General features: G+C 73.4%; 51 protein-coding genes (1 of these 51 running past the window's edge). 30 read left to right on the forward strand and 21 right to left on the reverse strand.

Annotation, left to right across the window (positions count from 1 at the left end; translation table 11 throughout):
- The 4 genes from ABD299_RS15620 to tsaE all read left to right on the forward strand — a co-directional run.
- A partial coding sequence (locus ABD299_RS15620) for an NAD(P)H-hydrate dehydratase (RefSeq protein ID WP_344262743.1) occupies positions 1–1,102 on the forward strand: 1,102 nt, incomplete at its 5' end.
- A gap of 118 nt (positions 1,103–1,220) precedes the next feature.
- Entirely contained in the window at positions 1,221–2,396 is a 1,176-nt protein-coding gene (alr, locus tag ABD299_RS15625; RefSeq protein ID WP_344262745.1) for an alanine racemase, read from the forward strand.
- A gap of 32 nt (positions 2,397–2,428) precedes the next feature.
- Positions 2,429–3,706, forward strand: coding sequence for an alpha/beta fold hydrolase (locus ABD299_RS15630; protein WP_344262880.1), 1,278 nt, complete (start codon positions 2,429–2,431; stop codon positions 3,704–3,706).
- Entirely contained in the window at positions 3,639–4,193 is a 555-nt protein-coding gene (gene tsaE / locus ABD299_RS15635) for a tRNA (adenosine(37)-N6)-threonylcarbamoyltransferase complex ATPase subunit type 1 TsaE (RefSeq protein WP_344262747.1), read from the forward strand. The genes ABD299_RS15630 and tsaE overlap by 68 nt, the downstream gene beginning before the upstream one ends.
- Positions 4,194–4,251: 58 nt before the next feature.
- Here the strand turns inward: tsaE and ABD299_RS15640 are convergent, their stop codons facing one another.
- Positions 4,252–4,962: an SDR family NAD(P)-dependent oxidoreductase gene (locus tag ABD299_RS15640; protein WP_344262749.1), complete on the reverse strand. Its 711-nt coding sequence runs from the start codon at positions 4,960–4,962 to the stop codon at positions 4,252–4,254.
- 284 nt (positions 4,963–5,246) lie between these two features.
- Here ABD299_RS15640 and ABD299_RS15645 point away from each other — a divergent pair, with 284 nt between their 5' ends.
- On the forward strand, positions 5,247–6,161 hold the full coding sequence (locus tag ABD299_RS15645) for an SDR family oxidoreductase (protein ID WP_344262750.1): 915 nt from the start codon (positions 5,247–5,249) through the stop codon (positions 6,159–6,161).
- Between the two features lie 30 nt (positions 6,162–6,191).
- On the opposite strand, the gene ABD299_RS15650 is transcribed toward ABD299_RS15645, so the two are convergent.
- Positions 6,192–6,806 (reverse strand): hypothetical protein, encoded by a 615-nt coding sequence (locus ABD299_RS15650; protein ID WP_344262751.1) that lies wholly within the window; start codon positions 6,804–6,806, stop codon positions 6,192–6,194.
- Positions 6,807–7,004: 198 nt separating this feature from the next.
- On the opposite strand from ABD299_RS15650, the gene tsaB reads away from it, so the two are divergent.
- The 4 genes from tsaB to ABD299_RS15670 are packed head-to-tail and all read left to right on the forward strand — an operon-like array spanning position 7,005 to position 9,703.
- Positions 7,005–7,703, forward strand: coding sequence for a tRNA (adenosine(37)-N6)-threonylcarbamoyltransferase complex dimerization subunit type 1 TsaB (tsaB, locus tag ABD299_RS15655; protein ID WP_344262752.1), 699 nt, complete (start codon positions 7,005–7,007; stop codon positions 7,701–7,703).
- On the forward strand, positions 7,700–8,302 hold the full coding sequence (rimI, locus tag ABD299_RS15660) for a ribosomal protein S18-alanine N-acetyltransferase (RefSeq protein WP_344262754.1): 603 nt from the start codon (positions 7,700–7,702) through the stop codon (positions 8,300–8,302). The genes tsaB and rimI overlap by 4 nt, the downstream gene beginning before the upstream one ends.
- Entirely contained in the window at positions 8,295–9,449 is a 1,155-nt protein-coding gene (gene tsaD / locus ABD299_RS15665; RefSeq protein ID WP_344262756.1) for a tRNA (adenosine(37)-N6)-threonylcarbamoyltransferase complex transferase subunit TsaD, read from the forward strand. Before rimI ends, tsaD begins: the two co-directional genes overlap by 8 nt.
- Complete coding sequence (locus ABD299_RS15670) at positions 9,446–9,703, forward strand: hypothetical protein (protein WP_344262758.1); 258 nt, start codon at positions 9,446–9,448, stop codon at positions 9,701–9,703. The genes tsaD and ABD299_RS15670 overlap by 4 nt, the downstream gene beginning before the upstream one ends.
- A gap of 7 nt (positions 9,704–9,710) precedes the next feature.
- Here the strand turns inward: ABD299_RS15670 and ABD299_RS15675 are convergent, their stop codons facing one another.
- Together ABD299_RS15675 and ABD299_RS15680 are read right to left on the reverse strand one after the other, a co-directional pair.
- Positions 9,711–10,328: a Uma2 family endonuclease gene (locus ABD299_RS15675; protein WP_344262760.1), complete on the reverse strand. Its 618-nt coding sequence runs from the start codon at positions 10,326–10,328 to the stop codon at positions 9,711–9,713.
- Between the two features lie 31 nt (positions 10,329–10,359).
- Positions 10,360–11,586: a THUMP-like domain-containing protein gene (locus tag ABD299_RS15680; protein ID WP_425581347.1), complete on the reverse strand. Its 1,227-nt coding sequence runs from the start codon at positions 11,584–11,586 to the stop codon at positions 10,360–10,362.
- A gap of 110 nt (positions 11,587–11,696) precedes the next feature.
- Between ABD299_RS15680 and ABD299_RS15685 the strand changes: the two genes are divergently transcribed.
- From ABD299_RS15685 to groL, 3 genes are all read left to right on the forward strand, one after another.
- Positions 11,697–12,671, forward strand: coding sequence for a polysaccharide deacetylase family protein (locus tag ABD299_RS15685; protein ID WP_344262762.1), 975 nt, complete (start codon positions 11,697–11,699; stop codon positions 12,669–12,671).
- 256 nt (positions 12,672–12,927) lie between these two features.
- A complete protein-coding gene (groES, locus tag ABD299_RS15690) occupies positions 12,928–13,236 on the forward strand; it encodes a co-chaperone GroES (protein WP_344262884.1) in 309 nt (102 codons plus the stop codon).
- A gap of 129 nt (positions 13,237–13,365) precedes the next feature.
- The gene (groL, locus tag ABD299_RS15695; protein WP_344262764.1) at positions 13,366–14,988 is read left to right on the forward strand and encodes a chaperonin GroEL; all 1,623 of its coding nucleotides are present in this window, start codon (positions 13,366–13,368) and stop codon (positions 14,986–14,988) included.
- A gap of 81 nt (positions 14,989–15,069) precedes the next feature.
- On the opposite strand, the gene ABD299_RS15700 is transcribed toward groL, so the two are convergent.
- The 3 genes from ABD299_RS15700 to ABD299_RS15710 all read right to left on the reverse strand — a co-directional run bounded on the left by ABD299_RS15700 (position 15,070) and on the right by ABD299_RS15710 (position 17,026).
- The gene (locus ABD299_RS15700; protein ID WP_344262766.1) at positions 15,070–15,765 is read right to left on the reverse strand and encodes an ester cyclase; all 696 of its coding nucleotides are present in this window, start codon (positions 15,763–15,765) and stop codon (positions 15,070–15,072) included.
- A gap of 63 nt (positions 15,766–15,828) precedes the next feature.
- Positions 15,829–16,623 carry an SDR family NAD(P)-dependent oxidoreductase gene (locus ABD299_RS15705; protein ID WP_344262768.1) on the reverse strand — a complete coding sequence of 265 codons (795 nt, stop codon included), beginning with the start codon at positions 16,621–16,623 and terminating at the stop codon, positions 15,829–15,831.
- Between the two features lie 85 nt (positions 16,624–16,708).
- Positions 16,709–17,026, reverse strand: a complete 318-nt coding sequence (locus ABD299_RS15710) for a WhiB family transcriptional regulator (RefSeq protein ID WP_344262770.1) — start codon at positions 17,024–17,026, stop codon at positions 16,709–16,711.
- Positions 17,027–17,400: 374 nt separating this feature from the next.
- On the opposite strand from ABD299_RS15710, the gene ABD299_RS15715 reads away from it, so the two are divergent.
- From ABD299_RS15715 to ABD299_RS15730, 4 genes are all read left to right on the forward strand, one after another.
- Entirely contained in the window at positions 17,401–18,012 is a 612-nt protein-coding gene (locus ABD299_RS15715) for a response regulator transcription factor (protein WP_019431595.1), read from the forward strand.
- A 296-nt stretch (positions 18,013–18,308) separates the two neighbouring features.
- Positions 18,309–18,884 (forward strand): RNA polymerase sigma factor ShbA, encoded by a 576-nt coding sequence (gene shbA / locus ABD299_RS15720; RefSeq protein WP_344262779.1) that lies wholly within the window; start codon positions 18,309–18,311, stop codon positions 18,882–18,884.
- Between the two features lie 100 nt (positions 18,885–18,984).
- A complete protein-coding gene (gene guaB / locus ABD299_RS15725; RefSeq protein WP_344262781.1) occupies positions 18,985–20,487 on the forward strand; it encodes an IMP dehydrogenase in 1,503 nt (500 codons plus the stop codon).
- Between the two features lie 98 nt (positions 20,488–20,585).
- The gene (locus tag ABD299_RS15730) at positions 20,586–21,701 is read left to right on the forward strand and encodes a GuaB3 family IMP dehydrogenase-related protein (RefSeq protein ID WP_344262783.1); all 1,116 of its coding nucleotides are present in this window, start codon (positions 20,586–20,588) and stop codon (positions 21,699–21,701) included.
- A gap of 87 nt (positions 21,702–21,788) precedes the next feature.
- Here ABD299_RS15730 and ABD299_RS15735 read toward each other — a convergent pair whose 3' ends face one another.
- On the reverse strand, positions 21,789–23,051 hold the full coding sequence (locus ABD299_RS15735; protein ID WP_344262785.1) for a nucleotide sugar dehydrogenase: 1,263 nt from the start codon (positions 23,049–23,051) through the stop codon (positions 21,789–21,791).
- A gap of 175 nt (positions 23,052–23,226) precedes the next feature.
- Here ABD299_RS15735 and ABD299_RS15740 point away from each other — a divergent pair, with 175 nt between their 5' ends.
- The 5 genes from ABD299_RS15740 to ABD299_RS15760 all read left to right on the forward strand — a co-directional run bounded on the left by ABD299_RS15740 (position 23,227) and on the right by ABD299_RS15760 (position 33,492).
- A complete protein-coding gene (locus ABD299_RS15740; protein ID WP_344262787.1) occupies positions 23,227–24,951 on the forward strand; it encodes a glycerol-3-phosphate dehydrogenase/oxidase in 1,725 nt (574 codons plus the stop codon).
- 73 nt (positions 24,952–25,024) lie between these two features.
- Positions 25,025–27,013: a serine/threonine-protein kinase gene (locus tag ABD299_RS15745; RefSeq protein ID WP_344262790.1), complete on the forward strand. Its 1,989-nt coding sequence runs from the start codon at positions 25,025–25,027 to the stop codon at positions 27,011–27,013.
- 116 nt (positions 27,014–27,129) lie between these two features.
- Positions 27,130–29,802 (forward strand): protein kinase, encoded by a 2,673-nt coding sequence (locus ABD299_RS15750; RefSeq protein WP_344262792.1) that lies wholly within the window; start codon positions 27,130–27,132, stop codon positions 29,800–29,802.
- Positions 29,803–30,001: 199 nt separating this feature from the next.
- Positions 30,002–31,576 (forward strand): succinic semialdehyde dehydrogenase, encoded by a 1,575-nt coding sequence (locus ABD299_RS15755; RefSeq protein WP_344262795.1) that lies wholly within the window; start codon positions 30,002–30,004, stop codon positions 31,574–31,576.
- A 32-nt stretch (positions 31,577–31,608) separates the two neighbouring features.
- Entirely contained in the window at positions 31,609–33,492 is a 1,884-nt protein-coding gene (locus tag ABD299_RS15760) for a GMC family oxidoreductase N-terminal domain-containing protein (RefSeq protein ID WP_344262797.1), read from the forward strand.
- Between the two features lie 79 nt (positions 33,493–33,571).
- Here the strand turns inward: ABD299_RS15760 and ABD299_RS15765 are convergent, their stop codons facing one another.
- Both ABD299_RS15765 and ABD299_RS15770 read right to left on the reverse strand, forming a co-directional pair.
- Complete coding sequence (locus ABD299_RS15765; RefSeq protein ID WP_344262799.1) at positions 33,572–34,594, reverse strand: LAETG motif-containing sortase-dependent surface protein; 1,023 nt, start codon at positions 34,592–34,594, stop codon at positions 33,572–33,574.
- Between the two features lie 708 nt (positions 34,595–35,302).
- On the reverse strand, positions 35,303–35,599 hold the full coding sequence (locus tag ABD299_RS15770; protein WP_344262801.1) for a chorismate mutase: 297 nt from the start codon (positions 35,597–35,599) through the stop codon (positions 35,303–35,305).
- A 279-nt stretch (positions 35,600–35,878) separates the two neighbouring features.
- Here ABD299_RS15770 and guaA point away from each other — a divergent pair, with 279 nt between their 5' ends.
- The gene (gene guaA / locus ABD299_RS15775) at positions 35,879–37,453 is read left to right on the forward strand and encodes a glutamine-hydrolyzing GMP synthase (protein ID WP_344262803.1); all 1,575 of its coding nucleotides are present in this window, start codon (positions 35,879–35,881) and stop codon (positions 37,451–37,453) included.
- A 183-nt stretch (positions 37,454–37,636) separates the two neighbouring features.
- Here the strand turns inward: guaA and ABD299_RS15780 are convergent, their stop codons facing one another.
- Entirely contained in the window at positions 37,637–38,212 is a 576-nt protein-coding gene (locus ABD299_RS15780) for a YcnI family protein (protein WP_344262886.1), read from the reverse strand.
- Positions 38,213–38,503: 291 nt separating this feature from the next.
- Between ABD299_RS15780 and ABD299_RS15785 the strand changes: the two genes are divergently transcribed.
- The 4 genes from ABD299_RS15785 (at position 38,504) to ABD299_RS15800 (ending at position 42,806) form a co-directional block, all read left to right on the forward strand.
- Complete coding sequence (locus ABD299_RS15785) at positions 38,504–39,553, forward strand: multicopper oxidase family protein (RefSeq protein ID WP_344262805.1); 1,050 nt, start codon at positions 38,504–38,506, stop codon at positions 39,551–39,553.
- A gap of 368 nt (positions 39,554–39,921) precedes the next feature.
- Positions 39,922–41,130 carry a multicopper oxidase domain-containing protein gene (locus tag ABD299_RS15790; RefSeq protein ID WP_344262807.1) on the forward strand — a complete coding sequence of 403 codons (1,209 nt, stop codon included), beginning with the start codon at positions 39,922–39,924 and terminating at the stop codon, positions 41,128–41,130.
- A gap of 229 nt (positions 41,131–41,359) precedes the next feature.
- Positions 41,360–42,118: a helix-turn-helix transcriptional regulator gene (locus ABD299_RS15795; protein ID WP_344262809.1), complete on the forward strand. Its 759-nt coding sequence runs from the start codon at positions 41,360–41,362 to the stop codon at positions 42,116–42,118.
- Between the two features lie 100 nt (positions 42,119–42,218).
- The gene (locus ABD299_RS15800) at positions 42,219–42,806 is read left to right on the forward strand and encodes a Uma2 family endonuclease (protein WP_344262811.1); all 588 of its coding nucleotides are present in this window, start codon (positions 42,219–42,221) and stop codon (positions 42,804–42,806) included.
- A 16-nt stretch (positions 42,807–42,822) separates the two neighbouring features.
- Here ABD299_RS15800 and ABD299_RS15805 read toward each other — a convergent pair whose 3' ends face one another.
- Positions 42,823–43,215 carry a potassium channel family protein gene (locus ABD299_RS15805; protein ID WP_344262813.1) on the reverse strand — a complete coding sequence of 131 codons (393 nt, stop codon included), beginning with the start codon at positions 43,213–43,215 and terminating at the stop codon, positions 42,823–42,825.
- Between the two features lie 94 nt (positions 43,216–43,309).
- Between ABD299_RS15805 and ABD299_RS15810 the strand changes: the two genes are divergently transcribed.
- Positions 43,310–44,404, forward strand: a complete 1,095-nt coding sequence (locus ABD299_RS15810) for a hypothetical protein (RefSeq protein ID WP_344262815.1) — start codon at positions 43,310–43,312, stop codon at positions 44,402–44,404.
- A gap of 21 nt (positions 44,405–44,425) precedes the next feature.
- On the opposite strand, the gene ABD299_RS15815 is transcribed toward ABD299_RS15810, so the two are convergent.
- From ABD299_RS15815 to ABD299_RS15825, 3 genes are all read right to left on the reverse strand, one after another.
- On the reverse strand, positions 44,426–45,646 hold the full coding sequence (locus ABD299_RS15815) for a hypothetical protein (protein WP_344262817.1): 1,221 nt from the start codon (positions 45,644–45,646) through the stop codon (positions 44,426–44,428).
- A 65-nt stretch (positions 45,647–45,711) separates the two neighbouring features.
- On the reverse strand, positions 45,712–46,428 hold the full coding sequence (locus ABD299_RS15820; protein WP_344262819.1) for a LuxR C-terminal-related transcriptional regulator: 717 nt from the start codon (positions 46,426–46,428) through the stop codon (positions 45,712–45,714).
- A gap of 6 nt (positions 46,429–46,434) precedes the next feature.
- A complete protein-coding gene (locus ABD299_RS15825; RefSeq protein WP_344262821.1) occupies positions 46,435–47,700 on the reverse strand; it encodes a PspC domain-containing protein in 1,266 nt (421 codons plus the stop codon).
- Positions 47,701–47,822: 122 nt separating this feature from the next.
- Between ABD299_RS15825 and ABD299_RS15830 the strand changes: the two genes are divergently transcribed.
- Positions 47,823–49,286, forward strand: a complete 1,464-nt coding sequence (locus ABD299_RS15830) for a PspC domain-containing protein (RefSeq protein WP_344262823.1) — start codon at positions 47,823–47,825, stop codon at positions 49,284–49,286.
- Positions 49,283–49,525, forward strand: a complete 243-nt coding sequence (locus ABD299_RS15835; protein WP_344262825.1) for a hypothetical protein — start codon at positions 49,283–49,285, stop codon at positions 49,523–49,525. Before ABD299_RS15830 ends, ABD299_RS15835 begins: the two co-directional genes overlap by 4 nt.
- Positions 49,526–49,577: 52 nt before the next feature.
- Here the strand turns inward: ABD299_RS15835 and ABD299_RS15840 are convergent, their stop codons facing one another.
- From ABD299_RS15840 to ABD299_RS15860, 5 genes are all read right to left on the reverse strand, one after another.
- Positions 49,578–50,198 (reverse strand): L-threonylcarbamoyladenylate synthase, encoded by a 621-nt coding sequence (locus ABD299_RS15840; RefSeq protein WP_344262827.1) that lies wholly within the window; start codon positions 50,196–50,198, stop codon positions 49,578–49,580.
- Between the two features lie 50 nt (positions 50,199–50,248).
- Positions 50,249–50,788 (reverse strand): DoxX family protein, encoded by a 540-nt coding sequence (locus ABD299_RS15845; protein ID WP_344262829.1) that lies wholly within the window; start codon positions 50,786–50,788, stop codon positions 50,249–50,251.
- A 100-nt stretch (positions 50,789–50,888) separates the two neighbouring features.
- Entirely contained in the window at positions 50,889–52,175 is a 1,287-nt protein-coding gene (locus ABD299_RS15850; RefSeq protein ID WP_344262831.1) for a hypothetical protein, read from the reverse strand.
- Between the two features lie 145 nt (positions 52,176–52,320).
- Positions 52,321–53,583, reverse strand: coding sequence for an MFS transporter (locus ABD299_RS15855; protein WP_344262888.1), 1,263 nt, complete (start codon positions 53,581–53,583; stop codon positions 52,321–52,323).
- Between the two features lie 171 nt (positions 53,584–53,754).
- Complete coding sequence (locus ABD299_RS15860; protein WP_344262833.1) at positions 53,755–54,522, reverse strand: DsbA family protein; 768 nt, start codon at positions 54,520–54,522, stop codon at positions 53,755–53,757.
- Between the two features lie 146 nt (positions 54,523–54,668).
- On the opposite strand from ABD299_RS15860, the gene ABD299_RS15865 reads away from it, so the two are divergent.
- A complete protein-coding gene (locus ABD299_RS15865; RefSeq protein ID WP_344262835.1) occupies positions 54,669–55,019 on the forward strand; it encodes a hypothetical protein in 351 nt (116 codons plus the stop codon).
- 110 nt (positions 55,020–55,129) lie between these two features.
- On the opposite strand, the gene ABD299_RS15870 is transcribed toward ABD299_RS15865, so the two are convergent.
- Positions 55,130–55,562 carry the end of a C40 family peptidase gene (locus ABD299_RS15870; protein ID WP_344262837.1) on the reverse strand. The gene runs 806 nt beyond the window's last position, so the window shows 433 of its 1,239 coding nt (coding positions 807–1,239); its start codon lies off the right edge, out of view — the gene reads right to left on this strand; it ends in the stop codon at positions 55,130–55,132.

A 55,562-nucleotide genomic window follows, 5' to 3' on the forward strand; every position in this document is an offset into this window, starting at 1 on the left:
CGCCCATCTGGTGATCGACGGCATCGTCGGCATCGGCGGCCGGGGCGGGCTGCGCCCCGCTGCGGCGGCCCTGGTGCGCCGGGCCGGGGCGGGCGGCGCGGCGATGGTCGCGGTGGACGTGCCCAGCGGCGTGGACGCCGACACCGGCGAGGTCACCGGTGAGGCCGTCAAGGCCGGCCTCACCGTGACCTTCGGGGCGTACAAGCCGGGCCTGCTGGTCAATCCCGGCCGCTCCCGTGCCGGGGTGCTGCGGCTGGTGGACATCGGGCTCGGCCCGCTGCTGACCGGCGTGCCGGAACTGACCGCCCCGCAGCACGCGGACATCGCGGCGCTGCTGCCCCGGCCCGGCAACGAGACCACCAAGTACCGGCGGGGCGTGGTGGGCGTGGCGGCCGGCTCGGCCCGTTACCCCGGCGCGGCGGTGCTCGCCGTGGCCGGCGCGCTGCGCGGCGGCGCGGGCGCCGTCCGCTTCTCCGGATCCGCCGCCGACGCGGTGGTGACCCGGTTCCCCGAGACCCTGGTCTCCGCCGGTCCGCCGAGCGCCGCCGGCCGGGTGCAGGCCTGGGTAGTGGGCCCCGGCGCGGGCGACGACCGGGACGCCCGGCGCATCGTGGACGACGTGCTGGACGCCGACGTCCCGGTGCTCGTGGACGCCGACGGCCTGCGGCTGCTGGACGCCCGCCGGGTCCGCGACCGCCGGGCGCCCACCCTGCTGACCCCGCACGCCGGTGAGGCCGCCGCGCTGCTGTCCACCGACCGGGAGACGGTGGAGGCACGGCGGCTGTCCTCGGTGCGCGAACTCGCGCACCGCTTCGGCGCCACCGCACTGCTCAAGGGGTCCACCACCCTCATCGCCCACCCGGAGCAGCCCTCACCCGTGCGGGTGAATCCGACGGGGACCGCCCGGCTGGCCACCGCCGGCAGCGGGGACGTGCTGTCCGGGCTGACCGGCTCGCTGATGGCCGCCGGGCTGGACACGGGGGCCGCCGCGACCGTCGGGGCCTATCTGCACGGCCTGGCCGCCCGGCTCGCCCCCGTCCCGGTCACCGCGGGTGACGTCGCCGAGGCGCTGCCCGCCGCCTGGCGCGAGGTGATCGGCTGACCGCCCGCCGCGGACGGCCGGGAGCCACATAGGACACAGCCGCCCGGCGGGCCCGCTGTCACCGGACGGCCCGTCAGGCGGGAGGCATCCGCACCGCCCGGGTGGGACACTGACGGTGATGAGCACGACAGCACCCCGCCCGCACCCGCGCGTACGCGCCGACATCGACCTCGCGGCGCTGCGCGCCAACGTCCGGGCGCTGCGCGAGCGCACCACGGGCGGTGCCGGACTGATGGCCGTGGTCAAGGCCGACGCCTACGGCCACGGCATGCTGCCGTGCGCCCGGGCCGCCCGCGCGGCCGGGGCGGCCTGGCTGGGCACCGCCACCCCCCACGAGGCCCTCGCCCTGCGTGCCGACGGCGACACAGGCCGGCTGCTGTGCTGGCTGTGGACGCCCGGCGGGCCCTGGCGGGAGGCGATCGAGGCCGGCATCGACGTCTCGGCCAGCGGCATCTGGGCCATCGACGAGATCACCGCCGCCGCGCGCGCCTGCGGCCTGACCGCCCGCGTCCACCTCAAGGCCGACACCGGGCTGGGCCGCAGCGGCTGCATGCCCGCCGACTGGCCGGGACTGCTGGCCGCGGCCCGCGCGGCACAGGCGGAGGGAACCGTCCGCGTCGTCGGGGTGTGGTCGCACTTCGCCTGCGCGGACGAGCCCGGCCACCCGTCGGTGCCTGCCCAGCTCGCCGCCTTCGAGGAGGCGCTGGAGGCCGCCGGGCGGGCCGGGATCACCCCGGAGGTGCGGCACCTGGCCAACACGCCGGCCGCCCTGACCCTCCCGCGGTCGCACTACGACCTGGTGCGGGCCGGCATCGGCGTCTACGGCCTGTCGCCGTCGCCGGAGGTGGGCCACCCCGAGGACTTCGGCCTGCGGCCCGTCATGACGCTGCGCGCCGAGCTGGCGAGCGTCAAGCGGGTGCCGGGCGGCCACGGCGTCAGCTACGGGCACCGCTACACCACCCCCGGGGAGACCGCCCTCGCGCTGGTCCCGGCCGGCTACGCCGACGGCATCCCCCGGCACGCCTCGGGCACCGGGCCGGTGCTGATCGCCGGCAAGTGGCGGACCGTCGCCGGGCGGGTCGCCATGGACCAGTTCGTCGTGGACCTCGGCGACCCGGCGCTGGCGGAGGAGATCGCGCCCGGGGACGAGGCCGTGCTCTTCGGCCCCGGCGACGCGGGCGAGCCGACCGCCGAGGACTGGGCCCGCGCCGCGGGCACCATCGGGTACGAGATCGTCACCCGGATCGGCGCCCGCGTGCCACGGGTGCACCACGGGGCCGAGGAGCGGGTGTGACCCCGGGGGAACTGCCGCCGGGGCTCCAGGACCTGTCCGGCCACCGGGGCCCCGCGGGCGCGGTGCCCGGCGCCGGCCGGGCGGCCGGCTGGGCGCGCGGCGCCGGGATCGCCGGAGTGGCGATCGGCGTGGTGGCGACCGGCATGGCGGTGGAGCGGATGACCGTCCACCGCGGTGTCCGCCGGCGTGCCCAGCTCGCCCTGGACGCCGCGGGGCCCTACGGCTCGCTGCGCGGCACGCCGGGCGTGGCGCACGCCGACGACGGCACCGAGCTGTACTACGAGACCGACGAGCCGGGCGCGTACGACCCGCCCGGCGGCGACGGCGCGGGCGGCCCGGTGGCAGGGCCGGTGGACGGCCGCCTGGCGGCCGGCACGGACCCGGGGGCCGCCGCCGGGCGCCCCACCGTGGTGTTCAGCCACGGCTACTGCCTGCACCAGGACGTGTGGCACTTCCAGCGCGCCGCACTGCGCGGCGCGGTCCGGGCCGTCTACTGGGACCACCGCAGCCACGGCCGCTCCGAGCGGGGCCGCACCCAGCGCGAGAGCGGCCGGCCGGTCTCCATCGACCAGCTCGGCCGCGACCTCAGGGCGGTGCTGGACGCCGCGGTGCCCGAGGGGCCGGTGGTGCTCGTCGGTCACTCGATGGGCGGCATGACGATGATGGCGCTGGCCGAGCGGTACCCGCGGTATGTGGCCCGGCGGGTGGCGGGAGCGGCGTTCCTTGGCACCTCGGCGGGCGGGCTCGCCGAGGTCACCTACGGCTTCCCGGCCCCCGCCGTGCGGGTGGTGCGCAAGGTGGTGCCCGGTGTGCTCCGGGCGCTCGGATCGCAGCCCGGGATTGTGGACCGCGGCAGGCGCCTGGCCGGTGAGCTGTACGCCGGGCTGATACGCCGCTACGCCTTCGGGGAGCCCCGGGACATCGACCCCGGCGTGGCCCGCTTCGCCGAACGGCTCATCGAGTCGGTGCCCCTCGACGTGGTCGCCGAGTTCTACCCGGCCTTCAGCGGCCACGAACGGCTCCGGGCGCTGGCCGCGGCCTTCGACGGGGAGGCGCCGGTGCTGCTGCTGGCCGGAGAGCGCGACGAGGTGACCCCGCCCGAACACACCGGGCGGATGGCGGCGGTGCTGCCGCGGGCCGAGACCGTGGTGCTGCCCGGCGCCGGACACCTGGCCCTGCTGGAACACCCGCGGGAGGTCAGTGACCACCTCGCGGCACTGGTGACCCGTAGCATGCGGAGACATGAGCCAGTTCCCCCTCCCCGGGGCGGCCCCGATGGCCGCCGCCCGGATCACGGTCACCGGTCCTGAGCGGATGAGCGCGCTGGGCCGCAGGCTCGCCGCGCTGCTGCGCCCGGGCGACCTGCTGCTCCTCACCGGCGAACTCGGGGCCGGCAAGACCACCTTCACCCGCGGCCTGGGCGAAGGGCTCGGGGTTCGCGGCGCCGTCACCTCGCCGACGTTCGTCATCGCCCGGGTGCACCCCCCGCTCGGCGACGGGCCCGCGCTGGTCCACGTGGACGCCTACCGGCTCGGCGGCGGCCTGGACGAGATGGCCGACCTGGACCTGGACCTGGCCCTGACGGACTCGGTGGTGGCCGTGGAGTGGGGCGAGGGCAAGGTCGAGGAGCTGTCCGACAGCCGGCTGCACGTCGTCATCGAACGCGCCCTGGGGGGCGCGCCCGCCGACGGGACCGGCGGCACGGGCGGGAGCGGAGACGTGCGCACCGTCTCCGTCACCGGCTTCGGCCCCCGCTGGGAGGGCGAGGACCTGTCCGTCCTGGCCGTGGCGGACTGACCCCGCCGGGCACCGGTCCGGTACGGCGGCACCGTGCCGGAACGCGAGGCCCGGCCGCTCAGTGCGCCCGGGACTCGACGGTGACCCCGCCCCTGCCGTCCGGCACGACCAGCGCCGCACCGGCGGCGACCGCGTCGGCGACGCCGCGCACCGCCTCGTCCAGCCGCGCCGGGCTCGGCATGCCCGGTGGAGTCCCCGCCACCGCGCGGTCCGCGAAGCCGGTGTCCAGGTGCGGCAGCCGCGCGTCGACCACCGCCACCCCGTGCCGCCGCTGCTCGGTGCGGACCGCCGTGAGCCAGGAGCTCAGCGCGGCCTTCGACGCCCCGTAGGCCGCCATGCCCGGCTGCGGCCGGTCCACCAGCACGCCGGTAACCGCGGCGATGGCCCCCGGCCGGGCCAGCAGCGGCAGCGCGCCGCGCAGCACGGCCATCGGCGCCAGCGCGTTCACGGCGAACAGATGCTCGGAGATCTCCTCCGAGACCTGGTCGGCGGGGCCGAAGGCCACCACCCCGATCGCCACGATCACCGCGTCCAGGCCGCCCAGTTGCTCCGCCGCCCACGGGGCCAGCGCCAGGCATCTGTCCAGGTCGTACGCCTCCAGGCCGCGGGCCGGGCAGTCGCCCAGGGCGCGCGAGCGCTCGGCCAGCCGGTCCGGGTCGCGGCCCGCCACCGCGACCGCCGCGCCCCGCTGGGCGCACTCCTGGGCCAGTGCGCCCCCGATCACCCCGGTGGCGCCGGCCACCAGAATCCGGGCACCGTCCATCTCCATCGTCGGACCTCCTCACCGCACCACCAGCCTGCCCCGGGCGGGCGCGGTGCCGGGCGGGGCGCGCCGCCCGGCACCGGGAACCGGCCCGTCCGGCCCCGCCGGACCACCCGGAAGCGGACCCCGGAAGCGGGGCGCGCGAAGAGGCCCGGAAATCCGGACAGGAGATGTCGGGATTCCGCGACACCATCGCCGCGCTGCCGGTGCCCGGGACGGGACCGGTGTTCCGTGACGGACACGGAAGCGACGGAATCGACGGAATCGACGGAAGGGCAGGGACAACAGGCATGAACCCAGCACTCGACGGCAAGGTCGCGCTGGTCGCGGGAGCGACGCGCGGCGCCGGGCGCGGCATCGCGGTGGAACTCGGCGCGGCGGGCGCCACCGTCTACGTGACCGGGCGCACCACCCGCGAGCGGCGATCGGAGTACAACCGCCCCGAGACCATCGAGGACACCGCCGATCTGGTGACCCGGGCGGGCGGACGGGGCATCGCCGTCCCGGCCGATCACCTCGACCCCGCACAGGTCCGGGAGGTGGTCGGCCGGATCGACGCCGAACAGGGGCGGCTGGACATCCTGGTCAACGACATCTGGGGGGCGGAACACCTCTTCGACTGGGAGGCCCCGGTGTGGGAGCACGACCTCGACAAGGGGCTGCGGCTGCTCCGGCTCGCCGTGGAGACCCACGCGATCACCAGTCACTGCGCCCTCCCGCTGCTGCTGCGCCGGCCCGGCGGTCTGGTGGTCGAGATGACCGACGGCACCGCCGAGTACAACCGGGACCGCTACCGGGTCTCGTTCTTCTACGACCTCGCCAAGGCCGCGGTGCTCCGGATGGCCTTCGCTCTCGGCCACGAACTCGGGCCGCGTGGTGCCACCGCCGTGGCGCTGACGCCCGGGTGGATGCGCTCGGAGATCATGCTGGAGACGTTCGGGGTGACCGAGGAGACCTGGCGGGACGCGGTGGAGCGTGAGCCGCACTTCGCCATCTCCGAGACCCCCTTCTACACCGGGCGGGCCGTCGTGGCGCTGGCCCGCGACCCCGAGGTGGCGCGCTGGAACGGCCACTCGCTCTCCAGCGGCGGGCTGGCCCGGGAGTACGGCTTCACCGATCTCGACGGCAGCCGCCCGGACGCCTTCCGCTACCTCGTCGAGGTCCAGGAGGCGGGCCGCCCCGCCGACACCACCGGCTACCGCTGACCGCCCCGCAGCCCGGGCCGGACGGCGCCGTCAGGGGACGACCACGACCGGGAAGCCGGCGCCGGCCAGCTCCCACATGGCCGCGCCGTCCTCCCGGGACTGCCGGATCCCGCCGGTGCGTTCCGTGGAGTCGGGGTCGGGCAGGGAGCCGTCCAGCGAGGCGCTGAAGCCGATCACCACACCGTCGACCGAGGCGAACACCACGACATGTTCCACCGGCACCCCGTCCGACCCGGTGATCTGCTCGGCGGTGGAGGTGACGGCGTACTCGCCGGGCTCGGGCAGCACCGTGCTCGGGTGCACGGGATAGGTGCGCAGGATCTCCTCGCCCAGCCCGTCCTCCGCGGCGTCCACCAGCCACACCCGCTGCTGGGTCAGGGAGTAGACGATCCGGGCGCCTTCCCCGGAGTCGGCCGGGAGCACCGGTTCCGCCCCGGGGTCCTCGCCGCCGGGCTCGTCCTTCTCGCCGAGGTCCGTCTCGTCGGCCTCCCCGGTGCCGGACGGGGACTCGGCCGGCGCGGCCGCCCGCGGGCGGTCCGGGGACGCCGCGGCCTGGTAGGCGAACCAGCCGACGACAGCCAGGGCCACGGCGGTGAGAGCGGCCACGAATGTTCCGGGGCGGGACCCCGACGTGCTGCGCGCCACGGTATCTGCTGCCGCCTTTCGAGGATGGCCCGATGACCGGACATGCCGGTGGCCGAGATGATCGTCATCCGACGCTACCAGCGTAGTGGGGACGCGGGTCCCTCTCTCCCGGCCAGGAGCACCCGGATTCCGCCCCGGAGACGGCCGGGCGGGGGATCGCCGTCCCGGAAAGGGGCCGGGGCGCCGTAGGCTTGCGGCGTGCTGTTGCTCGCTCTCGATACCGCCACACCCGCCGTCACCGTCGCGCTGTACGACGGGACGCGGGTCCGTGCCGCCGTGCACCAGGTCGACGCCCGCCGCCACGGGGAGCTGCTGCTTCCCTCCGTCGACCGGGTGCTGCGCGAGGGCGGCGCCGGGCTGGGCGACGTGACCGGGATCGTCGTGGGCACCGGCCCGGGCCCGTACACCGGTCTGCGCGTGGGCCTGGCCACCGCCGAGGCCCTGGGCGCCGCCCGTGCCATCCCGGTGCACGGGGTGTGCACCCTGGACGGCATCGCGCTGGCCGCGGGCCTGGACGAGCCGTTCGCCGTCGCCACCGACGCCCGGCGCAAGGAGGTCTACTGGGTGCGCTACGCCGATGCCCGGACCCGCACCGGGGAGCCCGCCGTGAACCGCCCCGCGGAGATCGCCGGGCAGGTCGCGGGCCTGCCCGCGGCCGGCTCCGGCGCGCGTCTGTACCCGGAGGTCTTCACCGGGGTCCGGGACGACCTCCCCGAGCACGCCTCCGCGTCCGCACTGGCGGTGCTGGCCGCCGAGCGGCTCGCGGCGGGCGAGCGGCTCCCGGCACCGCGCCCGCAGTACCTGCGCCGCCCCGACGCGCGGGTGCCGGCCGGTTACAAGGTCGTCACCCCGGCCTCGCCGCCCGACGCCCGCCAGGGAGCCGGCCCGCGGACATGACCTGCGACCCGGCCCCCGGCACGGCCCGGGACCCGCGCGCGCGGCCCCCCGGGGGCGTCAGCCTGCGCGAGATGCGGTGGTGGGACATCGAGCCGGTGCTCGCCCTGGAACGCCGGCTGTTCCCCGAGGACGCCTGGTCGGCCGGCATGTTCTGGTCGGAGCTGGCCGGTGCCCGCGGGCCGCGCCGCACCCGGCACTACACCGTCGCCGAGGGCCCGGACGGAGACCTGGCGGGCTACGCCGGGCTGGCCGCCTCCCCGGCCGGGCCCGCCGGCGCGGACGGCAGCGCGGACGTGCAGACCATCGCCGTCGCCCCCGGCCACGAGGGCACCGGGCTGGGCACCCGGCTGCTGGCCGGCCTGCTGGCCGCGGCCACCGGCTTCGGGGCGGCCGAGGTCTTCCTGGAGGTCCGCACCGACAACGAGCGGGCCCAGCGCCTCTACCGGCGCCACGGCTTCCAGCCGCTCGGCATCCGCCGCGGCTACTACCAGCCCGGCAACCACGACGCCCTGGTGATGCGCCGCGACCACACCGCGTCGCTCAGGGCCTCGGCAGCACCCGAACAGACCACCGCACCGGAGTCGCACCAGCATGGCTGAAGAACCTCTCGTCCTCGGCATCGAGACCTCCTGCGACGAGACCGGCGTCGGCGTCGTCCGCGGACACACGCTGCTCGCCGACGCCGTCGCCTCCAGCGTGGACGCGCACGCCCGCTACGGCGGCGTCGTGCCGGAGATCGCCAGCCGGGCCCACCTGGAGGCGATGATCCCCACCGTCGAGCGGGCGCTGAAGGAGGCGGGCGTCGCGGCGTCCGACCTGGACGGCGTCGCCGTCACCGCCGGTCCCGGCCTGGCGGGCGCCCTGCTGGTCGGGGTGTCGGCGGCCAAGGCCTACGCCTACGCGCTGGGGAAGCCCCTGTACGGCGTCAACCACCTCGCCTCGCACATCTGCGTCGACCAGCTGGAGCACGGGCCGCTGCCGGAACCGACCATGGCGCTGCTGGTCTCCGGCGGGCACTCCTCGCTGCTGCTCGCCCCGGACATCACCTCCGACGTGCGGCCGCTGGGCGCGACGATCGACGACGCGGCGGGCGAGGCGTTCGACAAGATCGCCCGGGTGCTGCACCTGGGCTTCCCCGGCGGACCGGTCATCGACCGGTACGCGCGCGAGGGCGACCGGGACGCCATCGCCTTCCCGCGCGGCCTGACCGGCCCGCGCGACGCGCCCTACGACTTCTCGTTCTCCGGACTCAAGACGGCGGTGGCCCGCTGGATCGAGGCCCGCCGCAACGCCGGCGAGGAGGTGCCCGTCGCCGATGTCGCCGCGTCCTTCCAGGAGGCGGTCGCCGATGTCCTCACCCGCAAGGCCGTCCGCGCCTGCCGGGACGAGGGCGTGGACCATCTGATGATCGGCGGCGGGGTCGCCGCCAACTCCCGGCTGCGCGCCCTGGCCGAGGAGCGCTGCGCCGCCGCCGGCATCACCCTCCGGGTGCCGCGCCCGAAGCTGTGCACCGACAACGGCGCGATGGTGGCGGCGCTGGGCGCCGAGATGATCGCCCGCGGGCGGCCCGCCTCGGGGTGGGACCTGCCGGCCGACTCCTCGCTCCCGGTGACCGAGCCGCACGTCCCGGCGCCCGAGCCGGTGACGGCCGCCCCGCACGGGTACGCGCACGACAGCCCGCACACCCACCCGCACGGGCACACGCACGAGCCGCGCGGGACGAACCTGTACGGAGGGAACGCATGACCGTCGCCCTGATGTGGGAGGCGCGCGCCGCCGCGGGGCGCGCCGCGGATCTGCTGGCCTGGGTCCGGGAACGGGAGATCGTCCCCGAGCCGCCGCGCCGGGAGACGTTCACCGCCCCCGGCGACCGGGTGCTCGTCATCACCTGGTGGGAGGCGGCCCCGGACGACGCCGGCCTGCCGGAGCTCCCCGAACCGCCCCCGGACCTGATCCGGCGGCCCGTCCACCGCTGGCGCTTCGCGCAGGTGGAGTCCTGACGGCGCCTCAGCCGTCGGCGCCGGTGCAGACCGAGGTGTCCAGGGCGGGGTAGGGCGCGGGCAGCGGGAGCGGACGCCCGAGCTCCACCTCGGTCCTGGTGGCGTAGTGGGCTCCGGACGGGCCGCCCTCCGGCACCGGGTCGCTGAACGCGCAGGCCACGCCCTCGGCGCGGTGAATCAGCACGTACACGGGTACTCCCGCGCCGGCGTAGCTGCGGTACTTCGGACCGGAGTCGATCTCGTGGTTCGTCGAGGTGATCTCCCCGGCGAGGGCGAGGAGTTCGATGGGGTACCAGCCCTTGTGCACCCGGCGGTACGCCTCGTCCACCTCGGTCGGTGTGCGGAGCTGGACATAGAAGTCCGGGACGACCAGCGTGCGGGTGCGCTCGTCCTTGAGGCCGATGCGATACCCGTTGCCGAACCCGGCGTGCCGGAATCCCGCGCTGCGCAACTGGAAGTACAGCTCACTGGCGCCATGGTTGTGGAGGTTGCCCGGCTGTGGGGCCACGACCACCATCCCCTCGATGAACTCCGGGCGGATCGGTGTGTCCGCTGCCTCCTCGAAGGCGATCAGCAGATCGACGGGGTCCTGGGCCATGGGCTCGGTGACGGGATCGGCGGTCATGGTCGCTGTCCTCCCTGTGGCTGGTGCCAGGCTACGCCCGGGCCGGGTGCCCCAGAAGCATCATGGGGGTGTGCGCCGCGCGGGTGAGCAGGACGGTGCAGGAGTTCACTCCATCGAGTCGGAGTTTGCGGCGCAGCTCCTCCGGTGTCATGGCGAAGCCCCGCTTCTTGATGGTCACGGTGCCCACCTGGCGCTCGCGCAGCAGGGCGCGCAGCCGCTTGAGGTTGAAGGGCAGGGCGTCGGTGATCTCGTAGGCGGTGGCGAACGGGGTGGGGAGCAGGTCGTCGGAGGCGATGTACGCGATGGACGGGTCCAGCAGCCGGCCGTTCACCCGCGCGGCGACCTCGGCGACCAGGTGCGCGCGGATCACCGCGCCGTCCGGTTCGTAGAGGTAGCGCCCGGGCGGTCCTGTCACCCCGACGGGGGCGCCGCTGCCGGTGAGGGTGTGGCCGCCGGGCAGCAGGGTCGCGCGGCGCACGCCGGGGGAGCCGGTGCCGAACCAGAGGACGGCCTCCTTCACCTCACCGCCGTCGGAGACCCATTCCGCCTCGGCGTTGCCGGGGACGGCCTCGTGCGGGATGCCGGGGCCGGTCTTCAGCGCGGCGTGCGACATCCGGCCGGCCACCTCCACGGCCCAGGACAGCGGGGGTGAGTACGCCTCCGGGTCGAAGACGCGGCCCCGGCCGCCGCGCCGGGCGGGGTCGATGAAGACCGCGTCGTGGCCGGAGATGTCGGTGTCACCGACGTCCGCGCGGCGGATGTCGATCAGGTCCGACAGGCCGGCCCGCTCGGCGTTGGCCTCGGCGACCGCGCAGGTCAGCGGGTCGCGGTCGACCGCCAGGACGGAGATGCCGGCGCGGGCCAGGGCCAGTGCGTCGCCGCCGATACCGCAGCACAGGTCCGCGATCCGGCGCACGCCCAGCGCGGCGAACCGCTGCGCGCGCCGGTCGGCCACCGGGGCGCGGGTGGCCTGCTCGACGCCGTGCGGGGTGAAGTACATCCACGCGGCGTCCGGGCCGAACTTGGCCGCGGCCCGCTGCCGGAGCCGGGCCTGGGTGAGGGCCGCGGAGACCAGGGGTGCGGGGTGGTCGCGGCGCAGCCGGGTGGCGACGGCGATCTCGCGGTCCGGGTCGTAGTCGCGCAGCGAGGCCAGGAGGTCCTGTCCGGGGCCGGTCAGCAGGGCCCGGAAGGTCTCGACGGCGGCGCCGGAGGATGCGTCGGGTGCGTCTGGGGTGTCTGGAGGGGCCACACGGGTCATTCTCCCCGCTCCGGACGGGGCGGCGCGCCCGGAGCGGGGCGGGGGGATGGCAGCATCCCGGAGCTATGGGGATTATCAGACAAGTAAGACAAAAGGATGATCGGCCTTCGATGTCCGACGAGCCCCGGCCTTCCGGCTCCTCCGGGCGGTCGAGGCTGCGGCGGCGGGCTCTCGCCGGGGGCGTGACGATACTGGCGGTGGCGTGCGCGGTGGCCGGGGCCGGCACCGGCGCCCTTCCCGGAGTCGCGGAATGGCGGCCGCTGTCCGCCCTGCGGGGCCCCGTCGGCGAGGAGGTCACGGGGCTGTCCGCACCGCCGCCGGCCCGGGCGGCGCCCGGCGCGCTCGCCGCGCACGCCGAACGGCTGGAGCGCGCCGAGCGGCGCCGGGTGACCGCCGCGCGGACCTGGGGGCTGCGGGCGGTGCCGCTCCGCCCGCCGGCCCCGCCGAAGCGGAAGCCGGCGCTGTCCACCGAGTCCGGGCATCTGAAGGGGCCGGGCCTCCCGCCGGTCATCACCCGGGTCCCCACCGGCGACAAGGTGGTCTTCCTGACCATCGACGACGGGGCCGAGAAGGACGACCGGCTGCTGGAGATGATGCGTCAGCTCGACGTGCCCTACAGCAGCTTCCTCGCCGACTACGTGGCGCGGGACGACTACGACTACTTCCGCAAGGCGCACCGCAACGGCTCCGCGGTGCACAACCACTCCGTGAACCACCGGGAGATGAACAAGCTGCCGTACCGGGAGCAGCGCCGGGAGATCTGCCGGCAGCAGGACATCCTGGAGCGGGAGATCGGCGAGCGGCCGGAGCTGTTCCGGCCTCCCTACGGCGCCTACAACACGGACACCCTGCGGGCGGCCCGGGACTGCGGGGTGCGCGTGGTGCCGCTGTGGGCCGAGGAGGCGTTCCCGGACCGGATCGAGTACGGCCGGGCGGACCGCCGGCTGCACCCGGGCGACATCGTCCTCAGCCACTTCCGGGGGAGGGGGGAGTGGGACGGCGACATGCCCGCGATGGTCCGGCGGGTGGTGGACACCGCCACCGCCCAGGGGTTCGCGATCGCCCGTCTGGAGGACTACATCTGACGTTTCCGCCCCGCGTCACCACGGGGCGGAAACGGCGACCGCGCCGGTCGCGGCCGTGGCCGCCGGAGTGGCGCGCCGCGCCGCGCCTGGCACTCCGGTTGACTGAGTGCTAACCGCGGCCTAGTCTCTGTTCTGGCACTCTCGATGAGAGAGTGCCAACCGCGACGGGCGGATCCGGCACCCGCGACGACGGGTCCACCAGGTCGCGATTCCAGACATATACAGACCCCGTGAGATCTCCGAAGGGGGAGGTCGGATCGTGACGACCGCCAGCAAGGTTGCCATCAAGCCGCTCGAGGACCGCATTGTGGTCCAGCCGCTCGACGCCGAGCAGACCACGGCTTCGGGCCTGGTCATTCCGGACACCGCCAAGGAGAAGCCCCAGGAGGGCACCGTCCTGGCTGTCGGCCCGGGCCGCTTCGAGGACGGGAACCGTCTCCCGCTCGACGTCAAGGTCGGCGACATCGTGCTCTACAGCAAGTACGGCGGCACCGAGGTGAAGTACAACGGCGAGGAGTACCTCGTTCTCTCGGCCCGCGACGTGCTCGCGATCATCGAGAAGTAATTCACCGGTTCACCGGATTTTTTACCGACCGCGCCCCGGTCTCCCGCGTACGACTGAGCCGGGGCCGGGGCGCGGCTCCATTGCGGTCGGCCTGACGGACGGCAAGGAAGTACGAGGGATACGCAACCCATGGCGAAAATTCTGAAGTTCGACGAGGACGCCCGGCGCGCCCTCGAGCGCGGCGTCAACAAGCTCGCCGACACGGTGAAGGTGACCATCGGCCCCAAGGGCCGCAACGTGGTCATCGACAAGAAGTTCGGCGCCCCCACCATCACCAACGACGGCGTCACCATCGCCCGTGAGGTCGAGGTCGAGGACCCGCACGAGAACCTCGGCGCGCAGCTGGTGAAGGAGGTGGCGACCAAGACCAACGACATCGCGGGTGACGGCACCACCACCGCCACCGTGCTGGCCCAGGCCCTGGTCCGCGAGGGTCTGCGCAACGTCGCGGCCGGCGCCTCCCCGGCCGCCCTGAAGAAGGGCATCGACGCCGCCGTCCAGGCCGTCTCCCAGGAGCTGATCGCCAACGCCCGGCCGATCGACTCCAAGGAGGACATCGCCGCCGTCGCCGCGCTGTCCGCGCAGGACAAGCAGGTCGGCGAGCTGATCGCCGAGGCCATGGACAAGGTCGGCAAGGACGGTGTCATCACCGTCGAGGAGTCGCAGACCTTCGGCCTGGAGCTCGACTTCACCGAGGGCATGGCGTTCGACAAGGGCTACCTGTCGCCCTACATGGTCACCGACCAGGAGCGGATGGAGGCCGTCCTCGACGACCCCTACATCCTCATCCACCAGGGCAAGATCTCCTCCATCGCGGACCTGCTGCCGCTGCTGGAGAAGATCATGCAGGCCGGTGGCTCCAAGCCGCTGCTGATCATCGCCGAGGACGTGGAGGGCGAGGCGCTGTCCACCCTCGTCGTCAACAAGATCCGCGGCACCTTCAACGCGGTGGCCGTCAAGGCCCCCGGCTTCGGCGACCGCCGCAAGGCCATGCTCGGTGACATCGCCACCCTCACCGGCGGCACTGTCATCTCCGAGGAGGTCGGCCTCAAGCTGGAGCAGGCCGGGCTGGACGTGCTGGGCAGCGCCCGCCGCGTCACCGTCACCAAGGACGACACCACCATCGTCGACGGTGCCGGCAAGAGCGAGGACGTCACCGGCCGGGTCGCGCAGATCAAGGCCGAGATCGAGACCACCGACTCCGACTGGGACCGCGAGAAGCTCCAGGAGCGCCTGGCGAAGCTGGCCGGAGGCGTGTGCGTCATCCGCGTCGGCGCCGCCACCGAGGTGGAGCTCAAGGAGAAGAAGCACCGCCTGGAGGACGCCATCTCCGCGACCCGCGCCGCGGTCGAGGAGGGCATCGTCTCCGGTGGCGGCTCCGCCCTGGTGCACGCCGCCAAGGTGCTGGAGGACGGCCTCGGCCGCCGGGCCGACGAGGCCACCGGCGTCGCGGTCGTGCGCCGCGCCCTGGTCGAGCCGCTGCGCTGGATCGCCGAGAACGCCGGCCTGGAGGGCTACGTCATCACCTCCAAGGTGGCCGAGCTGGACAAGGGCAAGGGCTTCAACGCCGCCACCGGTGAGTACGGCGACCTGGTGAAGGCCGGCGTCATCGACCCGGTCAAGGTCACCCGCTCCGCCCTGGAGAACGCCGCGTCCATCGCCTCCCTGCTGCTCACCACCGAGACCCTCGTGGTGGAGAAGAAGGAAGAGGAGCCGGAGGCCGCCGGCCACGGCCACGGCCACGCGCACTGACGCGAACCGGCCGCACACGCGGGCCCCGGGCCTCCGCCGGCAAGGCGGAAGGTCCGGGGCCCGCCGGCGTCCGGGCGCGGGTTACTGCTCGATGATGCCGAGCTGGACGAGCAGCCCGAAGTAGTCCCAGTTCCACCAGGATTCCGCGATCTTGTCCTCGCGGAAGCGGAAGGTGGTGTGGCCGCTGACGGTCAGTTCCCGGCCGGTGGGCTCCACCCCCAGGTACTCGCGGTTGTGCGTCGCGGTGGAGGTCCAGCGGAGAGTGACCAGATCTCCCTCGGCCAGTTCGCTCTCCACGGTGATCACCGGCTGGAGCGCCTCCAGCATCTCCGCGGCCGCCGCGATGGAGTTCTCCAGGTCGACCGGGTCGGCCGGATTCGCGGGGTCGTGCTCCCGGTAGTCGGGGGTGCACAGTTCGCGCAGCGTGTCGTAGGAGCGGTTGTTGACCCCCTCCTCGAAATACCGCCGGGCGTTCGCCGTGTTGAGCTGGTCCTCCCGCACCACGTCGAGGTCGGTGAAGCTGGGGGGCTCCTCGCAGAGCGCGACGATCTCCTGGAAGAGCTCGTCCGTCTCGGCGAGTTCGGAGTTCCGCATCGCCTCCTCGTAGGAGGGGAACTCGACGATCTCCACCACGTGGGAGGCGTCGCTCCGGTCCCGGCCGATCACGGAGTGGGTCGCGGTCCGCTTCCCGTTCGTCCGCTCCAGCCAGGTGTCCATCAGCTGGTTCATGTCATCCAGCCGGCTCGTCTTGCAGTCGATGACCTGCACAAAAGTCATGATGCTCCCTGGACTGTCTGGTTTGCTCCATTTGGGTGCTATGTCCAGGCTAGTGGCTCGATGTCAGAGTGACACGTCGGGAGCTTTCCGCGGTCCGTACTTGCGGCCGGCCCGCGAGGAGACGCCGCCCAGCGCCTGCCGGGGCACCAGCTTCACCGCGCCCATCAGGGCCTTGTACCGGGGGTCGGGGACGGACACCGTCTTTCCCCGGGCCAGGTCCCGCAGTGCCGCGTCCACCACGCGGTCGGCGTCCAGCCACATCCAGTTCGGGATGTTCCTGGTCCCCATGCCGGCCCGCTGGTGGAACTCGGTCCTGACGAACCCCGGGCACAGGGCCATCAGCCGCACCCCGCTGCCCGCCAGGTCACGCGCCGCTCCCTGGGAGAACTGCACCACCCATGCCTTGGACGCCCCGTACGTGCCGCGCGGCACGAACGCCGCGACGGAGGCCACGTTCACCACCGCCCCCCGGCCGCGCTCGCGCATCGGCGCGGCGGCCGCCGAGGTGAGCCGCAGCACCGCCTCGCAGTGCACCTTCAGCATGCGCAGCTCGTCGGCCATCGGGACGTCCAGATAATTGCCCTTGAGGCCGAAGCCCGCGTTGTTGACCAGCAGGTCGACCGGGTGCGTCCGGTCGGCCAGCCGCTCCTCCACGGCCGCGATGCCGTCGTCCGTGGCCAGGTCCGCCACCAGCACGGACGCCTCGATGCCGTGCCGGTCGTGCAGCTCGGCCGCCTGTCGCCGGAGTCGTTCGCGGTCGCGCGCGACCAGCACCAGATTGTGTCCGTCCCGGGCCAGCCGCCGGGCGAAGGCGGCGCCGATCCCCGCTGTCGCCCCCGTTGTCAGAGCAGTAGTCATGGGATGACGGTAAACCGTGCGGCCGCCGCGCCGGCATGGTGGTCACGTCCCCCGGACGTGCGCTCCGGGGCGGGTGGGCGGCCCGTCACCGGGGCGGATCGGAGGGGCGGGCGTCCACCAGGCCGCGGCGGGCCCTGCCCATGAGCTCCTCGCGTTCGTCCTCCGTCAGGCCGCCCCAGACGCCGTACGGCTCCCGTACGGCCAGCGCGTGCGCCGCGCACTCCGAGCGGACCGGGCAGCGCATGCAGACCTCTTTGGCCGAGGCCTCGCGGGCGGTGCGGGCGGCGCCGCGCTCTCCCTCGGGATGGAAGAAGAGCGAGCTGTCGACGCCCCGGCAGGCGGCGAGGAGCTGCCAGTCCCAGAGGTCGGCGTTCGGGCCCGGGAGGCGGGAGAAATCAGCCATGGTGTCCCCTCGAGTGCGGAAGCGAATGTAAATATGACTACCAGCCGAATATAGCCAGAGATGCACCGAGCGGCAGAAATAGGCCTGAATAGGGCAAAACAGATGTTTGGCGTGTTTGGTCAAGGGCAGCTATCATGTGACCGCCTGGTCACCCGGAGTGGTGATGCCATGGGAGTGGTCCAGGGGTGCCCGCGGCGGTCGGCCGAAGGTCAAGCCCGGAAGCCGTAACTCTTTCGGGTGACCGTCGTTGAGAGGGCAGAGGCGGTTGACGAGGCCACCGCTCGGGCGCATGTCCGAGGCCGTCGACCGCACAGGTGACGACTCATAACAGCCTGGAGGCTCAAGGTGATGCGCATCAGCCGCGGAGGGCGGTCATGACTTCCGTCCTCGTCTGCGATGACTCCCCGCTTGCCCGGGAGGCGCTCCGCCGCGCGGTCGCGACCGTGCCCGGCGTCGAGCGGGTGACCACGGCGGCCAACGGCGAGGAAGTCCTGCGCCGCTGGGGCGCCGACCGATCCGATCTGATTCTGATGGACGTACGGATGCCGGGGCTGGGAGGTGTGGAGACCGTCCGGAGGCTGCTGTCCGCCGACCCCGGGGCCCGCATCATCATGCTGACCGTCGCCGAGGACCTGGACGGCGTGGCGCTGGCCGTGGCCGCGGGGGCGCGGGGCTACCTCCACAAGGACGCCTCCCGTGCCGAGCTGCGGGCGACTGTGACGCAGGCGCTGGCGGATCCGACCTGGCGGCTGGCCCCGCGCCGGCTGCGCTCGTCCGACATGGGCGCGGCTCCCACCCTCACGGCCCGGGAGATCCAGGTGCTGGAAGGCATGAGCCACGGCCGGTCCAACGCGGAGATCGGGCGCGAGCTCTTCCTCTCCGAGGACACCGTCAAGACGCACGCCCGCCGGCTGTTCAAGAAGCTCGGTGCCTCGGACCGCGCGCACGCGGTCGCGCTGGGGTTCCGCTGGGGCCTGGTCCGCTGAGGTGACGGACAGGCCGCGCCGGAGCAGCGCGGCACGGCCTGTCTGCGACGCCCGGCGCAAGGGTGCGGCCGGTAATCTCGCGGGTGACGCATCCTTGAAGCATGATGCTCTCAGGGGACGAGCCTGCCTGGCGCGAGGGGAGAGCTTCGGACATGACGACCGGCGCCCCCGCGCATGCCGCTGCCCGAGGCCCGTGTCCGCCGGCCGCGGCTGCCCGGGCACCGGCGGATAACACTTCGGTGCACAAGTCGGGCCCGGCCGGGCCCGACCGCCCGGCGCAGGTGCACCATGGACGGATGCGCGAAGACGAGGCGACGGGGATCAGCGCCCTCGTTCACCGCGCCGCGGAGGGGGACCGCGAGGCCACCCACGACCTCCTGGCGCTGGTCCACCCGCTGGCGATCCGCTACTGCCGCACCCGGCTCACCCGGCTGCCCGGCGACGCCCGGCACTTCGTGGACGACCTGGCGCAGGAGGTGTGCCTGGCCGTGCTCTGCGCGCTGCCCCGCTACCGGGACACCGGCAAGCCGTTCGAGGCGTTCGTCGTGGCCATCGCGCAGCGGAAGGTGGCCGACCTGCAGCGGGCCGCCATGCGCCACCCCGGCAGCACGGCGGTGCCCTCCGACGAGATGCCCGAGCAGCCGGACGACTCCCTGGGGCCCGAGGAGCGCGCGCTGCTCAGCAGCGACGCCGAGTGGGCCAAGAAGCTGCTGGCCAGTCTTCCCGAGCATCTGCGCGAGCTGGTGCTGCTCCGGGTGGCCGTCGGCCTGACGGCGGAGGAGACCGGCCAGAAGCTCGGCATGTCCCCGGGGGCCGTACGGGTGGCCCAGCACCGCGCGCTGAGCAGGCTGCGGGCGCTCGCCGGGGACTGAGCGCTCTCTCACGTCCCGCGCCACCCCGCGGCGGCGCGGCGAATCTCCGGCAGGCCGTAGCATGGACCTCCGGGCCGGGCAAGAGTGCAGGGAAGGTGTCATGACTGATTACGTCGATGGAGTGCCGGAGAAGTTCGCGACGCTCGGGCTGACCTACGACGATGTGCTGCTCCTGCCCGGTGCCGCGGATATGACCCCGCAGGACATCGACACCGCCTCGTACGTCTCGCGGAACGTCCGGGTGAACGTCCCGCTGCTGTCCGCGGCGATGGACAAGGTGACCGAGGCCCGGATGGCCATCGCGATGGCCCGCCAGGGCGGGGCCGGGGTGCTGCACCGCAACCTGTCCATCGAGGAGCAGGCCGCCCAGGTCGACCGGGTCAAGCGCTCGGAGTCCGGGATGGTCAGCGACCCGATCACCATCCGGCCGGACGCCACGCTGCGGGACGCCGACGAGCTGTGCGGCCGTTTCCGGATCAGCGGCGTCCCGGTCACCGATGCCGCCGGGAAGCTGCTGGGCATCGTCACCAACCGCGACATGGCCTTCGAGCTGGACCGCAGCCGTCAGGTCCGCGAGGTCATGACCCCGATGCCGCTGGTCACCGGCGAGGTGGGGATCTCCGGCCACGACGCCATGGAGCTGCTGCGCCGGCACAAGATCGAGAAGCTGCCGCTGGTGGACTCCTCCGGGGTGCTCAAGGGCCTGATCACCGTCAAGGACTTCGTCAAGGCGGAGAAGTACCCGCGGGCGGCCAAGGACGCCGAGGGCCGGCTGATCGTCGGCGCGGCGGTCGGCGTGGCCGGGGACTCCTACGAGCGGGCCGAGGCGCTCATCGAGGCCGGGGTGGACTTCGTCGTCGTGGACACCGCGCACGGCCACTCCAAGCTGGTCCCGCAGATGGCCGCCAAGATCAAGTCGAACTACGCCGTGGACGTGGTGGCGGGCAACGTCGCCACCCGGGACGGCGCGCAGGCCCTGGTGGACGCCGGCGTGGACGGCATCAAGGTCGGCGTCGGGCCGGGGTCGATCTGCACCACCCGGGTGGTGGCCGGGATCGGCGTGCCGCAGGTCACCGCGATCCACGAGGCCGCGCAGGCCGCGCGGGCGGCCGGCGTCCCGGTGATCGGCGACGGCGGCCTGCAGTACAGCGGCGACATCGCCAAGGCGCTGGTGGCCGGCGCCGACACGGTGATGCTGGGCAGCCTGCTGGCGGGCTGCGAGGAGTCCCCGGGCGAGCTGCTGTTCATCAACGGCAAGCAGTTCAAGTCCTACCGCGGCATGGGCTCGCTCGGCGCCATGCAGAGCCGCGGAGAGACCCGCTCGTTCTCCAAGGACCGGTACTTCCAGGAGGAGGTCGGCGACGACGAGAAGCTGATCCCCGAGGGCGTCGAGGGGCAGGTGCCCTACCGCGGCCCGCTGGCCTCGGTGGTGCACCAGCTGGTCGGCGGCCTGCACCAGTCGATGTACTACCTGGGCGGCCGGACCATCCCCGAGATCAAGGAGCGGGGCCGGTTCGTGCGCATCACCGCCGCCGGGCTCAAGGAGAGCCACCCGCACGACATCCAGATGACGACCGAGGCGCCGAACTACTCCCGGCGCTGAACGGCCCGCGGCCCGCCGGGTGTCCCACGGGTGCCCGGCGGTGCCCGCGCTGAGAAGATGTGCACCGGCTCCCGCAGCGACACCGGAAGGTTCTACACGTGACTGAGATCGAGATCGGGCGCGGCAAGCGCGGACGGCAGGCCTACGCCTTCGACGACATCGCCGTGGTGCCCAGCCGGCGCACCCGCGATCCGAAGGAGGTCTCGATCGCCTGGCAGATCGACGCCTACCGCTTCGAGCTGCCCTTCCTCGCCGCTCCGATGGACTCGGTGGTCTCCCCGCGGACCGCGATCCGCATCGGCGAGCTGGGCGGCCTCGGCGTGCTGAACCTCGAAGGGCTGTGGACCCGGTACGAGGACCCCGAGCCGCTGCTGGCCGAGATCGCGGAGCTGGACGACGCCCGGGCCACCCGGCGGCTCCAGGAGATCTACGCCGCGCCGATCCAGGAGGAGCTGATCGGCCGGCGGATCAAGGAGGTGCGGGAGGCCGGGGTGGTCACCGCCGCCGCGCTGTCCCCGCAGCGGACCGCGGAGTTCTCCAAGGCGGTGGTGGACGCGGGGGTGGACATCTTCGTCATCCGCGGCACCACGGTCTCCGCCGAGCACGTTTCCGGCGCGGCCGAGCCGCTGAACCTCAAGCAGTTCATCTACGAGCTGGACGTGCCGGTGATCGTGGGCGGCTGCGCCACCTACACCGCCGCGCTGCACCTGATGCGCACCGGAGCCGCCGGGGTCCTGGTCGGTTTCGGCGGCGGTGCCGCGCACACCACCCGTAATGTCCTGGGCATCCAGGTGCCGATGGCCACCGCCGTCGCCGACGTGGCGGCCGCCCGGCGGGACTACCTGGACGAGTCCGGCGGCCGCTACGTGCACGTCATCGCGGACGGTGGTGTGGGCTGGTCGGGGGACCTGCCCAAGGCGGTCGCCTGCGGTGCCGACGCGGTGATGATGGGCTCGCCGCTGGCCCGGGCCACGGATGCCCCCGGCCGCGGTCACCACTGGGGCATGGAGGCGGTCCACCTCGACGTGCCGCGCGGCAAGCGGATGAACCTGGGCACCGTGGGCACCACCGAGGAGATCCTGCTGGGTCCCTCGCACAGCCCGGAGGGCTCGATGAACTTCTTCGGCGCGCTGCGCCGCGCGATGGCGACGACGGGCTACTCGGAGCTGAAGGAGTTCCAGCGCGTCCAGGTCATGGTGGCGCGCTCCCGCTGACGGGGCTCCCGCCGCCCGCGCACCGGCGCGGTTCCCGCCACGAGGCGGGGGCCGCGCCGGTGCGGTGTGCGGGGCGGGCGAGCCGGGTCACAGCCGGTGCGCGGCACCGGCCGGGGTGGCGCCGCGGGTGTCCAGCAGCAGCGGCGCCTTGGCGGCCAGTCCTTGCAGGTCGTAGACGCTGTGGTGCTGCAGCAGCAGGGTGAGGTCGGCCGCCGCGGCGGCCTCGTAGAGGGCGTCGGCGCGCGGGATGGGCCGGCCGGCCGCCCGCCACTGGGCGACGTAGGGGTCGTGGAAGCTGAGCTGGGCGCCCAGTTCCAGCAGCCGGGTGGCGATCTCGCGGGCCGGGGAGCCCTCCTGGTCGGGTAGGTCCGGCTTGTAGGTGACGCCGAGCAGCAGCAGCCGGGCGCCGCGGGCGGACTTGCCGTGCTCGTTGAGGAGGGCCGCCGCGCGCTGGGTGACGTAGCGGGGCATCCGTTCGTTGACTTCCTGGGCGAGTTCCACCATCCGCAGCGGGTAGCCCGCGGTGCGTCCGGCCGGCGGCAGCGAGCCGGGGTCCACCGGGACGCCGTGACCGCCCACCCCGGGGCCGGGGCGGAAGGCCTGGAAGCCGAACGGCTTGGTCTCCGCGCAGCGCAGCACGTCCCACAGGTCCACCCCGAGGTCGTGGCAGAGCACCGCCATCTCGTTGACCAGGGCGATGTTCACGTGCCGGAAGTTGCTCTCCAGGACCTTGACGGCCTCGGCCTCCTTGGTGCCCCGGGCCCGCACCACCTTGTCCGTCACCCGCCCGTAGAACGCGGCCGCGGCCTCGGTGCAGGCCGGGGTGAGGCCGCCGATCACCCGGGGGATGTTGGCGTAGCCGTACCGGCGGCTTCCCGGGTCCAGCCGGCCGGGGGAGCAGGCGAGGTGGAAGTCCCGTCCGGCCCGCAGGCCCGAGCCCTCCTCCAGCAGCGGGCGCAGCATGTCCTCGGTGCAGCCGGGGTAGACCGTGGATTCGAGCACCACCAGCATCCGGGGGCGCAGCTGCCCGGCCAGCGCGGCGGCGGCCTCGCGGACGTGGCCGAGGTCGAGCCGGCGGTCGGTGCCCAGCGGGGTGGGCGCGCAGATCAGGGCCGTCCGGACGCGGCCCAGCACGGCCGGGTCGCTGCTGGCGGAGAACCCTCCGGCGAGCATGCGGCGGATGTCGGCGGCGGTCAGCGAGCCCTCCACCGGAGGGCGGCCGGCGGTGAGTTCGGCGGCGACCCGGGGGTCGGGAGTGAAGCCGACGGTCTGGATACCGGCGGCCGAGGCCGCCTGGGCGGCCGGCAGGCCGAGGTGGCCGAGGCCGAGGACGGCGAGATCAGCGGGCATGTGCGGTACGGCTCCCTTCCGCGAGGCACCGGCAACGCACGTCAGCTTAGGCAGATATATGACAGATATGGCGGATTGTGTGCTAAGCCGAGTCGCGGTCGCGCCAAAGGCGCCGCCATGGGGGAGCATCGGTGGCAGGACGGGTAGGTCATGACCGACGAGCACGGGAGGCAGCGTGAGAACAGCGACTCTGGGGCCGGCGGAACGGACCCGCGCACTGACCCGGATGGCGGACAAGGAGCTCGACGTCCTGGTCGTCGGCGGCGGGGTGGTCGGTGCGGGAACCGCGCTGGACGCGGTGACCCGGGGCCTGAGCACCGGCATCGTGGAGGCCCGCGACTGGGCGGCGGGAACCTCCAGCCGCTCCAGCAAGCTGATCCACGGCGGCCTGCGGTATTTGGAGATGCTGGACTTCGGGCTGGTGCGGGAGGCGCTGAAGGAGCGCGGGCTGCTGCTGCAGCGCCTGGCCCCGCACCTGGTGCGCCCGGTGCCGTTCCTCTACCCGCTGCGCGGCCGCGGCTGGGAGCGCTGGTACGCGGGCAGCGGTGTGGCACTGTACGACGCCATGGCGCTGGCCACCGGCCACGGCCACGGGCTGCCGAGGCACCGTCATCTCTCCCGGCGCGGGGCGCTGCGCGCGGCCCCCGCGCTGAAGAAGGACGCGCTCGTCGGCGCGCTCCAGTACTACGACGCGTTCAACGACGACGCCCGCTACGTCTCCACGCTGGTGCGCACCGCGGTCTCCTACGGGGCGCACGCCGCCAACCGAGCCCGGGTCACGGGCTTCCTGCGCGAGGGGGAGCGCGTGGTCGGGGTCCGGGTGGTGGATCTGGAGGAGGGGCGCGGCCCCGGTGAGTTCGCCACCTACGAGATCCGGGCCAAGCAGGTCGTCAACGCCACCGGGGTGTGGACCGACGACACCCAGGCGATGATCGCCGAGCGCGGCCAGTTCCACGTCCGGGCCTCCAAGGGCATCCATCTGGTGGTGCCCAAGGACCGCATCCACTCCTCCACCGGCCTGATCCTGCGGACCGAGAAGAGCGTGCTCTTCGTCATCCCCTGGGGCCGGCACTGGATCATCGGCACCACCGACACGCCCTGGGACCTGGACAAGGCCCACCCGGCGGCCTCCAGCGCGGACATCGACTACCTGCTGGAGCGCGTCAACGAGGTGCTCGCCGTCCCGCTGACCCGGGACGACGTGGAGGGCGTCTACGCGGGGCTGCGGCCCCTGCTGGCCGGTGAGTCCGAAGCCACCAGCAAGCTGTCGCGCGAGCACACCGTGGCCCATCCGGTGCCCGGCCTGGTGGTCGTCGCCGGCGGTAAGTACACGACCTACCGGGTGATGGCCAAGGACGCGGTGGACGCGGCGGTGCACGCCCTGGACACCCGCGTCGCGGAGTGCTGCACCGAGGAGATCCCGCTGGTCGGGGCCGAGGGCTACCACGCGCTGTGGAACGCCCGGGCCCGGCTGGCGGACCGGGTCGGCCTGCACGTGGCCCGGGTGGAGCATCTGCTCCACCGCTACGGCTCCCTGGTGGACGAGGTGCTGCGGCTGATCGAGGACGACCCGGCGCTCGGCGAGCCGCTGCCGTGCGCGGACGACTACCTCAAGGCCGAGATCGTCTACGCCTGCACGCACGAGGGCGCCCGCCACCTGGAGGATGTGCTCACCCGCCGCACCCGCATCTCCATCGAGACGTTCGACCGGGGCACGCGCAGCGCCCGGGAGTGTGCCCGGCTGATGGCCGGTGTCCTGGGCTGGGACCGCGAGCAGGTCGACCTCGAGGTGGAGCACTACGAGAAACGGGTGGAGGCCGAGCGGGAGTCTCAGCTCCAGCCCGACGACCGGACGGCCGACGCGGCCCGGCTGGGGGCTCCCGACACCGTGCCGCTGTGATCGTGGCCGGGGCGGAACACCACGGCGCCGTCGCATGGGTGACAATGTGCGGGGACGCCGGAGGGGACGACGCATGGGCCAGGACAACGGGGACAGCCGGGCGCGGGCCGCCGAGCCCGCTGAGCACGAGGACAAGCCCTCGCGCGACACCGACACACCGCGCGAGGTGCGCGACGACGACGCGCCGACCGTCGCCGCCAAGCTGCTGAACGGCCGTTACCGGCTGGGAGGCGTGGTGGGCCGCGGCGGGATGGGCACGGTGTGGCGGGCGCGCGACGAAATCCTGGGCCGCGAGGTCGCGGTGAAGGAGCTTCGGGTACCGGCCGGCATCGACGACGGGGAGCTGCGGCGGCTGACGACCCGTACGCTGCGCGAGGCCAAGGCGATGTCGGCGATCCGCAGCCGCGGTGTGGTCACCGTCTACGACGTGGTGGACGAGGATTCCCGGCCGTGGATCGTCATGGAGCTCATCAACGGGCGCTCGCTGGCCGACATCATCCGGGAAGACGGCCCGATGACCCCCCGGCAGGCCGCCCGTACGGGGCTGTCGGTGCTGGAGGTGCTGGGCGCCGCGCACCGTCAGGGGATCCTGCACCGCGACGTGAAGCCCTCCAACGTCATCGTGGCCGACGAGGACGGTCGGGTGGTGCTCACCGACTTCGGCATCGCCAAGGTGGAGGGCGACCCCTCCATCACCTCCACCGGCATGCTCGTCGGCGCGCCCTCCTACATCTCCCCGGAGCGGGCCCACGGTGAGACGCTGGGCCCGGCCGCCGACATGTGGTCGCTGGGCGCGCTGCTGTACTGCGCGGTCGAGGGCCGGCCGCCGTTCGACGCGGGCGGGGCGATCGCCACCCTCACCGCGGTGATGAACGACCCGGTGCCCACCCCCCGGAACGCCGGGCCGCTGGCTGAGGTCATCACCGGGCTGCTGGCCAAGGAGCCGGACGACCGGCTGGACGAGGCCGGGGCCCGCAAGCTGCTGAAGGCCGCGTCGGCCCCGGTGGCCGAGCCGTCCACTGCGGGCGCCGCCGCCGCGGCCACCGCCGGAAAGGCCGGGGAAGCCGGGAAGGCCGCGGAGACGGAGAAGGCCGGCGGGCCCGGCGATGCCAGGACCCTCAAGGAGGACTCCGGGCGCCGCACCACGGCCCTCGCAGCCGCTTCCCCGGGCCCGGAGGACGCGGGGCAGGCGAAGCCGGCCCCGGCCGGGCGGGCCGCCTCGGGCGGCACCCCCCTCGCCGCGGGCCGCCGGCGTCTGCTCGTGGCGGGCGTGGTCGCGGTCGTGCTGCTCGCCCTCCTCGGTGCCGCCCTCGCCTCGACGATGGGCGGCGGGAAGGACGAGGAGGCCTCCGGCGGAGCCGGCAGCGGACAGCGGGACGACGACGCCGCCGGCGGCGACCCGGACGGTCCGGGCGGCTCCGGCGGCACGGACGGCGGCGCGGACGCCTCGGACGGCGGTGCGGACGCCGGCGAGGGGACGGAGGACGGCGGCGAGCCGGGCGCGGACGACGAGTACGGGGAAGACGGCGGGGAGCGGGATCCGGCCGGATCCGGGGACGGCGACGGCGGACCGGGCGGCGAGGGCGGGGCATCGCCACAGATCCCGGAGGGCTACGCCGAGATCACCGACACCGACTTCCGGTTCCGGGTCGCGCTGCCCGAGGGCTGGGAGCGGGTCCGGATCGCCGGCCAGAACTCCGGCGGTGAGTACAGCGATCCGGCCGGGGGCCCGCCGATGGTCCAGATCGACTTCACCTCCTCGCCGGGCAACGACGCCGCTGCCGCCTGGCGGCTCCTGGAGCCCGCCACCCAGAGCGCCAGCAGGAACTACCGGCGTATCGGCATCGAGGAGATCGAGTGGCGGGGCTATCCGACCGTCGCCGACTGGGAGTTCGAGCGGGTGGTGCGAGGCCGGGACGTCCGGGTGCTCAACCGCGGCTTCCGGGTGGACGCCGCCCGCGGCTACGCGATCATGATCACGTGTGTGGCGGACGAGTGGGACGGGAAGGAGTGCCGCACGCTCCGCGACACCGCGTTCAGTACCTTCCAGCCCTTGGAATGACCGGGAGTTGACGGACCATGGGCGCACTGTGCCCGTGGCACGTATCGTGAGAGCCGGAGCCCGGTGAGCGGCTTCCTGAGGCAGCCGGGCGCCGCGTGCGCTGAGGGGAGGCGAGCGTGGACAAGTACGCGGGACGACTTCTGGCCGACCGCTACCGCCTTCCCAGGCCCCCCTCGGACGAGTTCGAACTGGCCGAGTCCCCGGCTTTCGACACCGCCAGCGGACAGGAAGTCCTGGTCCGGCAGGTGCCGCTGCCGGAAGTCGTGGACGCCGAGGTGCTCGACGAGTACGGCCGCCCGGGCCCGCCCCGCGGCCGGGCCCGTGACGACCGGGCGACCCGCACCCCGCAGGACCCGGTGGTGCGCCGTGCCGTGGAGGCGGCGGCCGCCGCCGCGCGCCTGCCGGACCATGCCCGGCTCGACCAGGTCTTCGACGTCTTCGTGCAGGGCGACGGGCTGTGGATCGTCAGCGAGCTGGTGTCCGCCCGCCCGCTGGCCGCGCTGCTGGCCGAGCAGCGGATGAACCCCTACCGCGCCGCCGAGGTGGCCGCCGACATCCTGGCCGCGCTGCGGGTGGTGCACGCACACGGCTGGACCCACCGCAACCTGACCGCCCGCACCGTCCTGGTCTGCGACGACGGCCGGGCGGTGCTGACCGGTCTGGCGGCCGGGGCCGCGGAGGAGGTGCTGTGCGGCTACGACCCGCTGCCCGGCGGCGGGAGCGACGGCCCCTCCGTCGCCCCGGCGGTGGAGGTCAGCCGTGAGACGCCGCCCGGCCCGCAGACCGGGTCGGCCGAGCGGCCTGCCGGACTGCCCGCGCCCGGCGGGCCGGTGCCGCCCGCGCTGCGTGGCGCCCCGCCCGCCGAGCGGCCGGAGCTGCCCGACGCGCCGCCCGCGGTGCCCGGCGGGCTGCCCCCGGGCTACGTGGTCCGGCAGGGGCACAGCCCGGCGGCACACGCGGGTCCGCCCGGCGGGGCCGCCGGCGGAGCGGCGGACCTGGTGGCCCGGATGCGGGAACAGGGTGGTCTGCCGGCCCGTCAGGAGCAGCCCGCGGACGCCTCCGGCGGCTTCCCCGCCAGCTGGGACTTCGAGAGCGGTCAGGAGGGCGGCGGACACGCCGTGGGGCCCGCCGCGCCGCTCCGTGACGACCGGCCCTCTCCCGCCGCGGTGGAGCGGGCCGCGCGCAGCGGGGCCATCGCGGCCTACCGGGCCGGTGCCCGGGCGGGCGCGGACGCGGCCAACGGCGTCGCGGGCGAGCGTCCCCCCGGCCACCCGACGGCCTCGCGGGCACCGGCGCAGGCCGCCCGGCCGCCACCGCCGCGGCCCGGGCAGCAGCCGGGCGGCCCGGCGCGTCAGGCTTCTCCGGCACCCGGCGGGGCCGCAGCCCCCGGCAGCGGTCCCACCGCACTGCCCGGTCCCGGGCGCACCAGCCACCCGGTGCCCTGGGAGCGGGCGCCGGCCGCCCCGGGGGGCGGGCCCGAGCGGCGGGACGGACAGCCGGGCGCCGGGCAGCCGCGCACCGACGGCGAGCGCTGGGGCGAGGTACCGCCCCCCGAGAGCCGCTACCGCGGCCCGGACAGCGCGCTGGCCGCGGAACGGGCCCGGCAGGCCAGGATCACCACCGTCGGCGCGGTCACCGAGCGCTGGGCGCCGGAGCAGGCGGGGCCGGTGTACGAGCACTGGCGGCTGGCTCCCCCGGTGGGGCCGGCGGCCGACCTGTGGGCGCTGGGCGCACTGCTGTTCCGTGCGGTCCAGGGCCACCCGCCGTATCCGGAGGAGAGCGCGGCCGAGCTGACCCAGGCGGTCTGCGCCGAGCAGCCGGCGTTCGCCGAGGAGTGCGGGGCGCTGCGTCCGGTGGTGGAGTCGCTGCTGCGCCAGGACCCGACCGAGCGGCCCAGCCCGGAGGAACTGCGTGGCTGGCTGCGGTCGATCATCCGCTCGGCCCCGGAGCCGAACGTGGGACGCCGCACGGTCACCGCGCCACCGGCGCTGGAGGCGGGCCGTCCCTCCGATCCGCGCAGGCTGCCGGTCGTGCGGCGGCGCGGCGAGATGGTGGGGCCGCGCCGCCGCAGGCCGCAGGGCGGGGACCCGCATCGCCTGGGCAAGGTTCTGCTGGGGCTGGTGATGGCGGGCATGGCCGGTGCCGTGGCCTACGCGCTGCTGTTCATGGAGCGGGACGAGCCCGCGGACGGGGGCGGCGAGGCGGGCCGGGGGGCGCCGGCCGAACCGGAGCTGCCGGGCGCGCCGGACGCCGGGGAGACCGGAGGGCAGGACGGGGAGGTGGACGACGGCGAGGGCGGCAACACCGGCCGGGCCCCGCACACCGCCGCCCCCGACCCGCCCCCGGAGGGGTACGAGCTGCACGAGGACGCGTCCGGCTTCTGGCTGGCGGTTCCCGAGGGCTGGCAGCGGCAGGGCCCCGAAGGGGACGGCCCGGTGCGCTTCACCGGTGGTTCGCTGGAGCTGCTGGTGGTGCCCGGCCGGGACAGTGCCGCCGAGTTCGGCGACGACCCGATGAAGTACCAGCTGACCTCGCTTCCGGAGCTCCAGGGGTACCGGGACGCCGCGCGGTCGACCTCGTCCAGCCTGCGGCGCATCGACGTCGGGCCGACGAGCATGGCCGAGGGGCTCTTCGCCTGGCAGGCGGACGGGGACCGGCTGGCGCGCAACCGCGCCATGCTGATGGGCGGCAGCTATCACGTGGTGATGGTGCGCGGCCCGGAGAGCGCGAGGGAGGAGCTCGACGAGATCTTCGAGGTGAGCGCCGAGAGCTACCGCTTCACCGGCTGACCGGACCGGTCAGGCCCCGAAGCCCGGCCGGAACGGTCATCGCCCGTGTCCGCAGGGGGAGTTGGGCGCTGGTCGCGCGAGGCCCCGCCGGGGGAGCCCGAAGGCCGGTGACCTGCGAGCCAGTGATCACTGGCAGGATTCTGTGAAAATGGTTACCGATGGGTAGGCAGGGTGTGGGGGGCGGCCGTACTCTCCGCCTATGACGACAGCGCAGGACGACGTTTCCACCCAGGTGGCCCGTGTGGTCACCGGCGATCTGGTGGCCCGGCTCACCCAGGGCCTGCTCGGCGACGGCCGCACCGCGTGCCACAGCCCGCTCACCGGGGAGCGGCTGGCGGAACTGCCCGAGGCCTCGACCGAGGACGTCGCCGCCGCCTTCGTCCGGGCGCAGAACGCCCAGCAGGAGTGGGCCGCCCGGCCGGTCCGGCAGCGCGCCGCCGTCCTGCTGCGCTTCCACGACCTGCTGCTGCGCCGCCAGGACGAGGTGCTCGACATCGTCCAGCTGGAGACGGGAAAGACCCGGCTGCACGCCCACGAGGAGGTGCAGGCCGTCGCGCTGGCCGCCCGGCACTACGGCCGCAAGGCACCCGCCTACCTGCGCCCGCAGCGGCACACCGGGGCCATACCCGTCCTGACCCGGGTCCGGGAACTGCGCCAGCCGCGCGGCGTGGTCGGGATCATCGCTCCGTGGAACTACCCCCTGGAGCTGTCCGCCGGGGACGCCCTGCCCGCCCTGGTCGCGGGCAACGGCATCGTCATGAAGCCGGACACCGAGACCGCGCTGACCGCGCTCTGGGCCCGGCGGCTGATCATCGAGGCGGGGCTGCCCGAGGAGCTGTGGCAGGTCGTCCTGGGCGACGGGCCGGTGATCGGCCCGGAGGTCGTGCGCCGTGCCGACTACGTCTCCTTCACCGGTTCCACCCGCACCGGCCGTGAGGTCGCCGAGCGCGCCGCCTCCCGGCTGGTCGGCGCCAGCCTCGAACTGGGCGGCAAGAACGCCATGATCGTGCTCGACGACGCCGACCTGGACAGGGCCGCCGAGGGCGCGGTCCGCGCCTGTTTCTCCTCGGCCGGGCAGCTGTGCGTCTCCGTCGAGCGCCTCTACGTCCACGAGTCGGTCGCCGACGCCTTCCTGGAGCGCTTCGTGGCCCGCACCCGGTCGCTGCGGCTGGGCGCGCCGCTGGCCTGGGGCACCGACATGGGCTCGCTGGCCTCCCAGGCCCAGCTCGACGCGGTCACCCGGCACATCAAGGACGCCGTCTCCCGCGGGGCCACCGTCCTGGCCGGCGGCGAGCCGCGCCCGGACCTGGGCCCCTGGTTCCACGAGCCGACCGTTCTCACCGGCGTCGACCCGACCATGCTGGTGTGCCGGGACGAGACCTTCGGCCCGGTCGTCTCCGTCTTCCCGTTCACCGACGAGGACGAGGTGATCCGGCTGGCCAACGACACCCGGTACGGCCTGAACTCCTCGGTGTGGTCCAGGAACGCCCGGCGGGCCCGGCGGATCGCCGCCCGGCTGCGCACCGGCACGGTCAACATCAACGAGGGCTACGGCGCCGCCTACGGCAGTGTGCAGTCCCCGATGGGCGGCATGGGCGAGTCCGGACTGGGCCGCCGGCACGGCGCGGAGGGCATCCGCAAGTACACCGAGCCGCAGACCGTCGCCGAGCAGCGGCTGCTGCCGCTGGCGCCGTCGCTCGGCATGGACGACCGCCGCTACGCCGCCTTCATGACCCGTTCCCTGCGGGCCCTGAAGACCCTTCGCTTCCGCTGACCTCCACACCCTCGCACCACCCGGAGAGCCGCATGTCCGACACGTCGCACGACCCCGCGCGGAACACCGTTCCGCGCCCCCGGAAACACCCCGAGGAGGAGTCCACCGGCCGCGGGGACGCGGGCCTCGACTACGACGTCCTGGTCGTCGGCTCGGGCTTCGGCGGCTCGGTCTCCGCCCTGCGGCTGTCCGAGAAGGGCTACCGCGTCGGCGTGCTGGAGGCCGGGCGCCGCTTCGCCCGGAGCGAACTGCCCAGGACGTCCTGGGACCTGCGCAACTACCTGTGGGCGCCGAAGCTGGGGCTCTACGGGATCCAGCGCATCCATCTGCTGCGCAACGTCATGATCCTGGCCGGCGCCGGAGTCGGCGGCGGTTCCCTCAACTACGCCAACACCCTCTACGTCCCGCCGCCGGCCTTCTTCCAGGACCGGCAGTGGCGGGACATCACCGACTGGCAGCGGGAACTGGCGCCCTACTACGAGCAGGCCCAGCGGATGCTCGGCGTCCGGCTCAACCCCACCGTCACCCCCTCCGACCGCCATCTGCGGGCCGCGGCCGAGCGGATGGGCGTGGGAGACACCTTCCACATGGCGCCGGTGGGCGTGTTCTTCGGCGACGGGAGGGACGCAGGCGGGACGGTGACCGCCGAGCCCGGGGGAGAGGTACCCGACCCCTACTTCGGCGGTGCCGGGCCCGCCCGCCGGGCCTGCGTCGAGTGCGGCGAGTGCATGACGGGCTGCCGCCGCGGCGCGAAGAACACCCTCAACGAGAACTACCTGTACCTCGCCGAACGGGCCGGGGCCGAGGTCCGGCCGCTGACCACCGTCACCTCCGTCGCGGAGACGCGGGACGCCGGCGGTGAGCGGGTGTACGAGGTGACCGTGGTGCCGACCGACGCCTCGGCGCGCCGGCGCCGCCGGGACCGGCGGGTGCTGCGCGCCCGGTACGTGGTGCTGGCGGCGGGCACCTACGGCACACAGACCCTGCTGCACCGGATGCGCGACACCGGGACCCTGCCGCACGTCTCGGCCCGGCTCGGCACCCTCACGCGCACCAACTCCGAGGCGCTGGTGGGCGCGGCGACCACCCCGAGGCGCTACCGGGCCCGGCACGGCAAGGACGCCCGGCCGGACTTCTCCCGGGGCGTGGCGATCACTTCCTCGGTGCACCCCGACGAGCACACCCACATCGAGCCGGTGCGCTACGGGAAGGGCTCCAACGCGATGGGGGCGCTGTCCATCGCCCAGTTCCCGCGCGGGGGAAGCGTGCCGCGGGTGCTGTCCTACCTGCTGAACTCCGTGCGGCATCCGGTCCACTTCCTGCGCTCGCTGTCGTTCCGCCGGTGGTCGGAGCGCACCATCATCGGCCTGGTCATGCAGACCCACGACAACTCGCTGACCACCTCCCGCAAGCGCGGGGGACTGTTCGGCAGGGGGTCGCTCACCGCCGTGCAGGGACATGGCGCCCCCAACCCCGACCACATTCCGCAGGGGGCCGAGGCGGCCCGGCAACTGGCCGAGGACATCGGGGGTTTCGCGGGAACCAATGTCGGCGAGCTGCTCGGCACCCCGCTCACCGCCCACTTCCTGGGCGGCTGCCCGATCGGGGCCGGGCCCGACTCCGGCGTCATCGACCCCTATCACCGGCTCTACGGGCACTCCGGCATCCTCGTGGTGGACGGTTCGGCGGTCTCCGCCAACCTGGGCGTGAATCCGTCTTTGACCATCACCGCGCAGGCGGAGCGGGCGATGTCGCTGTGGCCCAACAAGGGCGAGGCCGACCCGCGTCCGGCCCAGGGGGCGCCCTATGCGCGGCTGTCCGCGGTGGCGCCGCGGAGCCCGGCCGTCCCGGACGACGCGTTCGCCGCTCTGCGGCTGCCCGTGCTGCCGGTGCCCCAGGTCCCGCCGAAGGCGTGATCCGGGCCGTGACGTGCCGGAGGGCACCGGCTGCCGCCGGTGCCCTCCGGATGGTTCCCGTTGTGGTGCTCCGCCCGCGTCAGCTCGCGGCCGGGGAACCGGTCTCGCGACGGCGGACCAGGAACACCGCGCCCGCACCGAGCGCCACGGCCGCGGCACCGGCGAGGGCGAACATCGGCAGCACCGAGTCCGCACCGGTCTCGGCGAGCGTGCCGGTCTTCTCGATCTGCTCGAACTCGCCTTGCGGCGCGGGCTTGTTGCCCTTGCTCTTCTCGCCCTTGGCGTCCTCGGGGCGCTTCACGTCGGTGCCGGCCGGAACGACGTCGAACTCGTAGACGTTCAGGTCGGACAGCTCGCAGGCGCCGTTCTCGTCGATGTACACACCCGAGGTGATGACCAGGCCGAAGCCCGCCGGGGCGGACGCGTCGACCTTCAGGCGCATGGTGGCCTCGGCGTACTCACCCGGCTGCAGGGACCCGGCGGTGCCGAAGTAGCCCCACTCGTCGTTGACGGTGTGCCAGGTGCCGTCGAAGGACCACTGCAGGGTGACCGGGACGTCCTCGAACTCCTCGCCGTCCCAGGCCGCGACCTCCGCGAAGGCGTCGATGGCGTCCATCGGCTTGTCGGAGTTGTTGGACACGCGGAAGGTGAACTCGGTCCACTGCCCGGCCACGACCTTGCTGGGCAGGCCGATCAGCTCGGTGTGGATGTCCTCGTTCCACACGATGTCGGTGCACTCTTCGACGATCTCGTCATCGCCCTCGTCCAGGCCGTCCCCGGGAGTGCCCTCGGCGTCGTCGCCCTTGTCGTCGGAACCGTTGTCGTCGGAACCGTCGTCACCGGCCCCGTTGTCGCTCTCCTCGTCGTCGATCGTGTCGCCGGTCTCGTCGGCGGCTGCTTCCTCGGTGGCTTCCTCCTCGGCCTCCTCGGCCGGGTTCGCCTCATCCCCCTGCGGGTCCTCTTCCGGGGTCTCGTCCATCTGCTCGACGGCCGCGGTGGGGCCGTCGGTGGGCTCCGACGCATGGGCCGTACCGGCGAGCAGTGCGGCGGGTGCGACCACCGCAGCAGCGGCGGCGGTCGCGACAGCGCGGCGCAGCTTCATAGGACCTCTTTTTGATCCGGGCGGCCGCCGGTGAGGGTGACCGCCGTGAGTGTTGACGGTCATAAGATCAACACAGAGGGTGAATGGTTGCGGTGTGCATGATTACAAAATGATCACAACGTTTCGCGGCCAGGTTTCGTGGCGTCGGCCCGCGGCGAGGGAAGTTGCTTCCGGGCCCGGAGAAGGCGAAGAGCCCCGGCGGCCGCCTCAGGGGGGAGGGCGGCGGCCGGGGCTCTTCCGGTGGCCGGCACCGGCGACAGGGCGGCGCAGGTGCCGGGTGCGGCGCCCGGGGGGTGGCGCCGCTGTCGTTGGTCGGACCATTGGTGGGGTGCAGCCACCGGCCGCCAACAAGCGGAAAACGGGGTGTCCCTGCATCGTGCGGGATGCCGTCCGGTCCGGCAAGGTTCGTGGCACCTGAAGCCGAAAAGTTGCCGAACGTGTGACCGACTCGTGTCCCGGCGGCGAGGGAACGCCGGAGGCGGCGGCCGGCCGGCCCCCGGCGTCCCGGGAACCGGCCGTGCGGCGCGACCGACCTGCTGTCCCCTGCTGCCCGGTCACGGCCCAGGAGCGAGGTCCCACAACGCGGAGCCTCGCCACACCGGTGAGGATCACGACGCCTCATCGCTCCGGGGCACCCCGTCCAACGAGGTCCGCCACCCGCGGGTCACGCGCCGTACGGGTGACGGACGGCAGACACGTGCGGCCCGGTCAGATCCTGCCGCGGGACAGCTCCAGCAGTGTCATGGCCAGCTGAGTGCCGCCCGAGCGGCCCAGCGCGTCGCCGTAGGTGCGCAGCACCTCCATCTCGCGGGTCAGGTTCACCCGGCGCCCGCCGGAGGCGATCCGGGCGTTCTGGATCTCCGCGGAGACGGACATCCGCTCGCGCACCAGCGCGATGATGCGGGCGTCGAGATCGTCGATGCGATCGCGCGCCCCGGAGATCACCTCGGAAACCTGCGTGGTGGAGAGGGGGGTGCCGGCGGACGCGGTGGCGGGTGCGGACATGGCGGGGTCTCCTTCTGCTGCCGGAGCCCCGGGCCGGTCCCGGAAACGGGAGGGGNNGCCCGGGGCGCCTGGGAAGTCGCTGGTCAGTGACGCACGCAGCGCGCTTCGTGGCAGCCGGCCGGGCCGGTGCCATAGGTAAAGAAGCGGAAGCTGCGCGACATGCGTCCTACAGTGCCACGCCCTTCGCCTCCTCGCAAAGCGGTGGCCGGACGGCGGGACACCGGAGGTCGCTACTATCGGAGGTATCAGCCCCCGCTCCACCGCCGAAAGGCCCGCCCCGTGGCTTCTCCCTCCCCGGACGTCGTTCTGGTCGTCGACTTCGGCGCCCAGTACGCTCAGCTCATCGCCCGCCGTGTGCGGGAGGCCCGGGTCTACAGCGAAATCGTGCCGTCCACCATGCCGGTGGCCGAGATGCTCGCCAAGGACCCCAGGGCGATCATCCTCTCCGGCGGCCCCTCCTCGGTGTATGCCGAGGGCGCTCCCGGCCTGGACCGCGCCCTGTTCGAGGCCGGTGTGCCGGTCTTCGGCATGTGCTACGGCTTCCAGCTGATGGCCCGGGCCCTGGGCGGCACCGTCGACAACACCGGCGCCCGCGAGTACGGGCGCACGGACCTGCGGGTGACCAAGTCCGGTTCCACCCTCTTCGAGGGCACCCCCGACGACCAGACGGTCTGGATGTCGCACGGCGACGCCTGCTCGGCCGCCCCCGAAGGCTTCACCGTCACCGCCGTCACCGACGGGGTGCCGGTCGCCGCCTTCGAGGACGACGAGCGCAAGCTCTACGGCGTGCAGTACCACCCCGAGGTCATGCACTCCACCTACGGCCAGCAGGTGCTGGAGCACTTCCTGTACCGCGGGGCCGGGCTGGCCCCCAGCTGGACGGCCGCGAGCATCGTGGACGAGCAGGTCGCGGCGATCCGCGCGCAGATCGGCAGCAAGCGGGCGATCTGCGGGCTGTCCGGCGGAGTGGACTCCGCGGTCGCCGCCGCCCTGGTCAACAAGGCCGTCGGCGACCAGCTGACCTGCGTCTACGTCGACCACGGGCTGATGCGCAAGGGCGAGACCGAACAGGTCGAGAAGGACTTCGTGGCCGCCACCGGCGTTCAGCTCAAGGTCGTGGACGCCGCCGAGCAGTTCCTCACCGCTCTGGCCGGCGTCACGGACCCCGAGCAGAAGCGCAAGATCATCGGGCGGGAGTTCATCCGGGTCTTCGAGCAGGCCCAGGCCGAACTGGTCGCCGAGGCCGGCGCCGCGGGGGAGGACGTCGCCTTCCTTGTCCAGGGCACCCTGTACCCGGACGTGGTGGAGTCCGGCGGCGGCACCGGAACGGCCAACATCAAGTCCCACCACAACGTCGGCGGGCTCCCCGACGACTTGGAGTTCGAGCTCGTCGAGCCGCTGCGCATGCTCTTCAAGGACGAGGTCCGCATGGTCGGCCAGGAGCTCGGCCTGCCCGAGGAGATCGTCCAGCGCCAGCCCTTCCCCGGCCCCGGCCTGGGCATCCGCATCGTGGGCGAGGTGACCCGGGAGCGCCTGGACCTGCTGCGCGAGGCCGACGCCATCGCCCGCGAGGAGCTGACCGCGGCCGGCCTGGACCGCGAGATCTGGCAGTGCCCGGTCGTCCTCCTGGGCGAGGTCCGCAGCGTCGGCGTCCAGGGCGACGGCCGCACCTACGGCCACCCGGTGGTGCTGCGGCCGGTCTCCTCCGAGGACGCCATGACCGCCGACTGGTCCCGGCTGCCCTACGACGTCCTGGCCCGGATCTCCACCCGGATCACCAACGAGGTCCGCGACGTCAACCGGGTGGCCCTGGACATCACCAGCAAGCCCCCGGGCACCATCGAGTGGGAGTGAGCCGCAGGCGGGACGCGCCCGCCGAGGAGCCCTGGGGTGCCCGCCACGGGTCCCGGCGCGGCAGTCCGGCGCGTCCCGCGTAACCCGCGCCGCGCGCGGGGCCACCGGGGCGCCGAGCGCCGGGCCGCCGCTCCTGCCGGTGTCCGGCACCCCGGCGGGGCGGAGGGCGGCGGGCGGCCCGGTTCATGACCCGGCGCGGCCGACGGTGCTCCCGGGCCGGCGCCGTACCGCGACGGCCGCCAGAAGGCCGGCCAGACCGGTCCCGAGTCCGGCGCCGCCCAGCAGCCTGGCCGTCGCGTCCTGCGTCTCCGCCCTCGCCGGTGCCGCGGTCTCCGGGCGGTCCTCGGAGGCCGCAGGGGCGTTCTCCTCGGCCGCCGCGGGGGCCAGGGCAAGCACGGGGGCGGGGCGCTCGGGCTCGTCGCCACCGTCGGACGGCTCCTCGATCCAGCGGACCACCTCGCCGCTGTCGTAGGTCTGCAGGGCTTTGAAGACCATCCGGTCCGCGTCCTCGGGCAGCGGGCCGGCGGAGATGTCGAACTCCTGGAACTCCCCCGGCCGTATCTCTCCCGCGGTCCACACGATCCGGGAGACGACCTCGTCGATGCTCCTGTCGCCATGGACGACGAGCGACTCGGAGAGCTTCCGCTTCTCCACCTCGACCTTCCAGCCGGGTGCGGGGCGCACGGAGAGCGAGGCGAGCGGCTGGTCCCGCGGCAGGACGACCTCGCCCCGGACAGTCGGAGAGTTTTTACCATAAATACAGCCTCTGCTCGTCGGGTGTGCGGTGGGCGGAGGTGGAAGCCGCTCCGGGCCGCTCCCGGCGGGCGGGGTCGCTCGGTGTCATCCGTGGGTGCTCTGTCTTTCCAGGTCAGAGCCTTCGCCGTGCGGCCGGCGGGTGGGGGTGTGATCGCCGGTGTTGTCATGACGGGTCGGCGGGTCGGCCGTCCCGGCCGGGTCCGGTCTACTGGAGTGTGACCCAGGGAACATGCGGGTCTCTAATTTTTCTGATAAAAACTAGAGACTCACTCGAGCAAGCCCGAGGAAGGCAGCATGTTGAGAACAAAGGCGCTGGTAGGCGCCGTCTCCTTCACAGTGGCACTCGCTGTTCCCTGGTGGTCCCTCTCCCTGGACGCCGCTCCCGCCCCCGCGTCGGTGGCCGGCGCGGGGGCGGACGAGGGCGCCGCACACGACGACTCGTCGTCCGACTCCCCCGGGCATGAGGAGGCCCACGACTGGAAGCCCATGGACGACATGATGGCCAAGCGTGACAAGTCGTTCCCCGCCGAGACCGAGGGCAAGGGCGGGCAGATCATCGAACCCGAGATCCTGGCGGACGGCACCAAGCAGTTCACGCTCACGGCCGAGCCTGTGAAGTGGGAGGTCGAACCGGGCAAGGTGGTCGACGCCATGTCCTACAACGGAATGGTCCCCGGCCCCACGCTCACAGCCGATGTCGGCGACAGGGTCGAGGTGGTGCTCAAGAACGAACTGCCGCAGTCCACCGCGATCCACTGGCACGGCATTCCCATCGACAACGCCATGGACGGTGTCCCGAACGTCACCCAGGACCCGGTGCCCCCGGACGGCACCTTCACCTACGAGATCACGGCCGAGCGCGCGTCCGTCGGCTGGTACCACTCCCACCACAACGGCACCGAGCAGGTGTCCAACGGCCTGTGGGGCGCCTTCCTGATCGGGGACATGCCCCTGCCGGACAAGACCGAGATCGACCATGAGATCCCGATGCAGCTCCAGGACTCCGGCACCATCGGCCTGACCCTGAACGGCAAGTCGTTTCCCGCCACCGAGCCCATCCGGGTCCGCAAGGGCGAGTCGGTCCTCATCCACTACTTCAACGCCGGCACCATGTCGCACCCGATGCACCTGCACGGGCTGGACCAGTTGGTCGTCGCCAAGGACGGCTTCCCCCTGAAGGAGCCGTACGAGGCCGACACCGTGAACGTCGCGCCCGGTGAGCGGTACAGCGTGCTCGTCAAGGCCGACCGGGAGGGCAAGTGGGCCTTCCACTGCCACATCTTCCCGCACTCCGAAGGCAAGTCGGGCATGTTCGGCATGTTCACCGAAATGGTGGTGACCTGACGGGGCGGCCGCGCGCCTTCCGCGTCCCTCTCCCCGTCCCCTCTCCTCCCGTCCCCTCTCTCCCTGCCACCTCCCGGGACCGCCACCCCCACCTGCCCGGCCCCGGATCGTCAAGACTGGAGTACAACCGTGTCCGTCAACACGGATTCCCCTCAGGGAAGACCACAGGCGCTTCTGCGTGCCCTCAACCCCTTCCTCCCCGTGATCAGCATCGCGCTCTCGCTGGGCCTGGTGATCGGGCTCGTACTGGTCGGGGTCTTCCAGCCCGGCCGGTCGTCCGCCGGCGCCGCCGCGCCCGGCCCCCCCCCCCCCCCCCCCCCCCCGGCCCCGACGCCGCTCACGCGGCGGCCCCCGGCGCCGGGCAGACCATGACCTTCGACCTCGAGCTCGGCGAGATGTACGTCAAGCCCGCGTCGATCGAGATACCGGCCGGCGCGAAGCTCAAGCTCGACGTCACCAACACGGGCGCGATGGAACACACCCTCGGCCTCAAGGGCGAGGACCCGGCGGTGTTCAAGCCCGGTGAGTCGGCCACCCTCGACTGGGGACCGATCCACGAGTCCACCGAGGCGTGGTGCACCGTCGAGGGCCACAAGGACGCCGGAATGGTGCTCGCCATCAAGGTCACGGGCGGCACCGCGGCTGCCGGGGGAGACTCCGGGGCCGCGGACGACGGCAATGCCGAGATCGACGCGAACGCCACGCCGTCCGCCAAATGGAAGGCGATCGACCCGACACTCGAGCCCGCACCCGCCGGCAAGCTCCACGAGGTGGAACTGCGGGTGGAGGAGAAGCAGGCCGAGGTCGCTCCCGGCGTGACCCAGACCGTCTGGACCTACAACGGCACCGCCCCCGGTCCCACCCTCCGGGGCAAGGTGGGCGACACCTTCCGGGTCACCTTGATCAACGACGGTTCGATGGAGCACTCCATCGACTTCCACGCCTCCGAGGTGGCGCCGAACGTGGAGATGCGCGCCATCGAGCCGGGCGAGTCGCTGATCTACGAGTTCGAGGCCAAGCACGCCGGCGTCTTCACCTACCACTGCGGCGTCGCCCCGATGATCCACCACATGGGCAACGGCATGTTCGGCGCGGTGATCGTCGATCCGCCGAACCTGCCGAAGGTGGACAAGGAGATCTCCCTGGTCCAGTCCGAGCTGTACCTGGGCCCGGAGGGCAAGGTCTCCGACCTCAAGAAGATGATGGCCGGAGAGAACGACGGTGTGGTCTTCAACGGCTATCACAACCAGTACGTCCACGAGCCGATCACGGTGGATGTCGGCGACCGGGTCCGTATCTGGGTCGACAACGCCGCGATCAACGAGCCCTTGGCGTTCCACACCGTCGGCCTGATCTTCGACACGGTGTGGAAGGAGGGAAGCTACCTGCTGAAGCCGGACAGCGCCGACAAGGGCGGCTCGCAGACCCTGGACCTGGCACCCACCCAGGGCGGGTTCGTGGAGTTCACCGTCGACCAGGCCGGAAGCTACACCTTCGTGAACCACATCATGCGGGACCTGTCCCGCGGCGCCGCCGGCCTGATCGTGGCGGGGGACGCCCCCGCGGAGGCGCACTGACCACCCCCTGAGGCGTCCCGGCCACCGTGGCGGGGCCGACAGAATCCGGCGCCCGGCGCACACGGTCCCGTGTCCGCCGGGCGTCACTCCGCTCCTCACCGGCGTCGCTGGAACCCCCGGTCGGCGGCCCGCACGGGAAAACGGAGCGCCCCGGCCGCACCCTTGTTACGCTGGAGGCAAAATTCTCAGAACAATTCCGGTTCCCACGATTCTTTCGGGCGTTGGTGGCATGAAAGCTTCTCAGCCCTCCGGCAACCCTTCCGGGCCCTCCGGCGCGTCCCGGGAGGCCGTCCTCGAAACCCTGCGGCGAGCCGGGAAACCCCTCACCGTGCAGCAACTGTCGGACGAACTCGGACTGCACGCCAACACGGTCAGGTTCCACCTGGCCCGGCTCACCAAGGACGGCCGGGTGCGGGAGGGACGGGCCGACCACGAGGGGCCGGGCCGGCCGAAACTGGCCTACACGGCCGTCTCCGAGGAGTCCACGGAGACCCCGGGCGGATACCGGGTGCTCGCCGAGATCCTGGCCGGGCACCTGGCCGCCACCTCCACAAGCCCTTCCAAGGAAGCGGTCGCGGCGGGCCGTGAATGGGGACGCCATCTTGTCGAGCGGCCGGCCCCGTTCTCGTCGGTCTCCGCAGAGGACGCCTTCGAGAAGGTCAACTCCTTGATGAGCGACCTCGGGTTCGGGACCGACCGGACCGACGGGCCCGACCTGCTGCGTATGCACCACTGTCCCTTCCGCGCGGTGGCCGGACGACGGCCGGACGTGGTGTGCTCGGTCCACCTGGGGCTGATGCGCGGTGCGCTGGCGGAGATGCGGGCACCGCTGCGGGCCACCGACCTGGAGGTCTCCCACAGCGCGGAGTACCCCTGCCTCGCGCTGTTCGAGAGGACCGGGGACGGCGAGGACACCGCTGCGAAGCGGGAGGCCGGGGAGCCGCGGATCGGGAATCCGGACACCGTGAGACCTCCCGACGAGGAGTGACTGGCGGGGCGGGCCACCTCACTCGTCCGGGTGGCGGTGAAGCCGTTCTCCGGTCTGTACGCTGACCGGAAGGCAAGAATCCCTGTCCATGGGAGTAGCGATGACTGCCGCTGATCCACTGCCCGCCTGGGCGTATCCGCCACCGGAGGGGTTCACCGCCGACGATCTCGACCGCATCCCGGATCTCCCTCCGCACACGGAACTGATCGACGGGAGCCTGGTGTTCGTGAGTCCGCAGAAGTACTTCCACTCGCTCGCCGTGGATCTGCTGACCACCGCGCTGCGCGGGCTCGCACCCTCGGCGATGAAGGTGTGCCGGGAGATGTCGGTGACGCTGGGCAGACGGCAGCGACCCGAGCCCGACGTCATGGTGCTCCGGGCGGAAGCGGTGACCGAGGACGCGGAGGAGACGGGCTTCCGCGCCGAGGACGTCCTCCTCGCCGTCGAGGTGGTGTCGCCGGACTCGGAGGAGCGAGACCGGAAACGCAAGCCGCAACTGTACGCGGAGGCCGGAATCCCCCACTTCTGGCGGGTCGAGAAGGGGGCCGGGCGCCACCCCGTCGTCTACGTCTTCGAGCGTGAGCCCGCCACCGGGGGCTATGTGGCCACCGGCATCCATCACGACCGGCTCAAGCTGTCCGTGCCCTTCGACATCGACATCGATCTCGCCGGCATCGACCGCATGTGAGGAGGTGGGCCGGCGTTCACGGCTGCCCGTTCCCGCCGTGCCGGTTCCGGTGGCGGCGCTGACGGTCCTCGCGGCGCGCGGCGCGGACCTCGCCCCGGTGGCTGAGGGCCTTGGCCAGCAGGCTGCCCACTGTCACGAACAGTCCCACCGTCATCACCGAGTACAGGATGGTGAAGACCTTGGACGCCGTCGTGGTGGGCACCAGGTCGCCGAAGCCGATGGTCAGCCCGGTGGAGATGGCGAAGTAGAGGCTGTCGACGAACGACCACCCCTCGTGCATGCAGTAGAACGCGACCGCGGTGGCCAGCATCAGCAGCAGCGACAGCACCGCCCCGCGGAACGCCTTGTCACGCCAGGCGGCGCGCACGCCGTACGCCAGCTGGGCTCCGACCACCACAAAACCGAGCACAGTGCATTGTGGGCACCCCGGCCGTCCCCCGGCCGACCGCCACGCGGCAGACTGTGCACCGGCGCGAACGGAACGTGATGACGAGGGGGGCGCCATGAGAGTCGTGCGCTGGTTCTGCCACCACCCGGGGGTGTCGCTGGTGCTGGCATTGCTGATCCTGGGCGGATACACGCTGGTGCGGCCGCCGCTGGAGCGATGGTCGCTGCTCAGCACGGCGTGCGACGGCAAACTCTCGCGTTCCGCGCTGGACGCCGTCCGGGGCGACCGCGAGGTCGCGGAGCAGCGGCAGACCCTCGAACCTGATCTCGGCCGCTACACCTGTGTCCTCAGGGACAGGAACGGCAATCAGATCGTCGAGGTGGTGGCCATGACCCGGCCCGACGAAGTGGACAGACAGCTGGATGCCGACTTCTTGACCCTGCGGCCGGAGCCTCTGCTGCCGAGTCTCCGCGCGGGTCTCCCCGAGGGCGTGCCAGGAGTCGTGCTGCGCGAAGGTGGCATGCGCATCCTCGTGCGGTGTCCCGCACTGGGGCCCGGGACGGACGGCCAGGAGACCCGCATGCTGGTCATGGCCCGGACTCCGCACGACGTGGAGGACGCGGATGCGGTACCGATCGCCGTGGAGCTGGCCAACGCCTCCTCCACCCAGCTCGGCTGCGGTGCTCCACCGCTGCCCCTGCCGGAGCGGCCCGCGGAGAGCCTCGGTGAGTGGGTGCCGCTGGGTACCGCCACCGGCACCTCCTGCGACGTGCTGGCCTCCGGGGTGCTCCCGGCTCCGCCCCCCGGCGGCTGGGTGGTGAAACCGGCCGCGTCGGTGGGCGCCCCCGCGACCCGCTGCGCACTCGGCGGCGCGCGCGGGGACGAGCACATGGTCCTGGCCGGCTGGTACGGCGCCTGGAGCGAGCCCACTCTGGCACAGATCACGAACCAGGAGACCTGGAACCGGCTCCCTGCCACGGGTGAGGGGGAGCCGCAGATCACGCCGTACTTCGGCCGCGCTTCCGCCGTGTGCTTGGGACAGCCGGCGCATTTCGCGGTGCGGGTGGAGCGGGACGCTCCGGCAAGCCTCCACGTGGACACCGTGCGTGCGACCCTCACCGCCTTCGCCGAGGAGGAGGTCTCCCGGCGCGGCTGCGAGGGGCTGCGCCTTCCTGGCGAACTGATCACCGAGCCCGAGCCCGAGCCCTGACCGGCGGCCCGGAACGGGTGCCTACCGTCCCGGTGGGAGCCCGATGGACCTGAGCTCGGTCAGGTACCAGCCGGTGAACTTCCGGTGCACGTGGTCCCGGTACTCCGCGGGTATGTCCCGGTCCGCGGCCCACTCGTCCAGGACTCGGCCCAGGTGGTCGCGGGGACTCATGAACCAGACGGCCGCGGCTTCCGGTTCGAGGCCGGCGTCCAGGGCACCGCTCACTGCCCACTGCTTCGCCGGGACGGCGGCGGGACGGTCCGCGATGCGGCTGACCCTGCCCGGCCCTTCGTCGCCGGTCGGCCGGAACGGCAGATGGGCGCCGGTGCTGTGCGTGAGCACCTGCCGGTCGAAGGCCGGCCCGTCGGGTATGCGGCCGGCGGCGATGTGCCACTCGCGCAGGCCCAGGAGGGTCGCGAAGCCCTCGGTGAGGAGATAGTGGTCGTCGCCGAAGGGATGGCCCGGCCATTCCTCCGGTGCCTCCCGGACGATCTGTGCGTCGGTCCGCTCCAGGAGATGGGCGAAGTATGCGCCGAGGGCGTCGTAGAGCAGCGCGAACGCTTCCGGATCGGCCGTCAGTTCCCACAGGAGGGCACGCAGCGCGGGGGAGCCGTCGTCGTCACGGCTCAGCACCGCCCTGGCCTCGCCCCGCTCCTCGTCGTCCTGAAGGGCGGGGCCGGTCTCGTCCCCGTACCCGAGCAGACCGTCGGACACGTCGACGATGTAGGACGCGAGCATCCGGGCCAGGTAGGGCACGAACTCGCGCGGGTAACCCGGAGCGTCGTCCGCTCCCAGGACGGTCACGGTGCGATGGAACGTGCGGGCCTGGGCGAGGGTGCGCGGCTCGCCGGGCGCCGCGCCCGGGCCGGCATCGGCGGTGCGGCCGGTCGTGGCGGCGAGCAGGACGGAGCCGATGAGGTCGGCGCCCGCGGGGCCGGAGCAGGTCTCCCAGTGGTCACCGTCGAGCAGCTGGTGGACCCGGACCGGCCCCCCGGCGGTGTTTCCCGGATCGAGGGCTTCCGCGGCGGCGTCGGGGTCGTCGGCCAGCGCGATCACGGAGTCCGGCGGCTCCCAGCAGGTCTGCCCGGAGGCCTCCCACGAGGCGAAGCCCTTCGTCAGACCGGCCGTCGCGTCGGCCGACAGCACGGTGAACGGCACCGAGTCCGCCGCCAGCAGCAGCACGAACGCGGGCACGAGGCCCCACTTCCACCTTCGGCGCCACCGCGCCCCCCTGCTCGCCATGCGGTGACACTACAACTACCGGTTGTGCGTACCCGGACGGGGCCGGGCCAGGTCCGGACGAGGCGTCAGATGAGGCGTCGGGCGGTGGCCCAGCGGGTGAGTTCGTGGCGGTTGGAGAGCTGCAGCTTGCGCAGCACGGCGGAGACGTGGCTCTCCACGGTCTTGACCGAGATGAACAGCTCCTTGCCGACCTCCTTGTAGGCGTAGCCGCGGGCGATCAGGCGCAGCACCTCCCGCTCGCGCTGGGTCAGCCGGTCCAGGTCCTCGTCGACCGGCGCCGCGTCGGAGGAGGCGAAGGCGTCCAGGACGAAGCCCGCCAGCCGCGGGGAGAACACCGCGTCGCCGTCCGCGACCTGGAAGATCGCGTCCACCAGGTCGTCACCGGTGATGGTCTTGGTGACGTAGCCGCGGGCCCCGCCGCGGATGACGCCGATGACGTCCTCCGCCGCGTCGGAGACGGACAGGGCCAGGAAACGCACCGGGGACTGCGGGCGGGACATCAGGTCGGCGCTGCGGCGCAGCACTTCCACGCCCCCGCCGCCGGGGAGGTGGACGTCGAGGAGGACGACGTCGGGGATGGTCGCCTTGATGACGGTGACGGCCTCGTCGACATCGCCGGCCTCTCCCACGACCTCGACGCCGGTTTCCTCCGTCCGGCCGATCTCGGCCCGCACTCCCGCCCGGAACATGCGGTGGTCGTCGACGAGCACGACCCGGGCCCGCCGCTGTCCGGCGGTGCCGTTCCCGTCCAATCCGGGGCCGCCCGCGCCTGTGTCAGTCATGCTCGCTCACTCCGACCGTTCCATCGTCAGCTCCACCTCAGTGCCCTCGCCCGGTGCGGAGCGTACCCGGGCCGTTCCGCCGTTGCGCTGCATGCGGCCGATCACCGACTCGCGCACGCCCATCCGGTCCGCGGGCACGGCGTCCAGGTCGAAGCCCGGCCCGCGGTCGCGCACCGACACGAAAACCGTACGCCCCTCGACCTCCGCGAACACCCGGACCGGCCCGCCGTCGCCACCGTACTTGGCGGCGTTCACCATCGCCTCGCGGGCCGCCTGCAGCAGCGCACTGAGCCGTTCGTCCATCGGGCAGTCGCCCACGCAGACCACTTCCACGGGCGTTCCGTGGTGATCCTCGACCTCCGCGACCGTGGCCTTCACGGCCTCGGCGAAGGTCTGCCCGTCCTTCTCCTCGTCCTCGGCCGGGCGGCCCCCGTTCTCGGCGGACTTGTAGAGCCACTCGCGCAGGTCGCGCTCCTGCGCGCGGGCCAGCCGGGCGACCTCGCGGGCGTTGTCCGCGTTGCGCTGGATGAGAGTGAGGGTGTGCAGCACCGAGTCGTGCAGGTGTGCGGCGACCTCGGCCCGCTCCTGGGCCCTGATGCGCATGGTGCGTTCCTCGGAGAGGTCCTGCACGGTCCGCACCAGGTAGGGCCCCACCAGCAGGGCGAAGCCGACGATCACGGCCAGGGACGCCTGCATGACCCGGCTCAGGTCCTCGCTGACTCCCCGCGTCACCACGAAGCCGGCCACCCCCAGGCAGACCAGAAGGCCGCCGGCGGCGCTGCGCACCAGCGGCAGCCAGCGGCTGCGCCAGGTGACCTCCGCCCAGTGCGCGCGCCGGGCGTTGTCGGCCTGCCGCCACACCACGGCGGCGCCGATGCCGATGAAGACCAGCGGCCACAGGTAGCCGCCGGCGACCTCGAACTGGAGGTTGTGTCCGAGCGCCATCAGCCCGACGGCGAGCATCAGCAGGGCGAACAGCTGGCCCTTCTTGCCCGAGCCGCGCCGGGCCCGGGCGTGCGGGGTGGTGCGCGGCTGGTGCGGGGAGGTTCCCAGCGGCACCACGAACCAGAAGACGCCGTAGAGCAGGGCGCCCAGGCCGCTGGAGAGGAACATCGCGAAGAACACGATCCGCACCCAGGAGACCGGCACCCCGAGGTGGCCGGCCAGTCCCTGGGCGACGCCGCCCAGCCAGCGCCCCTCGGCGCTGCGGTACATCTTGCGCAGCGGCGCGTCCTCCACGGCGGCGCTCGGCGCGGCGCTGGCGGTCGTCATGCACTGATCGTCACATGGACGCCGGGCGCCGGACATCAGGGTCGGTCCCTGATCGCCGTCTCAGGGACGGTTCGGGGCGCCCCCTGATGCCGGACGGTACGCCGGGCGGGCACGATGGGCGCATGACGCAGGAGGAGCGGGGCCCGGCCGCCGGCCGGGGCCCCACGACCGAGGGGTCCGGGCCGGGGCACGCGAGTGCCGGGCCGGCGGGTGCGACCGCCTCCGGGCACCGGATGGCCCGGGACCGGCGCCACAAGATGATCGCCGGGGTCTGCGCGGGACTGGGCCGCCACTTCGACCTGGACCCGGTGATCTTCCGGGTGTCGCTGGCGGTGCTCTCCGTCATCGGTGGCCTGGGCTTCATCGCCTACGGCGTGGCCTGGCTGATGCTCCCGTTCGCCGACGAGGAGGAGAACGAGGCCCGCCGGATGTTCTCCGGCCGCGTCGAGGGGCCGGGGCTGACCGCGCTGCTGTTCACGCTGGTGGGCTTCGGTCTGCTGCTGGCCTCGCTGGGGTCCCGCTCGCAGTGGTTCTCGGTGATGCTGCTGGGCACCCTGGCCGCGGCCGCCTACTGGTCACAGCATCGCCGCCGTACCCAGGCAGCCGAGGCGGAGGGCATTCCGGTGGACACCGGCACCGCCCAGGCGGTGGCCGACGCGCCGCCCGAGGCGACCGCGCCTCCGGCGCCGGGCGGGCCGTCGTGGTGGCGCGAGTCCTCCGTGAACGACCGTGCCGGGGGCGGCTACCTGTGGGGACCTGCCGACGCCGCGCCGGGGGAGTACCGGCTGCGGACCGGGGTGGGTGTCGAACAGCGGGGGCCGGCCGGGCGGCGGGGGCAGGCGGAGCGTCCGGGCGGGCGGCGGGAGCGTCGCGAGCCGTGGCTGGGCGGCCCGGTGCTGCTGATCGCGGTGGCCGCGGCCGTGCTGGGCACGGCCCTGGCGTGGGACCGTCAGCCGCTGGGCGCCGCGCTGGTGATCGGGCTGTCCGCGGCGCTGGCCGTCTTCGGTGCCGGGCTGGTCGTCGGTGCCTTCGTGGGCCGGATGGGGAGCGGTACCGTCGTCGCGGTGGTGCTCACCGGAGGGCTGCTGGCGGGGGCCGCGATGCTGCCCGACACCGTCACCACCGACTGGCGCGACACCGTGTGGCGGCCGGCGGACGTCTCCCAGGTGCAGCCGGTCTACGAGCTGGGCACCGGCCGCGGGGTCCTGGATCTCGGCGCGCTGGAGCTGGGGGCGGAGGACACCGTGTCGCTGACCGCGGACCTGGGGGCCGGGATGCTGACGGTCCGGGTGCCCCACGACGCGCGCGTGGAGCTCGCCGCTCAGCTGGGAGCCGGGGCCTACGGCCACTTCGAGTCCGCCGGGGACTTCGAGGCGGTGGACGCCGGCGCGGGTCTGGGGCTGGACCATTCGGTGGTGCTGCTGCCCCCGCGCGGCGTCCAGGAGGGCGCCACCGTACGTCTGACGGCCCGGGTCGGTGTGGGCTACCTGCAGATCGAACGCGCGCAGGCCCCGGCCTTCGACGACCCGGCGCCCGGGTCCGCCGGTGAGGACGGGGCCGGGGAGACGACGGAGGAGGGTCCGTGAGCCGCACATCGCCGCGGGGGCAGTCCGCCCGCCGCCGTTTCGAACCCGCCAGGCTGCTGCTGGGCCTGAGCCTGCTGGTGCTGGCACCGCTGTACGCCCTGCGGGCGGTGGACGGCATCGCCGTGCCGTGGTGGCTGCTGCTGGGTGGACTTCCCGTGGCACTCCTGGCGGCAGCGGTGGTCGCTCTGGTCACCTACGCCGTGCGCCGGCCCCGCGTGGGTGAGCCGGCCGGCGACTGAGCCGCCGCGGACGGGGCGGGGGCCGGTGACCGGGGGCGCGTCGGGGCGGTGGTCACTCGAAGGGTGCGGTGTCGCCGGCTCCGCGGCGCAGGATCTCCGGTTCCGGGTAGGAGAAGTCGATCACCGTCGTCGGTTCGGTCCCGCAGTCCCCGGAGTCGAGCACGGCCTCGACGACGTGGTCGAGGCGCTCCTTGATCTCCCAGCCCTGGGTCAGCGGTTCGGCCTCCTCGGGCAGGAGCAGCGTGCTCGACAGCAGCGGTTCGCCGAGTTCGGCGAGCAGCGCCTGGGTGACGACGTGGTCCGGGATCCGGACTCCGACGGTCTTCCGCTTGGGGTGCAGCAGCCGGCGCGGCGCCTCCTTCGTGGCCGGGAGGATGAAGGTGTAGCTCCCGGGGGTGGCGGCCTTGACCGCGCGGAAGACCGTGTTGTCGATCTGCACGAACTGCCCCATCTGTGCGAAGTCGCGGCAGACCAGGGTGAAGTGATGGCGGCCGTCCAGGCGCCGGATCGAGCGGATCCGGTCGATGCCCTCGGCGTTGCCCAGGGCGCACCCCAGCGCGAAGCAGGAGTCCGTCGGGTAGACGATCAGCCCGCCGGAGCGGACGATCTCGACCGCCTGGCCGATGGTGCGACGCTGGGGGTTCTGCGGATGAACATCGAAGTATTTCGCCATGGGCCGAGCTTAAGGGCCCCTCGTGGCCGGGCCTCGCCGCGCGGCGGTGTTCACAGCCCCCGGCGGCGGCCGGGGGAGCGGAGGCGGCCCACCGCGAACGGTCCGCTTCCGGCCAGCAGCAGCGTCAGGAAACCGGCGAGCAAGGGGAGATCGGCGCCGAAGTAGTAGGGCGTGGCCGACCAGCTGACGGTCAGCCAGAACGAGGCGGCCAGCAGGGCGCCGACGGCCGCGGCGAGCCGGGTCAGCACTCCCAGGAGCACCGCGGCTCCCACCGCGATCTCGGTGATCGCCACACCGTGGGTGAACGGGCCGGGGTTGGCCAGGACCAGGGCGTGGATGCCGTCGAACGCCGCGCGGTCCCGGGTGCTCTCCAGCATGGTCGTCATCGCGTCCAGGCTCATGGTGCCGGTGAACGGCCCGGCGTCGGTGAACTTGTCGATGCCCGCGTAGAGAAACGTGACGCCGAGGAACAGGCGCAGCGGCAGCAGGGCGAAGCGGGAGGCGGCGGACCGCAGCCCGCCGCCCCGGCCGTCGCCTCCCGGCACGGTGAGGTGCGGGGAGACGGCCCTCAGGTGCGACAGTTCCGGCATGGGCGGACCACCTTTCGCCGGGCGTGGCTGTGCCGGCCCAGTCTGCCACCGGCGCGGGGCACCGGCCAGGTGCGGGGCGCGGCGCAGGGGGCGGGGCGGGTCAGTCCGTGACGGTGACGGGGTAGCGGCCGGATTCCGTACCGGCCGCCGTGATGACCTGGACCTCCACCGTGCCCGCCTCGACCTCGGCCGGAACCGGCACGGTGAGGACGGTGTCGCGCGGGTTGCGGAAACCGCCGCGCACCGGCACCAGGGGCACCGGGACGCAGACGGCACCGATGCGCACCACCGTGCGGGCCAGCCGGTCCGGCTCGCCGGCCCCGGCGGGCACGAAGCCGCAGCCCCGGATCTCGATGTCGTCGCCCGGCCGGACCGGAGCCGGCAGGTCGCCGGGTTCCCGTGCGCGCACCACGGAGAGGATCACCGGCCTGCCGCCCTCGCTGTACTTGGCGGCCGCGTAGGTGAGCGCGGAGACCGCCAGCAGCACCGCCACCGGCCAGGACAGGACCGGGAAGCCGTCCGGGGCTCCGGCCAGGTTCACCGCCGCGAGGACGAGCGCCGCGAGATTCACCGCGACGTACTGCACGTCGGTGAAGCTGACACGTCCCGCGTCGTCGGTGAGCAGATCGGCTGCCCGGGGACGGTCGGCGCGGACCTTCTGCATGGTGAAGCTGCGCACCCGGGTCGCGACGGTGTGCCGTACCCAGACCGTCACCGCGAAGCTCAGAGCCAGGGCGGCCGGCAGCCCGGCGGCCGCCGCGGCCCACTCGGAGCCGGAGGCGAACCCGTCGCCTTCCGCGGTGCCGCCGATGAGGGTGCCGGCGATCACCAGCACGGCGTAGACCGCCATCAGCAGCCAGGCGGCGGCCACCGTTCGCGAAGTGGACAGCCGGTTGTCCTCGCCGGTGAGGGGCGCCAGGAGCCCGCCGCGGGCCCGGTGCAGCCAGGCGGCGAGGTGGAGCAGCGCAGCGATCAGTACCGCGGCGAGCAGCGCGGCGGTGCGTGCCCGGCTCCAGCCGTCCCCGACGGCGGTGAGCAGCAGGCCGAGCGCCAGCAGCCCGGCGGCCGACCACACGGCGATGACGGTGTGCCGGGTGCGGCGGCCGGACAGCGCGGCCTCGGCCTCCCGGGCCCGTTCGGCCACCGTGCGGGCGCAGTGGGCCAGTTCGTCGGAGACCCACTGCCGGGACGCCTCGGGGGAGTGGGCCAGGCCCTCGGGCACCCCGGTGCCGGCGGCGAGTTCGTCGCGCCGCCGACGGAAGGCCGCCACGGCCCGGTGGTGTGCCTCGCGGGCTCCGTGCGGACAGTGGCCGCATGTGCAGCCGCCCGCGTGTGCCCCGCTGTGATCCGCCCCTCGTGCGCCGCCGCGCGCCGTTTCCACGGCCACTGCGTCCACCTCTCCCCGCCTTGTGCTGCCGGTGACCGGCCGTTGCCGAAAGGGCGATTGTGCCCCATGCGCGCGGTACGGGCGGTGCCTTGTGGTGAGCTGGGACGGTCCTGTGACCGGCCGGTCCGATGATCTGCCCGGATGGTCAGGGCTGCTGGTGCAGCGTCCGGCCGCGCGTCTCCGGGAGCCGCAGAACGCACCACAGGGACAGCAGCGCCATGGCCGTCACGTACCAGCCCACCGCGAAGGAGCCGAACGACGTCTGGAGGCGGGTGGCGAGGATCGGCGGAAGGGCGCCGCCCAGAATGCCGCCGAGGTTGTAGGCGAGGCTCGCCCCGGAGTACCGCACCCCGGTGGGGAACAGCTCGGGGAGATAGGCCCCCATCGGCCCGTAGACGACACCGGACAGGAACAGCGTCCCGCCCAGTGCCAGCAGCACCAGCACCGGTGCCCGGGTGTCCAGCAGCGGGAAGAGCAGCAGGCCCCACCCGGCGGCGGCCGCCGAGCCGGCCAGGATCAGAGGACGCCGGCCGTACCGGTCGGAGGCCACCGCGGACAGCCAGGTGCCGGCGACGAGGAAGGCCACCGCGGCGAGCGAGGCGACGAGCATGGTGTCGCGGCTGATTCCCAGCGCCGTGGTGCCGTAGGCCAGACAGTAGGTGGTGGCGGTGTAGAAGAGCAGGTAGGCGGCGGTCATCCCGCCGCAGCCCAGCAGGATCTCCCGCGGGTGCTCGCGCAGCACCTCGGTGACGGGGGCCCGGCTCACCTCCCGGTGGGCCATGGCCCTGGCGAACACCGGAGTCTCGCTGACCTTGAGCCGGACGTACAGCCCGATTCCCACCAGCACGATCGACGCGACGAACGGGACGCGCCATCCCCAGGCGGCGAAGGCGGCGTCGTCCAGGACGGCGGACAGCACGAGGAAGGCGCCGCTCGCGCCGACGAATCCGACTGCCGGTCCCAGCTGGGGGAAGGCGCCGTAGAAGCCCCGCCGCCCGTGGGGAGCGTGCTCCACCGCCAGCAGGGCCGCTCCGCCCCACTCGCCTCCCAGCCCGATGCCCTGCAGGAGACGCAGGGACACCAGCAGCACCGGGGCCCACACGCCCCAGCTGTGGTAGTCCGGCAGCAGGCCGATGGCCACCGTGGAGAGCCCCATCAGCAACAGTGAGGCCACCAGGACGGACTTGCGTCCCACCCGGTCCCCGAAGTGGCCGAACAGCACGGAGCCCACCGGGCGCGCGACGAAGGCGACGGCATAGGTGGACAGGGCGGCCAGAGTGCCGTTGACCGGGGAGAGGTTCGGGAAGAAGGCGGTGTTCAGGACCAGGGCCGCGGCGATGCCGTAGAGATAGAAGTCGTAGAACTCGATGGCCGTGCCGGCGAAGGCGGCCGTCGCCACCCGGCGCATCCCTCCGTCGGACGGACCGGCGCGAGGGCCGGGGGAGCCGGGCGCCGGTCCGGCGGGGCGGGAGGCGGGCTGTCGGGAGGGCATGTCACCTCATGGCGTGGGGTCCGTGTGACAGCGGGAGGTTTCCGGGTTCCATGATGCCGGGTGGGGCTCCGCGGCAGAAGAGCGCGTTCAGCGCCGCGCGGCGAGGAGCTGGTCGATGGTCTCGCGGAAGGTCTCCACGGGCTGCGCTCCGACCAGCGGGTGGCCGTTCACCAGAAACGCCGGGGTGGTGGTGACACCCAGCCCGAAGCCCTCCTCGGCATCCCGCTCCACGGCCTTGCCGGCCTCCTCGGAGTCCAGGTCCTCCGCGAAGCGGTCCAGATCCGTGACCCCGGCCTCCTCGGCGATCTCCATGACGCCCTCCTCGTCGAACCGGCCGCTGTGCTGGTGGGCGTCCTCGCTGAAGGCGACGGTGTAGAACTCCCAGAACATGCCCTGCTCCCCGGCAGCCCAGGCGGCGCGGGCCGCCGTGTCGGACTCCGGGCCGAAGACCGGGAAGTTGCGGAACTCGATCCGCAGGACGCCGCTCTCCACGTACTCCTCGACCAGCTTCGGCTCGGTGACCCGGGCGTGGCGGCCGCACAGGGCGCACTGGAAATCGATGTAGGCGATCATCACGATCGGGGCGTCGGCGTCCCCGCGGGCCAGCGGGTCGTCCCCGTCGCGGCGGGCGAGGGCGTGCACCGGGTGATCGTCGGGCAGCGGCTGGACCGTCTGCCCCTCCTCGTCCGCTCCCCGGCCGTCACCGGTCGCGGCGCTGTCGCCGGAGCGGTCGCCGCCCAGCGCGGACAGGCCGCCGAGCGCCAGCGCTCCGACCAGCACGACGACCAGTGCCATCACGGTGACCGAGCGCCTCCGCGAGGACGTGGAGGAGGAAGCGGAGGAGGGGGTGGGCATGTGTGAGAACTCCTGTGCGCGCCTGGGGTTCCGGGGCGTGGGGCGTGTCCCGCGCGACGGACGCGCGTCCGGCCGGGCTCACCGGTGCCTGCCGACCAGCATACGTGCCTGCGGACCGCCCGGGACGGACCAGTAACCTCCGCACCATGGACATTCTGATCGGCATCTTTCTCGCCCTGCACATCATCGGCATCGGCGCCCTGCTGGGCGGCTTCCTCGTCCAGATGAAGGCCATGCGCACCGGAGAGGCCCGCATCGTGCCCGCCATCCTGCACGGCGCGGGCACCATGCTGGTGACCGGGCTGATCCTGGTCGGGCTCAACGAGGCGGACGGGGCGGACCTCAACCACATCAAGATCACGGTGAAGCTCGTCGTGCTCGTGGCGCTGACCGCCCTGGCCTACCTCAAGCGCGACGACGAGCGCGTCCCGCCCGGTGTGTTCGGCACCATCGGCCTGCTGACGATCGCCAACATCTTCATCGCCACCCTGTGGTGAGCGCGCCCGCCGTCGCGGAGGACTGACGCGGAAGCCGCGCCCGGTGGGGACGGGCGCGGCTTCTCGCCGGGTGCGGGCCCGGAGGCCGGGTCCCGGCCCGTGCGGCGGGGTCAGCCGACCCGGTTGGCGCTGTGCCAGGGCATGTAGTCGATCGACTCGACCTTGACGACGTCACCGGGCTTGGGGGCGTGGATCATCTTGCCGTCGCCGATGTAGATCCCGACATGGCTGACGTCGGAGTAGAAGAAGACCAGGTCACCGGGCCGCAGATCGGCCCTGGCGACCTTGGTGCCGACGTTGACCTGGTCGAAGGTGACCCGCGGCAGCTCCACACCGGCCTGCCGCCAGGCGGCCTGCGTGAGCCCGGAGCAGTCGTAGGAGTTCGGGCCGGTGGCGCCCCACACGTAGGGCTTGCCGATCTGGGCCTCCGCGAAGGCGATCACCTGCTGGGCCCGGGTGCCGGTGGAGTCGCCGGGGGTTTCCGTGCCGCCCCCGGTACCGCCGCCCGTGCCGGTTCCCGATCCCTGGCCGGAGCCGTCCTCC

Origin of the sequence: Streptomyces sodiiphilus, from assembly GCF_039529215.1 — a bacterium.
Lineage (GTDB): Bacteria > Actinomycetota > Actinomycetes > Streptomycetales > Streptomycetaceae > Streptomyces > Streptomyces sodiiphilus.

Bases quoted from the DNA above. Each gene is read 5' to 3' on its own strand.
- guaB (WP_344262781.1), top strand. From the start codon at position 18,985: ATGACTGATTACGTCGATGGAGTGCCGGAGAAGTTCGCGACGCTCGGG.
- ABD299_RS15735 (WP_344262785.1), bottom strand. From the start codon at position 23,051: ATGCCCGCTGATCTCGCCGTCCTCGGCCTCGGCCACCTCGGCCTGCCG.
- tsaE (WP_344262747.1), top strand. From the start codon at position 3,639: ATGAGCCAGTTCCCCCTCCCCGGGGCGGCCCCGATGGCCGCCGCCCGG.
- ABD299_RS15785 (WP_344262805.1), top strand. From the start codon at position 38,504: ATGTTGAGAACAAAGGCGCTGGTAGGCGCCGTCTCCTTCACAGTGGCA.
- ABD299_RS15815 (WP_344262817.1), bottom strand. From the start codon at position 45,646: ATGGCGAGCAGGGGGGCGCGGTGGCGCCGAAGGTGGAAGTGGGGCCTC.
- ABD299_RS15860 (WP_344262833.1), bottom strand. From the start codon at position 54,522: ATGCCCACCCCCTCCTCCGCTTCCTCCTCCACGTCCTCGCGGAGGCGC.
- ABD299_RS15715 (WP_019431595.1), top strand. From the start codon at position 17,401: ATGACTTCCGTCCTCGTCTGCGATGACTCCCCGCTTGCCCGGGAGGCG.
- ABD299_RS15745 (WP_344262790.1), top strand. From the start codon at position 25,025: ATGGGCCAGGACAACGGGGACAGCCGGGCGCGGGCCGCCGAGCCCGCT.
- ABD299_RS15820 (WP_344262819.1), bottom strand. From the start codon at position 46,428: ATGACTGACACAGGCGCGGGCGGCCCCGGATTGGACGGGAACGGCACC.
- ABD299_RS15865 (WP_344262835.1), top strand. From the start codon at position 54,669: ATGGACATTCTGATCGGCATCTTTCTCGCCCTGCACATCATCGGCATC.
- ABD299_RS15810 (WP_344262815.1), top strand. From the start codon at position 43,310: ATGAGAGTCGTGCGCTGGTTCTGCCACCACCCGGGGGTGTCGCTGGTG.
- ABD299_RS15700 (WP_344262766.1), bottom strand. From the start codon at position 15,765: ATGACTTTTGTGCAGGTCATCGACTGCAAGACGAGCCGGCTGGATGAC.
- ABD299_RS15855 (WP_344262888.1), bottom strand. From the start codon at position 53,583: ATGCGCCGGGTGGCGACGGCCGCCTTCGCCGGCACGGCCATCGAGTTC.
- ABD299_RS15840 (WP_344262827.1), bottom strand. From the start codon at position 50,198: ATGGCGAAATACTTCGATGTTCATCCGCAGAACCCCCAGCGTCGCACC.
- ABD299_RS15800 (WP_344262811.1), top strand. From the start codon at position 42,219: ATGACTGCCGCTGATCCACTGCCCGCCTGGGCGTATCCGCCACCGGAG.
- ABD299_RS15825 (WP_344262821.1), bottom strand. From the start codon at position 47,700: ATGACGACCGCCAGCGCCGCGCCGAGCGCCGCCGTGGAGGACGCGCCG.
- tsaD (WP_344262756.1), top strand. From the start codon at position 8,295: ATGGCTGAAGAACCTCTCGTCCTCGGCATCGAGACCTCCTGCGACGAG.
- ABD299_RS15830 (WP_344262823.1), top strand. From the start codon at position 47,823: ATGACGCAGGAGGAGCGGGGCCCGGCCGCCGGCCGGGGCCCCACGACC.
- ABD299_RS15640 (WP_344262749.1), bottom strand. From the start codon at position 4,962: ATGGAGATGGACGGTGCCCGGATTCTGGTGGCCGGCGCCACCGGGGTG.
- ABD299_RS15755 (WP_344262795.1), top strand. From the start codon at position 30,002: ATGACGACAGCGCAGGACGACGTTTCCACCCAGGTGGCCCGTGTGGTC.
- ABD299_RS15705 (WP_344262768.1), bottom strand. From the start codon at position 16,623: ATGACTACTGCTCTGACAACGGGGGCGACAGCGGGGATCGGCGCCGCC.
- ABD299_RS15760 (WP_344262797.1), top strand. From the start codon at position 31,609: ATGTCCGACACGTCGCACGACCCCGCGCGGAACACCGTTCCGCGCCCC.
- ABD299_RS15680 (WP_425581347.1), bottom strand. From the start codon at position 11,586: ATGACCCGTGTGGCCCCTCCAGACACCCCAGACGCACCCGACGCATCC.
- ABD299_RS15645 (WP_344262750.1), top strand. From the start codon at position 5,247: ATGAACCCAGCACTCGACGGCAAGGTCGCGCTGGTCGCGGGAGCGACG.
- rimI (WP_344262754.1), top strand. From the start codon at position 7,700: ATGACCTGCGACCCGGCCCCCGGCACGGCCCGGGACCCGCGCGCGCGG.
- ABD299_RS15765 (WP_344262799.1), bottom strand. From the start codon at position 34,594: ATGAAGCTGCGCCGCGCTGTCGCGACCGCCGCCGCTGCTGCGGTGGTC.
- ABD299_RS15795 (WP_344262809.1), top strand. From the start codon at position 41,360: ATGAAAGCTTCTCAGCCCTCCGGCAACCCTTCCGGGCCCTCCGGCGCG.
- ABD299_RS15710 (WP_344262770.1), bottom strand. From the start codon at position 17,026: ATGGCTGATTTCTCCCGCCTCCCGGGCCCGAACGCCGACCTCTGGGAC.
- alr (WP_344262745.1), top strand. From the start codon at position 1,221: ATGAGCACGACAGCACCCCGCCCGCACCCGCGCGTACGCGCCGACATC.
- ABD299_RS15845 (WP_344262829.1), bottom strand. From the start codon at position 50,788: ATGCCGGAACTGTCGCACCTGAGGGCCGTCTCCCCGCACCTCACCGTG.
- ABD299_RS15675 (WP_344262760.1), bottom strand. From the start codon at position 10,328: ATGACCGCCGATCCCGTCACCGAGCCCATGGCCCAGGACCCCGTCGAT.
- ABD299_RS15790 (WP_344262807.1), top strand. From the start codon at position 39,922: ATGACCTTCGACCTCGAGCTCGGCGAGATGTACGTCAAGCCCGCGTCG.
- ABD299_RS15670 (WP_344262758.1), top strand. From the start codon at position 9,446: ATGACCGTCGCCCTGATGTGGGAGGCGCGCGCCGCCGCGGGGCGCGCC.
- ABD299_RS15685 (WP_344262762.1), top strand. From the start codon at position 11,697: ATGTCCGACGAGCCCCGGCCTTCCGGCTCCTCCGGGCGGTCGAGGCTG.
- shbA (WP_344262779.1), top strand. From the start codon at position 18,309: ATGCGCGAAGACGAGGCGACGGGGATCAGCGCCCTCGTTCACCGCGCC.
- groL (WP_344262764.1), top strand. From the start codon at position 13,366: ATGGCGAAAATTCTGAAGTTCGACGAGGACGCCCGGCGCGCCCTCGAG.
- ABD299_RS15770 (WP_344262801.1), bottom strand. From the start codon at position 35,599: ATGTCCGCACCCGCCACCGCGTCCGCCGGCACCCCCCTCTCCACCACG.